Origin of the sequence: Pseudomonas petrae (assembly GCF_021728295.1) — a bacterium.
GTDB lineage: Bacteria > Pseudomonadota > Gammaproteobacteria > Pseudomonadales > Pseudomonadaceae > Aquipseudomonas > Aquipseudomonas petrae.
This window is the reverse complement of the sequence record NZ_JAKJXE010000015.1, coordinates 57,672-115,342: the sequence shown is the minus strand read 5'-3', so window position 1 is coordinate 115,342 and position 57,671 is coordinate 57,672. Positions and strand designations below refer to the sequence as shown.

46 protein-coding genes (2 of these 46 cut by a window edge) are annotated in these 57,671 nt (G+C 61.6%); 10 read left to right on the top strand and 36 right to left on the bottom strand.

Features of this window, described 5'->3' with window-relative positions; all coding sequences use genetic code 11:
* The 20 genes from L4G42_RS22245 to L4G42_RS22150 all read right to left on the bottom strand — a co-directional run.
* On the bottom strand, window positions 1-303 hold the 5' end (the start) of the coding sequence (locus L4G42_RS22245; protein ID WP_237253540.1) for a beta-ketoacyl-ACP synthase. It extends 924 nt beyond the left edge of the window; the window shows 303 of its 1,227 coding nt (coding positions 1-303); the start codon lies at window positions 301-303; its stop codon lies off the left edge, out of view.
* Window positions 303-1,031 carry a 3-oxoacyl-ACP reductase FabG gene (fabG, locus tag L4G42_RS22240; protein WP_237253539.1) on the bottom strand — a complete coding sequence of 243 codons (729 nt, stop codon included), beginning with the start codon at window positions 1,029-1,031 and terminating at the stop codon, window positions 303-305. Before fabG ends, L4G42_RS22245 begins: the two co-directional genes overlap by 1 nt.
* On the bottom strand, window positions 1,024-1,497 hold the full coding sequence (locus L4G42_RS22235) for a hotdog family protein (RefSeq protein WP_237253538.1): 474 nt from the start codon (window positions 1,495-1,497) through the stop codon (window positions 1,024-1,026). The genes fabG and L4G42_RS22235 overlap by 8 nt, the downstream gene beginning before the upstream one ends.
* The gene (locus tag L4G42_RS22230) at window positions 1,494-2,690 is read right to left on the bottom strand and encodes a beta-ketoacyl-[acyl-carrier-protein] synthase family protein (protein WP_237253537.1); all 1,197 of its coding nucleotides are present in this window, start codon (window positions 2,688-2,690) and stop codon (window positions 1,494-1,496) included. The genes L4G42_RS22235 and L4G42_RS22230 overlap by 4 nt, the downstream gene beginning before the upstream one ends.
* Window positions 2,687-3,175, bottom strand: coding sequence for a DUF3261 domain-containing protein (locus L4G42_RS22225; protein WP_237253536.1), 489 nt, complete (start codon window positions 3,173-3,175; stop codon window positions 2,687-2,689). The genes L4G42_RS22230 and L4G42_RS22225 overlap by 4 nt, the downstream gene beginning before the upstream one ends.
* The gene (locus L4G42_RS22220; protein ID WP_237253535.1) at window positions 3,172-3,918 is read right to left on the bottom strand and encodes a class I SAM-dependent methyltransferase; all 747 of its coding nucleotides are present in this window, start codon (window positions 3,916-3,918) and stop codon (window positions 3,172-3,174) included. The genes L4G42_RS22225 and L4G42_RS22220 overlap by 4 nt, the downstream gene beginning before the upstream one ends.
* On the bottom strand, window positions 3,915-5,162 hold the full coding sequence (locus L4G42_RS22215; protein WP_237253534.1) for an NAD(P)/FAD-dependent oxidoreductase: 1,248 nt from the start codon (window positions 5,160-5,162) through the stop codon (window positions 3,915-3,917). Before L4G42_RS22215 ends, L4G42_RS22220 begins: the two co-directional genes overlap by 4 nt.
* On the bottom strand, window positions 5,149-6,324 hold the full coding sequence (locus L4G42_RS22210) for a cation:proton antiporter (protein ID WP_237253533.1): 1,176 nt from the start codon (window positions 6,322-6,324) through the stop codon (window positions 5,149-5,151). Before L4G42_RS22210 ends, L4G42_RS22215 begins: the two co-directional genes overlap by 14 nt.
* A complete protein-coding gene (locus tag L4G42_RS22205) occupies window positions 6,321-8,636 on the bottom strand; it encodes an MMPL family transporter (protein WP_237259800.1) in 2,316 nt (771 codons plus the stop codon). The genes L4G42_RS22210 and L4G42_RS22205 overlap by 4 nt, the downstream gene beginning before the upstream one ends.
* On the bottom strand, window positions 8,626-9,228 hold the full coding sequence (locus L4G42_RS22200; protein WP_237253531.1) for an outer membrane lipoprotein carrier protein LolA: 603 nt from the start codon (window positions 9,226-9,228) through the stop codon (window positions 8,626-8,628). Before L4G42_RS22200 ends, L4G42_RS22205 begins: the two co-directional genes overlap by 11 nt.
* A complete protein-coding gene (locus tag L4G42_RS22195) occupies window positions 9,225-9,650 on the bottom strand; it encodes an acyl-CoA thioesterase (protein ID WP_237253530.1) in 426 nt (141 codons plus the stop codon). Before L4G42_RS22195 ends, L4G42_RS22200 begins: the two co-directional genes overlap by 4 nt.
* Window positions 9,643-11,187 carry an HAL/PAL/TAL family ammonia-lyase gene (locus L4G42_RS22190; protein ID WP_237253529.1) on the bottom strand — a complete coding sequence of 515 codons (1,545 nt, stop codon included), beginning with the start codon at window positions 11,185-11,187 and terminating at the stop codon, window positions 9,643-9,645. Before L4G42_RS22190 ends, L4G42_RS22195 begins: the two co-directional genes overlap by 8 nt.
* The gene (locus L4G42_RS22185) at window positions 11,168-12,112 is read right to left on the bottom strand and encodes an LpxL/LpxP family acyltransferase (RefSeq protein WP_237253528.1); all 945 of its coding nucleotides are present in this window, start codon (window positions 12,110-12,112) and stop codon (window positions 11,168-11,170) included. Before L4G42_RS22185 ends, L4G42_RS22190 begins: the two co-directional genes overlap by 20 nt.
* Complete coding sequence (locus tag L4G42_RS22180; RefSeq protein ID WP_237253527.1) at window positions 12,109-12,843, bottom strand: glycosyltransferase family 2 protein; 735 nt, start codon at window positions 12,841-12,843, stop codon at window positions 12,109-12,111. Before L4G42_RS22180 ends, L4G42_RS22185 begins: the two co-directional genes overlap by 4 nt.
* Window positions 12,844-12,986: 143 nt before the next feature.
* Complete coding sequence (locus L4G42_RS22175) at window positions 12,987-14,666, bottom strand: acyl-CoA synthetase family protein (protein WP_237253526.1); 1,680 nt, start codon at window positions 14,664-14,666, stop codon at window positions 12,987-12,989.
* The gene (locus L4G42_RS22170) at window positions 14,663-15,208 is read right to left on the bottom strand and encodes a COG4648 family protein (RefSeq protein ID WP_237253525.1); all 546 of its coding nucleotides are present in this window, start codon (window positions 15,206-15,208) and stop codon (window positions 14,663-14,665) included. Before L4G42_RS22170 ends, L4G42_RS22175 begins: the two co-directional genes overlap by 4 nt.
* Complete coding sequence (locus tag L4G42_RS22165) at window positions 15,205-15,459, bottom strand: acyl carrier protein (RefSeq protein ID WP_192171184.1); 255 nt, start codon at window positions 15,457-15,459, stop codon at window positions 15,205-15,207. Before L4G42_RS22165 ends, L4G42_RS22170 begins: the two co-directional genes overlap by 4 nt.
* 9 nt (window positions 15,460-15,468) lie before the next feature.
* The gene (locus L4G42_RS22160; RefSeq protein WP_192171183.1) at window positions 15,469-15,729 is read right to left on the bottom strand and encodes a phosphopantetheine-binding protein; all 261 of its coding nucleotides are present in this window, start codon (window positions 15,727-15,729) and stop codon (window positions 15,469-15,471) included.
* On the bottom strand, window positions 15,704-16,516 hold the full coding sequence (locus tag L4G42_RS22155; protein ID WP_237253524.1) for a lysophospholipid acyltransferase family protein: 813 nt from the start codon (window positions 16,514-16,516) through the stop codon (window positions 15,704-15,706). Before L4G42_RS22155 ends, L4G42_RS22160 begins: the two co-directional genes overlap by 26 nt.
* Window positions 16,492-17,247 carry a beta-ketoacyl synthase chain length factor gene (locus L4G42_RS22150; protein ID WP_237253523.1) on the bottom strand — a complete coding sequence of 252 codons (756 nt, stop codon included), beginning with the start codon at window positions 17,245-17,247 and terminating at the stop codon, window positions 16,492-16,494. The genes L4G42_RS22155 and L4G42_RS22150 overlap by 25 nt, the downstream gene beginning before the upstream one ends.
* A 320-nt stretch (window positions 17,248-17,567) precedes the next feature.
* Here L4G42_RS22150 and L4G42_RS22145 point away from each other — a divergent pair, with 320 nt between their 5' ends.
* Window positions 17,568-18,350 carry a ParA family protein gene (locus L4G42_RS22145; protein ID WP_237253522.1) on the top strand — a complete coding sequence of 261 codons (783 nt, stop codon included), beginning with the start codon at window positions 17,568-17,570 and terminating at the stop codon, window positions 18,348-18,350.
* Between the two features lie 28 nt (window positions 18,351-18,378).
* On the opposite strand, the gene L4G42_RS22140 is transcribed toward L4G42_RS22145, so the two are convergent.
* Together L4G42_RS22140 and trxC are read right to left on the bottom strand one after the other, a co-directional pair.
* Window positions 18,379-18,756, bottom strand: coding sequence for a PAAR domain-containing protein (locus tag L4G42_RS22140; protein ID WP_237253521.1), 378 nt, complete (start codon window positions 18,754-18,756; stop codon window positions 18,379-18,381).
* 136 nt (window positions 18,757-18,892) lie between these two features.
* On the bottom strand, window positions 18,893-19,327 hold the full coding sequence (gene trxC, locus L4G42_RS22135) for a thioredoxin TrxC (protein ID WP_237253520.1): 435 nt from the start codon (window positions 19,325-19,327) through the stop codon (window positions 18,893-18,895).
* A gap of 396 nt (window positions 19,328-19,723) precedes the next feature.
* Here trxC and L4G42_RS22130 point away from each other — a divergent pair, with 396 nt between their 5' ends.
* The 3 genes from L4G42_RS22130 to L4G42_RS22120 all read left to right on the top strand — a co-directional run bounded on the left by L4G42_RS22130 (window position 19,724) and on the right by L4G42_RS22120 (window position 22,166).
* Complete coding sequence (locus L4G42_RS22130; RefSeq protein WP_237253519.1) at window positions 19,724-20,653, top strand: hypothetical protein; 930 nt, start codon at window positions 19,724-19,726, stop codon at window positions 20,651-20,653.
* Window positions 20,654-20,776: 123 nt separating this feature from the next.
* Complete coding sequence (locus tag L4G42_RS22125; RefSeq protein WP_237253518.1) at window positions 20,777-21,040, top strand: hypothetical protein; 264 nt, start codon at window positions 20,777-20,779, stop codon at window positions 21,038-21,040.
* Window positions 21,041-21,503: 463 nt separating this feature from the next.
* On the top strand, window positions 21,504-22,166 hold the full coding sequence (locus tag L4G42_RS22120) for a hypothetical protein (RefSeq protein WP_237253517.1): 663 nt from the start codon (window positions 21,504-21,506) through the stop codon (window positions 22,164-22,166).
* Here L4G42_RS22120 and selO read toward each other — a convergent pair.
* The 3 genes from selO to L4G42_RS22105 are packed head-to-tail and all read right to left on the bottom strand — an operon-like array spanning window position 22,150 to window position 28,809.
* Window positions 22,150-23,613 carry a protein adenylyltransferase SelO gene (selO, locus tag L4G42_RS22115; protein WP_237253516.1) on the bottom strand — a complete coding sequence of 488 codons (1,464 nt, stop codon included), beginning with the start codon at window positions 23,611-23,613 and terminating at the stop codon, window positions 22,150-22,152. The genes L4G42_RS22120 and selO overlap by 17 nt on opposite strands.
* Window positions 23,614-23,661: 48 nt before the next feature.
* Window positions 23,662-27,030 carry a mechanosensitive channel MscK gene (gene mscK / locus L4G42_RS22110; RefSeq protein ID WP_237253515.1) on the bottom strand — a complete coding sequence of 1,123 codons (3,369 nt, stop codon included), beginning with the start codon at window positions 27,028-27,030 and terminating at the stop codon, window positions 23,662-23,664.
* Window positions 27,031-27,066: 36 nt separating this feature from the next.
* Complete coding sequence (locus tag L4G42_RS22105; RefSeq protein WP_237253514.1) at window positions 27,067-28,809, bottom strand: potassium/proton antiporter; 1,743 nt, start codon at window positions 28,807-28,809, stop codon at window positions 27,067-27,069.
* A gap of 500 nt (window positions 28,810-29,309) precedes the next feature.
* Between L4G42_RS22105 and L4G42_RS22100 the strand changes: the two genes are divergently transcribed.
* Window positions 29,310-32,705, top strand: coding sequence for a dermonecrotic toxin domain-containing protein (locus L4G42_RS22100; protein WP_237259801.1), 3,396 nt, complete (start codon window positions 29,310-29,312; stop codon window positions 32,703-32,705).
* A 56-nt stretch (window positions 32,706-32,761) separates the two neighbouring features.
* On the opposite strand, the gene L4G42_RS22095 is transcribed toward L4G42_RS22100, so the two are convergent.
* Both L4G42_RS22095 and putA read right to left on the bottom strand, forming a co-directional pair.
* The gene (locus L4G42_RS22095; RefSeq protein ID WP_237253512.1) at window positions 32,762-34,564 is read right to left on the bottom strand and encodes an acyl-CoA dehydrogenase; all 1,803 of its coding nucleotides are present in this window, start codon (window positions 34,562-34,564) and stop codon (window positions 32,762-32,764) included.
* 217 nt (window positions 34,565-34,781) lie between these two features.
* Window positions 34,782-38,735: a trifunctional transcriptional regulator/proline dehydrogenase/L-glutamate gamma-semialdehyde dehydrogenase gene (gene putA / locus L4G42_RS22090; protein ID WP_237261210.1), complete on the bottom strand. Its 3,954-nt coding sequence runs from the start codon at window positions 38,733-38,735 to the stop codon at window positions 34,782-34,784.
* Window positions 38,736-39,166: 431 nt separating this feature from the next.
* Here putA and putP point away from each other — a divergent pair, with 431 nt between their 5' ends.
* Entirely contained in the window at window positions 39,167-40,651 is a 1,485-nt protein-coding gene (putP, locus tag L4G42_RS22085) for a sodium/proline symporter PutP (protein WP_237253510.1), read from the top strand.
* Between the two features lie 57 nt (window positions 40,652-40,708).
* On the opposite strand, the gene L4G42_RS22080 is transcribed toward putP, so the two are convergent.
* Window positions 40,709-41,380 carry a polysaccharide lyase family 7 protein gene (locus L4G42_RS22080; RefSeq protein ID WP_192171166.1) on the bottom strand — a complete coding sequence of 224 codons (672 nt, stop codon included), beginning with the start codon at window positions 41,378-41,380 and terminating at the stop codon, window positions 40,709-40,711.
* Between the two features lie 315 nt (window positions 41,381-41,695).
* Here L4G42_RS22080 and L4G42_RS22075 point away from each other — a divergent pair, with 315 nt between their 5' ends.
* From L4G42_RS22075 to L4G42_RS22065, 3 genes are read left to right on the top strand one after another with little or no spacing between them, the layout of a single operon-like run.
* Window positions 41,696-43,837, top strand: a complete 2,142-nt coding sequence (locus L4G42_RS22075) for a putative bifunctional diguanylate cyclase/phosphodiesterase (protein ID WP_237253509.1) — start codon at window positions 41,696-41,698, stop codon at window positions 43,835-43,837.
* Window positions 43,838-43,894: 57 nt separating this feature from the next.
* Window positions 43,895-44,395 carry a YgjP-like metallopeptidase domain-containing protein gene (locus L4G42_RS22070; RefSeq protein ID WP_419789396.1) on the top strand — a complete coding sequence of 167 codons (501 nt, stop codon included), beginning with the start codon at window positions 43,895-43,897 and terminating at the stop codon, window positions 44,393-44,395.
* A 31-nt stretch (window positions 44,396-44,426) separates the two neighbouring features.
* A complete protein-coding gene (locus tag L4G42_RS22065) occupies window positions 44,427-44,723 on the top strand; it encodes a winged helix-turn-helix domain-containing protein (protein ID WP_065986572.1) in 297 nt (98 codons plus the stop codon).
* A gap of 72 nt (window positions 44,724-44,795) precedes the next feature.
* On the opposite strand, the gene L4G42_RS22060 is transcribed toward L4G42_RS22065, so the two are convergent.
* On the bottom strand, window positions 44,796-45,254 hold the full coding sequence (locus tag L4G42_RS22060) for a GNAT family N-acetyltransferase (protein WP_237253507.1): 459 nt from the start codon (window positions 45,252-45,254) through the stop codon (window positions 44,796-44,798).
* Between the two features lie 205 nt (window positions 45,255-45,459).
* On the opposite strand from L4G42_RS22060, the gene L4G42_RS22055 reads away from it, so the two are divergent.
* A complete protein-coding gene (locus L4G42_RS22055; RefSeq protein ID WP_237253506.1) occupies window positions 45,460-46,197 on the top strand; it encodes a substrate-binding periplasmic protein in 738 nt (245 codons plus the stop codon).
* On the opposite strand, the gene yccS is transcribed toward L4G42_RS22055, so the two are convergent.
* The 7 genes from yccS to betA form a co-directional block, all read right to left on the bottom strand.
* Window positions 46,178-48,385: a YccS family putative transporter gene (gene yccS / locus L4G42_RS22050; RefSeq protein ID WP_237253505.1), complete on the bottom strand. Its 2,208-nt coding sequence runs from the start codon at window positions 48,383-48,385 to the stop codon at window positions 46,178-46,180. The two genes, L4G42_RS22055 and yccS, sit on opposite strands and share 20 nt — an antisense overlap.
* Before the next feature lie 321 nt (window positions 48,386-48,706).
* Window positions 48,707-49,885: a BaiN/RdsA family NAD(P)/FAD-dependent oxidoreductase gene (locus L4G42_RS22045; protein ID WP_237253504.1), complete on the bottom strand. Its 1,179-nt coding sequence runs from the start codon at window positions 49,883-49,885 to the stop codon at window positions 48,707-48,709.
* Between the two features lie 151 nt (window positions 49,886-50,036).
* Window positions 50,037-51,416: an ATP-dependent RNA helicase DbpA gene (gene dbpA, locus L4G42_RS22040; protein ID WP_237253503.1), complete on the bottom strand. Its 1,380-nt coding sequence runs from the start codon at window positions 51,414-51,416 to the stop codon at window positions 50,037-50,039.
* Between the two features lie 86 nt (window positions 51,417-51,502).
* A complete protein-coding gene (gene mdtD, locus L4G42_RS22035; protein ID WP_237253502.1) occupies window positions 51,503-52,945 on the bottom strand; it encodes a multidrug transporter subunit MdtD in 1,443 nt (480 codons plus the stop codon).
* Window positions 52,946-53,151: 206 nt separating this feature from the next.
* The gene (locus L4G42_RS22030; RefSeq protein WP_237253555.1) at window positions 53,152-54,477 is read right to left on the bottom strand and encodes a TldD/PmbA family protein; all 1,326 of its coding nucleotides are present in this window, start codon (window positions 54,475-54,477) and stop codon (window positions 53,152-53,154) included.
* Window positions 54,477-55,919: a TldD/PmbA family protein gene (locus L4G42_RS22025; RefSeq protein ID WP_237253501.1), complete on the bottom strand. Its 1,443-nt coding sequence runs from the start codon at window positions 55,917-55,919 to the stop codon at window positions 54,477-54,479. The genes L4G42_RS22030 and L4G42_RS22025 overlap by 1 nt, the downstream gene beginning before the upstream one ends.
* Before the next feature lie 998 nt (window positions 55,920-56,917).
* On the bottom strand, window positions 56,918-57,671 hold the final stretch of the coding sequence (gene betA / locus L4G42_RS22020; protein ID WP_237253500.1) for a choline dehydrogenase. 950 nt of this gene lie beyond the right edge of the window; only the last 754 of its 1,704 coding nucleotides appear in the window; its start codon lies beyond the right edge, outside the window; the stop codon is at window positions 56,918-56,920.

The following is a 57,671-nucleotide window of genomic DNA, read 5'->3' as shown; positions in this document are numbered from 1 at the left end:
CATGCGCCCGTCACGAATGATCGGATCGCCCAGCAAGCCTGCGTCACGCAGTGCCTGTTCTGCAGCGCCGACCGCCAGTCGCGACACCCGGCCCATGCTGCGCAGCTGCTTGCGCGTCCAGTACGAGGGCACCGCGAAATCATCGATGGGGCCGGCCAGACGGGTGTTGAGTTCGGTGAAACGATCCCATTCATCCATGCGCCGGATGCCGCTGCGATTGCCAGTGAAATTGGCCTCAATGCTGGCCCAGTCGCTGCCCAGTGACGTAATGCCGGCCATGCCGGTGACGACAACGCGTTTCATCAGCACAGGCCTCCATTGACGGCCAGCACTTGGCGGGTGATGTAGGAAGCTTCTGCCGACATCAGGAAATTCACGGCGCCAGCGACTTCTTCCGGTGTGCCCATGCGTTGCGCGGGAATCATTTTCATCAACTCATCGACCGGCACGTTTTCGTCGAGCATGGCCGTGTCGATCAGCCCGGGCGCGACGCAGTTGACGGTGATCTTGCGTTTGCCCAGCTCGATCGCCAGCGCCTTGGCCGCGCCGATCACGCCCGCCTTCGATGCGCTGTAATTGACCTGGCCGCGATTGCCGATCAGCCCGGACACGGATGTGATGCAGACAATGCGCCCGGCGGCGCGGCGACGGATCATCGGCATCATCACCGGGTGCAGGACGTTGTAGAAGCCGTCGAGATTGGTGCGGATGACCATGTCCCAGTCGTCATCGGTCAGCGCCGGAAACGCGCCGTCACGGGTCAGACCGGCGTTGCAGACCACGCCGTAATAGGCGCCGTGGCTTTCGACATCGGCTTCGAGGATGGCTTTGCACGCAGCACGGTCGGCGACGTCGAATTGCAGAACGCGGGCCTGACGCCCCAGTGCCTCGACTTCACGCTGCACAGCATCGGCCTCGGCGCGGCCACTGCGGCAGTGCAGGACAATGTCGTAGCCGGCCTGGGCCAGTCGCAGCGCGATGGCGCGACCGATACCGCGGCTTGAGCCTGTGACCAGAATTGAGTCAGTCATTTACGGCTCCTTCGGCCAGATAGCTCGCCGATTGTGGCGGGCAATAAACGTTGAGTCGGGCGCTGACCTGAATGCCGGCACCGCTCATAGAACACTCGAACACGCCCATGCCGCTGTCATCCTGCAACGACCGCCGCGCATGAATAATCAGCTCGCTGCCGACCGGGAAGTGCTCGACGTTGCATTCGAATTTGCGCGTGCCCAGCAGAAACCCCAGTTCGACCGGGTCACCCTTTACGCGTGCCTTACAGCCGGCAAACGCCGCGACGCTTTGCGCCATCAGCTCGATGCCGACCCAGGCCGGCATGCTGCCGTCGGGGCGATTGAACAACCCGCCGGCGCGAACCGTTAAGCGGGTGTGAATCTGCTCCTCGTCAAACGACAGCACTTCGTCGATGAGCACCATGTCGCCGGCGTGGGGCAGTAAATCAGCCGGCGGCCATGGGCATGAAGGTGCAGCGGTCATGCGTGCTCCCCAATGATCAGGCTGACGTTGTTGCCACCGAAGGCAAAGGAATTGCTCATCATCCGGCGTGGTGAACCAAGCAGCAGGGCTTCGTTTGGCTTGACCCAGTTCAGCGCGGGCAGGCTTGTATCGGCCTCGCCATCCCACACATGAGGCGGCAGCTGCCCCTCGGCATTTTCGGGGGCGAGGGCCAACCAGCAGAACGCGGCTTCCAGTGCCCCGGCGGCGCCAAGCGTGTGGCCGCTCATGGGCTTGGTCGACGAGCACGCTACGCCATCGGGGAATACGGCGTTGACCGCCAGACTTTCCATCGCGTCGTTGTGCTGGGTCGCGGTGCCGTGCAGGTTCAGGTAGCTGATATCGCCGGCGGTCAGGTCTGCGCTGTCCAGCGCCTTCTGCATCGCTTGCCGAGCGCCGCGGCCACTCGGTTCGGGGGCGGAAATGTGGTGGGCGTCCGAACTGGCCCCGGCGCCCAGCAAGGCGATGCGGTGGTGGTCTGCGGGTTCACGCGTCATCAGAAACAGCACGGCCGCTTCGCCGATATTGATGCCGTTGCGATTGCGCGAGAACGGGTTGCAGCGCTCGTTCGACACCGCTTCGAGGGACGAGAAACCGTTGACGGTCAGCTTGCACAGGCTGTCGACGCCGCCGCACAACACCGCGTCGCACAGGTTCATGTCCAGCAGTCGGCGCGCACTGAGCAGGGCGCGTGCGCTGGAGGTGCAGGCGGTGGAAATCACGTAGGCCGGGCCGCTGAGGTCCAGCCAGGACGCGAGAAAATTGGCCGGAGCGCTGAGCTCCTGTTGGCGGTAGTCGTAGCTTTCCGGGAAGGTCTGATCGGCCAGATAGCTGGCGATCCCGCGGCTCGCTTCGTCGATCCCCGAGGTGCTGGTGCCCAGAATCACGCCGATGCGGCCGCGACCATAACGCGCGATCGCCTGCTGAATGTCAGGTTCGATCTGCAGGGCGGCGGCAAGCAACAGCTGGTTGTTGCGGCTGCTTTGTTGGCCAAGCTCGTCCGGGAGGGTGGGCAGCGGGCTTTTCACGCCGGCCACGGGCAGCGAGCGCTCGGGTATCCAGCCGCTTTCCGTGCGCATGCAGGAGGTGTCCCCGGCGAACAGCGTCCGGGCCACGCTCTGGCGGTCATCGCCCAGTGCGCAGATCAGCCCCAGGGCATTGAGGTACGCCGTCATTGACTCGCCTTGCCTTCGAGCGGGCTGACGACGTATTTCAGTTCGCCGCTTTCCATGCTGATCTTGAAGAAGCCCTCGGAGGCGTAATCGACGAACCAGCGATCATCCAGACTGCGCCCATACGGACGCAGCTGGACGCCGGGGTAGTCAAAGCGCACTTCTTTCAGGGACGTCAGGGCAAACAGCACGGCAGCGAACAGCTCGCGCGCCTCGTGGTTGGGCGGCAGCAGACCGTCGGCCTTCCAGCGTTCTTCGAGAAGCTGCTGGCGCGCAACGGGAATACCGAGAGGGTCCATCAGCGAGAAGCGCAGGCCGTGGCGTTCCTTCTGGATCACCATCAGCCAGTCCTGGCGCTGACCGGCCTGTTCGCGCTGCACGTGCAGCTGCACCGGGAATTTGATGTGGGGCGTTTGAGCAGGCAGCGGCGCATGGCTGGCGCAGCCACTCACCAACAGAACGCAGACCAGCAGAAAGGCGCGAATCATGAGGCTTTACCTTCTATGGGTGCCGAGAGAGGTTTGCGTGCGACGACATTGATCAGCGTCTCTTCACGTTTACCAAAGGGCTTGGGTTTGACCAGTTTCAGACGTTCCAGCAGACCGAAATCCCTGGCCCGGCTCCACCAGAGATAGGGATACGAAACGTTGTGCGCAGTGAAATGAAAACCTTCATTGCCCAGCATGTCCAGGTATTGCGCGGCACTTTTCTGGACATGCATCGGATGGCGGAAGAACCAGCGAATCACCCACGTGTCGATGTAGGCCTCGGTGGACTCGGCAAACAACAGATAACCGCCCGGCTTGAGCACGCGATAGAACTCGGCGAGGGACTTTTCCTGCTCGACCAGATGATGGAACGTCTGGTGGCAGAAGACCATGTCGACGCTCGCGTCTGCCAGTTGCAAGGCCGCGCAATCGCTGCCGATCAGCTCGACGTTCAAGCCGCGACGCCGAGCTTCTTCAGCGCTGAGTTGCAGGCTGAGGGGGTCGGCGTCGATGCCGAAAATCTTCGCCGGGCTGAAAGCGCTGTGCAGGTATTGAAACGACTTGCCCTGCCCGCAACCTGCGTCCAGCACCACAGGGTTCTCTGGCGGCGCTTCGCTGAACAGGCTGCGCAGGTCGTCGATGGCCACGCGTAAAACGTGGTGCTGCCACGTATGACTGCGCAGAAACAGAAAGCCCAGGCGCGTCTCTTCGACGTAGCTGTCGCTGAAATACTGGCCACTCATGGGCGTGGGCTCGCGCAGATTTCGGCAAGCATGCGCAGGCGACGCTTGGGCTCGGCGACGAACGGGTTGCGCTCATCCCACGCGTACCCGGCCAGGATCGAGCTGATCATGCGGCGTATGTCGGGGCTGCTGCCCGGATAGAAAATCACGTCCTGAAAACTGCCTTCGTACCAGCCTTCGACGTAGGCGCGGAAAGTGTCGACGCCGCGTTTCAGCGGCGCGGCGAACTCGCTTTCCCAGTCAACGCTCTCGCCTTGCAGCTGACGATGCAGCACCCCGGCGGCCATGCTCGCCGAGCGCATGGCGATGGTCACGCCAGACGAAAACACGGGGTCGAGAAATTCCGCTGCGTTGCCAAGCAGGGCAAAGCCTTTGCCGTGCAGGGTTTTGACGTTGGCCGAGTACCCACCGATGCTGCGCGCCGGGGTGTCCCAAACTGCGTTTTGCAACACGCGGTTCAGGCTCGGGGTCTCGTCGATAAACGCGCGCAGACAGGCGTCGAGGTCATCGGGCTTGCCCACGAAACGCTCGGCGGATGCCACGACGCCCACCGAGCATCGGCCGTTGCTGAACGGGATCGACCAGAACCACACGTCCTTTTGGGTTGGGTGAACCGTCACCAGAATCTTCTCGCGATCAAAGCCTTGGTCGTCGATGCGGTCTTCGACGTGAGTAAACACCGCCTGACGCAGGGGAAAGTTCGAGGGGGCTTCCAGGTCCAGCAGGCGCGGCAGTACGCGGCCATATCCGCTGGCGTCGAGCACGAACCTCGCTTGCACGCGGAAGGCCGTACCGTCTTCGCGCTGCACGTCGAGGATTGGCTGTTCGCCGGAGAAGTCTGCGGCCGTGATGGCTTCCCGGTAACGAACTTCAACGCCCTGGCGCTCGGCTTCATTGGCCAGCAGTTTGTCGAAGTCAGCGCGCTGGACCTGAAAGGTTGTGGGCTTGCCGTTGCTGAAGGTGTCACCGAAGTCGAACGCGCTGTATTGCTCACCGCAGGCGAACGCCGCGCCGTTTTTCATCTGGAAGCCGGCGGCGTTGACCGCTTCCAGCATCCCTGCTTCTTCGACGAAATCCAGGCAATGGGACAGCAGGCTCTCGCCGATGGAGAAGCGCGGGAACTGCTGGCGCTCGATGATCAGCACATCGTGGCCCTGACGTTTGAGCAACGCGGCGGCGATGGCTCCGGCTGGGCCGGCACCGATCACGACGATCTGGCGACATTCCATTTCAGCTATTGGCACAAGGTTTCCTTTTCGAGTGTTCGACGACGTCGACGTCTTGCAAATCAAGAGGGCGATTCATGCCCAGGAGGGCAGGCAACAAGGTGGCGATTAGGCTCATGATCATCAGCGCGAAATACAACGACGGGTTGATCAGCCCCTGTTGCAGCAGCAGGTTGAGAAAGATGATTTCGCTGAGGCCACGGATGTTCAGCAGCAGGGCTTCTTTCCAGCGCACGGCACCGGCAAACGAAGGCGCCGCCCAGCGCACGCCGATCCAGTTGCCCAGCAGTTTGCTGGCGATTGGCAGCACGACCAGCGCAAGCAGATTCAATCCGCCCAGTTCACCGATGGCGTTGTGAATATTGATCTGGACGATGCCGAACGTGAGGATCAGCGGGATCGCCACGTAGTGCTGCAGCGCCTTGAAGCAGGCGGCTCGCAGCGGCAGGGCGAAGGGTTGTTTGAGCGCGTTCATGCACAGCAGATAGCCGATGCCGACGATGAGCGCGTTGAGGCGATAGTGTTCGGCGACCATCAGCAGCACAAAGAAAACGGTGCCATAAACCCGTGGCTGTCGAACCCGCAGCAGCCGTAACAGCAGCGGCACGCCGGCGAGCAGCAGCGGGACAACCAGACTGGTCAGGTGCAGGCTGCCCTGGGCCAGCCCGAACAGGCCCCAGCAGGCGAGATCAATGAGGATCGCGGTTTGCACCAGACGTCGCGTGGCGTGCGGCGGGTAGCCGATATGGTTGAGATAGAGGTACAGCACGGGAATGGCAGTGATGGCGAACACCAACCCCAGCGCCAGGGTGCTCAGCCAGCTCGACGCCGGCAAAAGCCACACGGCGCAGCCGACGCCACAGAGAAACGGGACGCAGAAGCTGGGCAGCGCGACTTTCAGGCTCTGCGGGTCCAGGCGCACATCGATCACATCGCTGAGGACATGCCCGAGCACGACCGCGAAACTCACGCCGTACAGGGTTTTCAGCCAGACCGGCGCAACCAGTTGCGCGCCCGTGAGCTGCCACTGCGGCTCGACGAGGAACAGCATCAGCAACGGGATGGCAAACGTCGCCAGCAGCAACTGGCTGACGATGGGGATCAGGTTCAGTCGAGCGCCGAGCCGGCTGGCCAGTGCGAACAGCGCGAGCATAATCGCCCAGAACGCGACGATCATCACGAGCGTGACTCGTGCTGACGCCCAGCCCAGGGCGCCAGAATGAAGCTGAACGCCAGGCCGAGGCTCACCGACAGGCCGAAATTGCTCACCGCCGGTGTGCTGGAAATCGCCAGCAGACCGAATGACAGCCACGTGGTTGCCGCCGCCAGCAGCGTGCCCAGCAGGCTCACGGCCGCGCCGCCAATCTGCTCGCGCATGAGGATCGCGTAATCGACGCTGATTGCCGTCACCAGCAACAGACCGAACAGGCTGAACAGCGTCAGCGGCTGACCCAACCAGCCGAGGCTCGCCAGACTGCACACGGCCGCGAGCAACGGCAGGGCAATCACCCGCAGCGCCCCGCGCAGACCAAATGGCAGGATCAACAGCAGAACGATCAGCACACACGACGCCAGCTTCAGCTCGGCGGCGCTGATCTGAGTGGCGGCGAATACTTTGTTCAGATCACCCAGGCGATCCACCAACTGCACCCCCGGAAGATCCTGCGCTTGCTCGCGCAGCAGCGCCGCATCGTTCAGGCCTTGCAGGCTGACGATTCCGGCCACGCCTTCAGCGTTGCTGCCCAGCCACAGCAGGCGCCAGGGTTCGCCCAAAGGTCCGGCCAGCACAGCGTCGATACTTTGAACGGGAAGGGCACGCAGGTTTGCCAGTTCGTTATTGAGTACCTCCGGCGGCACACCCAACGCGAGCAACGGCTGCCAGTGCGCGGGCAGCGTGTCGAGGGCGGCGCGCGTGGCCTGTTGTTCGGCAGGCGTCGCCACTAATTGGTTGAGTGACAGATACCCCTGCAGCTTGCCTTGGGTGACCAGTTGATCGAGCCGCTGGCTCAGCGAGGTCTGACGTTCCAATAGCTGCTGCTGATCGGCGCCGCGCACGAGGAAGAACTGGCTGGTAGGTTGATAACCGGTGATGCGCGCCACGGAGCGCGCTTCGTCGGTCAGGCTTTGCGGCGCGGCGATCCATTGGCGGATGTCGTTCCTGGTGGTCAATTGCAGCAGGCCGGCTGCGCAAAAAATGAGCAACATTCCCAGCAGCACCGGCGTGCCCACGCGAGTGAGCAGTCGGGAGCGTGCGTTCATCAAGGCTTCGGCGATCTTCAGCGGCCATTGCGCAGGGCGCAACTCGACACCGTTGAGCAGCGCCGGCAGCAGGCACACCGCCGTCAGATAAGCGCCGACCAGACCGGCCGCCGAGAACACGGCGATCTGCGTCAGGGCCGGAAAAGGCGTCCAGGCCAGGGCCAGATAGCCGATGCAACTGGTTGCCAGACTCAGGCTCAGGCCCGACAGCGTCAGACGCAACGCCGGCCAGCTGCGCCAGGGTTTCAGGCTCCAGCTTTTGGAGAGGTAGTGCAGCGGATAGTCCACCGCCACGCCGATCAGGCTCGACCCCAGCACCAGCGTCATGACGTGCATCTTGCCGAACAGCGCGACGCAGGCCGTGGCGCCGAACAGCATGCCCACCATCACCGGAATGAACGCCAGTAGTACGCGCCAGCGTTTGAACGCCAGCAGCAACAACAACAGGATGCCTAGCGTGGCGCCGCCGCCGACCCAGGTGATTTCTCGGGTGGCCTGTTGCTGGCCATGGGCGGCGTACAAGAGTCCGCTGGCCGCCAGCAATTGTGCGTCGCTCGCGCTCGCCTGTTGGCGCGCTTCGTCCAGCAGCGCTGAGACGTGAAGCGGCAAGCGCATGTCGAACGCGTCGGCGCGGGTCCGGGCGCGCAGCAGGACCCAGCTTTTGCCGTCGGCCCTGGCGATCAGCGCGCCGCTGCCGATGTCCAGTTGCACCGAACCGTGCATCGGCTGACCGTTCTGAATGCGCCCCGTCAGCCCGAGCCAATCTTCCTGGCTGGGCACCAGACTGAAACCGCCAAACGGATCGAACAGGCTTTGCACGCGTTGCTGAATAAATGCTTCGGGGTGCTCGATGAATTCGGTGCGGTCCTTGGGCGGCAGCATCGCCAGACGACCGCGCAGCAGTTGTTCACGCAAGGCCGGAAGATCGGCCTGCACGTTCCACTGGACCTTTTCGAAGAGCCCGCTGGCTTGCCATTTCTCGCTCAGTTGTCGCGCCAACTCGACGGCCTTTTCGGCATCGGCGTGACCAACCAGTACCAGCATCTCGCGGTTCATCGGCTCCTGAATGCGCTGTTCGGCGCGCAGTTCCAGCGCGTCCGGCGTGCTGCCGGGTACCAGTTCCATAAGGTTGGCCGACAGCGGCGCGCCATGACGCCATTGCCATCCGGCGAGTGCGAGCACTGCCAGCAAGGCAATCAGGAAAAGGCGCGGCAGCAGGCGTTCAATCGGCAAAATCAGCGCGCTCCGAGTCGCTCAGCGGCTGGGCGCTGGAGCTGTCGACCATCTTCAGCAGGGTGCTGTCGCCTTGGGTTTCAAGCAGCTCGATGCGCTGCACCAGTGCGGCGCCGTTGATGTTGATTTGCTTGAACACCTGTTTCAGCAACATCGAGCGCGGCACCAAGGTCAGTTGCCAGGCTTGGGCGTCGCCACTCAACTGCACGTCGAAATCACGCTGCAGGCCGCTGCTGTCGCCTTGTAAAACCGCGAGAAACAGCCGGTTCTGCTCGGCGCCTGCGCTTTTGCCGGGCAGCATCTGCCAGCCGCCATCGGTGTCGCGACGGGCGATGCCGGCAGCAGTGATGCGGTAATCCTGTTTGAGCGGCGTATCGAGCAGCCACAGCAGGCCTGAATCCTTCGCCAGCACGAAATTGCCCTTGCTGGTCAGCGGCTGAGGCAGGGAACGCAGCTGTTTTTCCTGCACGAAGGCGCCATGGATGACGCCGGGCTTGGCCAGTTGATCGCTCAGTTGCTGCAGATCGAAGGCGTGTGCCAGCGGGGTGAGCACCAACAGCGCCAGCGCAACAAGGGTCTTAAAAGGATTCATGAAAGAGCCCTCTCAACCGCTTCAACAAATACCTTGGGGCTGGCCAGTTGCATCTCGCGCGAGTTCACATCGACGGCCACTTGCACAGTGCTGGCGCGGGTCAGGCGCTCGCCGGTCGTGATGTCGGTGATCAGGTAGTCGATCTTCAAGCGGTTCTCCCACTCCACGAGGCTGGCGCGCACGTTGATGCGCTGGCCGAATACCGCGCCGCGCACATAGCGCAGTTGCAGGTCGATCACCGGCCAGGCGTAACCGGATTCAAGCATGTGCGTGTAGTTGTGGCCGAGTTTGTCGAGCAGCGCGCAGCGCGCCACTTCCAGGTACTTCACGTAGTGCCCGTGCCAGACAACGTGCATGGTATCGACGTCGAAAAACGGCACCAGCACTTCGGTGTCTTCGTGGATCACGCCTTTACTACGCATGCAGCCTCCAGTGTTGTTCGGCGATGCGCTTCAGGCACAGTCGCAGTTCGCCTTCCAGCGCGCGATCTTCTATTACCGGCGGGAAGTCCTCGCGCAGTTGTTCGTGCATGTCCGCAAGGGCGGGCGGCAGCGGGCGGGCATCGGCAGCGCGGCTGCGCAACCAGACGCCCTGATTGGCGGCGATCAGCGTGGCGGCCGCGACCTGCTCGGTCAGCTCCAGCACGCGAATGGCGTCGCGGGCGGCGATGGTGCCCATGCTCACTTTGTCCTGGTTGTGGCATTCGGTGGAGCGCGAAAACACGCTGGCCGGCATGGTGTTTTTCAGCGCTTCGGCGGTCCAGGCGCTGGTGCCGATCTGCACGGCCTTGAAGCCATGGTTGATCATCGCGCGGTCCGCCGGGGCGCCGGAAAGGTTGCTCGGCAGGCCGTGGTTGTAACGCTCGTCCACCAGCAACGCGAGCTGGCGGTCCAGCAGGTCGGCGACGTTGGCGACCAGATTTTTCAGGCTGTCCATGGCGAAGGCGATGTGGCCGCCATAGAAGTGACCGCCATGCAGCACGCGTTCGGCTTCGGCGTCGATGATCGGGTTGTCGTTGGCGCTGTTCAGCTCAATTTCGATGAAGCTGCGCAGCCAGTTGAGGCTGTCCGCCAGCACGCCCAGCACGTGGGGGGCGCAGCGCAGGGAGTATCGGTCTTGCAGGCGATGCAGCGGGGCGGTCGGCGCGTCGATGGCCAGATCCTTGCGCAGCCAGGCGGCGACTTGCATCTGCCCCGGATGCGGTTTTGCAGCAAACAGGCGCTCGTCGAAGTGCTCGGGATTACCTTGCAGCGCCACGACGTTCATCGCGGTAATGCGGGTTGCCAGTTGCAGCAGATAATCGGCGCGGGCGAAAGCCAGGCATGCCAGACCGGTCATGACCGCTGTACCGTTCATCAAGGCCAGCGCTTCTTTCGGCCGAAGCACCAGCGGATCCCAGCCCAATTGACGATGCACATCGGCAGACTGCCGACGCTCGCCGTTGAACAGCACCTCGCGCTCGCCGGACAGTGTCGCCGCGACATAAGAGAGCGGCGTCAGATCACCACTGGCGCCCACCGAGCCTTCTTCCGGAATCAGCGGCAGGATGTCGTGGTCGAGAAAGGCCTGAAGCCGCTCGAGCAACTCGACGCGCACGCCGGACACGCCGTGGCACAGCGAGCGCAGACGCGCGGCCAGCACCGCTCGGGTGGCCTGGGCATCGAGCAACTTGCCGAGCCCGCAACCATGAAAGGTGTACAGGTGACGAGGCAGCGCTTCGACGTGTTGCAGCGGCACCGCGACCACGCACGAATCGCCATAGCCGGTGGTTACGCCGTAGATCACGCCTTCCTTGTCCAGCAACGAATCAAGAAACTGCGCGCCCTTGGCGATGCGCTGGCGGTAGGCGCTGTCGTTCTGCAACGCCGTTGGCCGCTGGCGGTTGGACAGGGCCAGCACGTCCTCGATGCGCAGGTGGCCTTCGCCGAAAATGATGGACTCAGGTGCTTGGTTCGTCATCGGATTTCCAGAACGGGTAGAAGTTGAACCACTGCTGCGGCGCTTGCAGGCAGTAGTGCGCCAGACGGTCGGCGTAGCGTTGGGTCCATTGGGCGATCACTTGCTGGCGATCGCTGCGGCGCCATTCGATGGCAGCGGCGAACGGTTCGAGGATCACCCGATAGCCGCTCGCGCCCTTGAGGCAGAAAATCAGGTTGATCGGGCATTTCAGCAAGCCGGCCAGCAGCCATGGGCCCTGGGGGAACGCCGCCGTATGGCCGAGAAAGTCGACCCGCGCATTGCGTCCGCCGTGCAACGGGACGCGGTCGCCGGCGATGGCCAGCCACTCGCCGCGATCCAGACGCTGACTCAGTTGCAGCATGATCGCTGGGTCCAGTTCGCTGACCTGAATCAGCCGCAAATTGGTCGCGCCGGCTTCGCCCAACAGACGGTTGAAACGCTCGGCGTGCTTGGTGTGCACCAGCACATTCATGGTGACTTTTTCGCCCAGCTCGGCCAGCGCCCGACAGACTTCAAGGTTGCCCAGGTGCGCGCCGACCAGCATCTGCCCGCGCTCGCCGCGCAACTGATCACGCAAGTGCGCGTCGTCGATGATTTCAATTTGCTCCAGTCCCAGCTTGCCATTCCACACGTCCAGCTTGTCGAGCAGGGCGTCGGCGAAGGCCATGAATTGTCCGAACACGCGCCAGTGAGTGGGGCGCAGCTGTGGCTGCTGGGTCCAATCGGCCAGGTGTTGTTGGTACTCCCACGCGCTGCGACGAGCGCGACGGCCAAACAGGAAAAAGTACAGCACGATGCCGTGCAGGATCGGGCTGAGCACCCGTCGACCAAGGACTTTCACGCCCCAGGCCGTGAGCTTCATCAGCAGGAAACTGCCGCGCTCCTCGTGGGCCGCCCAGTGCTGCTTTTGATCGGCGTCACTCATGGCAACCACCGCCGCCAGAGGATCAGCGGGAAGCGCCCGAGCATGCCGAAGAACAGTTTGGCGTGCATCTTCGAGATGAGGGCGTTGTCGTGGAACAGCCGAAAATGCGAGAGGCCGTCCAGGGGGTAGTGAACCTTGGTCGGCAGCCAGCGCATCGGCTGATTGCGCCACGACAGGCGCACGAGGATTTCCGGGTCGAAGTCCATGCGCTTGCCCAGATTGACGGTGTCGATCAGGTGCAACACCGGCTTGAGCGGGTAGACCCGAAAGCCGCACATGGAATCGGGAATCTGCAGCGACAGGCTGTTGATCCAGACCCAGACGTGGGTGAGGTAGCGCGCGTACAAGCGGCCTTTGGGCACGCTGGCGTCGTACTGCGGATAGCCGCAGATCAGCGCCGCCGGGTATTGGCGTGAGTGATCGAGAAACACCGCGATGTCGTTCAGATCGTGCTGGCCGTCGGCGTCGACTTGCAGGGCGTGGCTGAAGCCCAGTTTCGACGCTTCGCGCAGGCCGGCCATGACAGCGCCGCCCTTGCCCTGATTGATCGGCAGCTTCACCAGAAAGACATTGGCCTGTTGGGCGAGGGATTCAAGCACGGCGGCGCAGGCCGGGCTGCTGGCGTCGTCGACCAGCACGCAGGGCAAGCCGGCGTGCAGCAACTCCTGAACCACGGCCGGTACGGCGAGTTCGTGGTTGTAGACCGGGATCACGGCGCAGGGGTTATGCATGGGCGAGTTCTTCCTTGAGCGTGCGCAATCCATCAGCGCAGGATCGCGAGTGCCCGCGATTGCGATTCGACAGGCAATACAGATGTGTTGGGCGTACCGACGTCATCGCGGGCCAGCGCGCTCCTACAGGAGGGATGCAGAGCTCATGCATCCGCGTTCACCAGTAAAATCCGCCCGCTGGAGCAGGCCGCTTCGCCATTGCGATAGGCGAAATGCAGCTTGCTGCGCTCAGGGTCGAAACGCAGGGTCAGGCTGATGCGGTCGCCGGGGCGCACCAGTTTTTGAAACTTCAGCACTTCCATGCCGGCAAAGCGCGGCGGCAGGTCCATCAGACGCTGGGACAGGTTCATCGCCCAGTCGACTTGCACCACACCGGGCAGGATCGGCGTGCCCGGGAAGTGGCCGGGTAAATGGGCGAGGTCCAAGGGGACGATCAATTCCAGTCGCCACTCATCGTCGTGCTGCTCTTGGGCGACCAGATCAGGGACGTGCGTGCGCGGCGACACCAGCAGGGTTTCAATCAGCGCTTGTGGCAATTTGCCCTGGGCGTTGAGGGGCAGGTGGCTCAGCAGGCGCCAGCGACGCGGCAATGCCAGCGCTTCGCAATACGGCACCAGATGCTGACGCAGCGCCTGGGTCAGCGCGCGCCGACCCTGATTGCGCAGCGCGTGCACGCCGCTGGCGCTCAACACCACCAGCGCACCCAGAGACGCCCGGTTTCCCCGGACCACGGCGAGGCGTGCTTCGCTGACCCAGTCATGGGTTGCGAGCGCTTGCTCCAGAAGCGGCAGGGAGATGCGTTTCTCTTCCAGTTTGACGATGCGGTCCAGCCGGCCCAGCAGTTCGAAATGGCCATCTTCGAGGAAGCGCACGGCGTCGGCCGTCTGTTCGACATGGCCGCTCGGCAGGTACGGCGATTCGATCCGCAGGGCGCCGTCGGCATTTTGGCTCAACGAGACGTCGTCGAAAGCGCGCCACAGCGTGTCGCCCTGGCGCCAGGCAATGCCGCCGGTTTCGGAGCTGCCGAGTATCTCGCTCGGCCACTGGCCCAGCCGCTGATGGAGGCTCGCTGCGGCGTCGGCCGGCAGCGCACCGCCGGAAGAGAACACCCGGCGTACGGCGCTCAGGTGGCTCCAGTCGAGATTGTCGCCCATGCGCTTGAGCAGTGCAGGGCTCGCCACCCAGGCGAAGGATTCATGCTCGCGGCTGGCGCGTTGCAGGTCTTCGGGAAACGGCAGTTGCTGGCGCACAAAGCTGCGTCCGGCGCACAACGGCCACAACACCCGGAACAGCAGACCATAAATGTGCTGCGCCGCCACGCTGCCGATGATGCAGGCATCGCCTAGGTCCGCGCCCCACAGGCGTTCAAGGGTGCTGACTTCGTTGGCCAGTTGACGCAGGCGTTTCTCGATCAGCTTCGGCTCGCCACTGGAGCCGGACGTGCACAGGCTCAAGCTGCACTGATCCAGATCGAGCGATGCGGGGGGAAGCGGATCGGCGTTCAGTTGATCGAGCCGGGTGTCGCCCGGCAGATCCGTCAGCCACAGGTCGACATGACCGGCCCAGCGCTGCCTCGTTTGCGCCTGCAAATCGGAAGGCAGCAACACCGCCACGCCGGCGCGCCAGGCCGCAAAAAGTGCGATGGCCAGTTCAGCGGCGTCTTCGAGGTGCACCGCCAGGCGTGTCACGCCACGTTGCTGCAATGCGGCAGCGACACACCGCGCGCGTTCCTGCAATGCGGCGTGGCTGAAGGCGGGAGCATGGGCAACGGCGCGCTGCGGATGGGCGTCAAGCAACAGGTGTTCGAGATCGATCCAGCTCATGCCCGCCCCCGGACGCGCTGACGAACGATCCACTCACCGGCGAACAGGAGGCCCATCAAGCCGTAGGCGATGAGCCCTGTGTATAGCGTCCACCAGCTCAGCGGCGCCCAGAGGGTCAGCGCGGCGGCGACGAGGCCGTTGAATAGAAAGAACAGGCACCAGACGCGGGTGACCTGGCGGGTGTAGCGAACCGCGACGGGCGGAAGGTCGGGCTCTGTCAGGCGTGCCAGGCGCTCGATCAGCGGCATGCCGCGCATCAGGCTCAGTCCAAACAGGGTCAGCATGAAGCCGCTGATCAGCACCGGGTACCAGCGCAGCAATTGCGGGCTGTTGAACAGCCCGAGCAGCAGGCAAAAGCCCATCGCCGTCAGCGCCATCGGCACGCCACCGGGACGTCGCTTACCGGTCAGCGCACGCACCGCCCACAGCGCGCCGAGCAGCAGCGCGAATTGCCAGGGGGCGAAGTGGCCCATGCCGAAGTAGACGGCAAACGGGTACAGCACACCTGCAAGCACCAGGACCAGGCCAATCACACGACTCATGCGGCGCTGTGGACCAGACGATAGACCGCGTCAACGACATCGCCCACGGTGCGCACCGACTTGAATTCTTCGGCGGCGATTTTCTTGCCGGTCTTGCGCTTGATGTGGTCGATCAGGTCCACGGCATCGATGCTGTCGATTTCCAGGTCCTGATACAGATTGGCTTCGAGCGTGACGCGCTCGGGTTCGAGCTCGAACAGCTCAACCATCGACGAGCGCAGGGTGTCGAAGATGTCTTCACGGGATTGCATGTTCTGTCCTCAGGCCACTTGGCGCGCGCTGACGAATGCCGCGAGGCTGTCGACGCTGGTGAAGTGATTGCGAGTGTCTTTGGCGTCGGCGTCGATCTTGATGCCGTAGCGTTTCTGGATGGCCAGGCCCAGCTCCAGTGCGTCGACCGAATCCAGCCCCAGGCCTTCGCCGAACAGCGTCTGGTCGTTGCCGATGTCGTGGGTGCTGATGTCTTCGAGGCCCAGGGCGTCGATGATCAGCTGTTTAATGTCCTGGTGCAGATCGCTCATCTGTGGCGAGCTCCTTGATGAAGTGTTGATGCAGATACTCGTTGAGCTTGCGCGACGCCACAGGGGCCGGGCCAAGCGCGGCGAATGCCGCTGGATCGATGTCGTTGCCCACGCACAGATGAAAATGCGGGCGGCGCAGGGGAATGCGATACCACGGCTCGGCCTTGGTCAGCGTGGTCGGCGACACATGGATGGTCACCGGCGTAATGACGTGGGCGCCGCGCAGGGCAATGGCCGCAGCGCCGCGATGGAAGGCGGGCGCATGGCCGGGCTGGGTCCGCGTGCCTTCAGGGAAGATGATCAGGGTTTGCCCGGTCCGCAGCAGATGCGCGGCTTGCTCCAGTATGTCGGCGCTGCCGTCGTTACTGACGTAGCCGGTGGCCCTGACCGGGCTTCGGGTGAATACGTTTTGCCACAGGCTCTGCTTGACCACGCAATTGGCGTCGCGCACCAGCCCGATGAGAAACACCACGTCGATCAGCGACGGATGGTTGGCAATGATCATCTGCCCCGGGCGGCCCAGACGCTCGGCGCCCTGGATTTCGTATGTCAGCACGCCGGCGTTGCTCATGATGCGGATAAACGCCCAGAACAGGCGGCTGATGGTCCGGCGGGCGCGGCGTTGATGGCTGCAGGCATCCCCGGGCAGCAGCGCCAGCAGCGGGAACACGAACACACGCAGGCACAACCCGCCCACACCGAACAGGGCAAAGCTCAGGGCCGTGGCCAGCAGGCGCCAGTAATAGGCGTCGCGGCTTTTGCTCAGCGGTTGTGTTGCCAGTTCCATAGCCGATTCTTCCAGGGATGTTGCAGAGCGCTCTGTTGTGTCGACAGCGCACGTAAAAGGTTGAGCGCGTGGGGCCACTGGCTACGATCGGAATTCGTCTCGACCCGTTCGCGGGTCGTCAATGACAGCTGCCACTCATCCCCCGGCGTCAGCAGCAGGCCGAGTGCATAGGGAAACGGCACATCGTCGATCCACGGCGCGTAGGCAGCAGGCGGCTGCTCTTCGGTGATCACCAGCAATACCGCCGGCGCACCTTCTTCAAGCAGGGAGGCCGCTTCGACGACGCCATGTTCAAGCCCGTCGCCCGCACAGGCCAGGGCAGTCATCTCACTGGTCTCGCCGCGCAGGATCGACCACAGGCCGATAACGGCGTTGTGCACGGACAGGCTGAACTGGGTGGGCGACAGCGGCTCGTCGTTGGCCAGATCGCTGAGGATGTCGAAGGTCCGGGGCGTTTCGCCGTGGCGGGAGACGAACACCAGCGGCAATCGCTCCAGACCCTCTGCCAGCGGCCAGCCTACGCTGAAGGCCATGCGGGCCAGACGGCTCAACCGGCGGCGTTGCATGGCCGGCAAAAATGAAACGTCTGGCGCTGCGTCCGTCGGGGCGGGGATCACGGGTTCGTGGCTCCATTGGCGCCACTCTTCGACCGACATCAGCCCCGGCGCCCACGCGCGCCACTGTGCAATGTTGAACTTGATCACAAAATTATCCTGCCCTGACACGGGCATACTTCCGGGCTTCGAGTCTCCGAAGTGGCACCAACCGTGGCGCGGCGCTATCACCGAGTGGCGGGCATTATCCCGATGCCCAGGCACCGAGGCAAACGTTGAAACAAAAGGCTTGTTTACTGGCGATTATTCTTACTGGTATGGCAGCGGCATCTGACACTGTTTTGTAGGAGCAATAGGGCCGCCTGTGTTGCAGGCTTCGCCTTTACAGTCAGATTTTTCCGAGAGACTCGCCCTACTCATCGCGATTGCCTAGACTCGGTACCATTCATCGGGTCGCAGGCGATCCTTCACGGCTAGACAGCAACAGGGAGTCTTACATGCGGCGTGTGGTGTTCAATCAGAAGGGCGGCGTTGGCAAGTCCAGCATCGCCTGCAATCTGGCGGCTGTCAGTGCTCATGAAGGTTATCGGACGCTGTTGATCGATCTTGATGCCCAGGCCAACTCGACGCAGTACCTCACCGGTCTGACCGGTGACGAGATTCCCATGGGGATCGCCGATTTCTTCAAGCAGACCTTGTCGTCCGGGCCTGGCGCTAAAAAGAACCAGGTCGACATCTATGAAACGCCCTTCGACAACCTTCATGTCGTGACCGCCACGGCGGAGCTGGCGGATCTGCAGCCCAAGCTGGAAGCCAAGCACAAGATCAACAAGCTCCGCAAACTGCTGGATGAGCTGAGCGAAGATTACGAGCGCATCTATCTGGACACGCCCCCAGCGCTGAATTTCTATGCGGTATCGGCGTTGATCGCGGCGGATCGTGTGCTGATTCCGTTTGACTGCGACAGTTTCTCCCGTCAGGCGCTGTACGGGCTGCTCAAGGAAATCGAAGAGCTCAAGGAAGATCACAACGAAGATCTGGAGGTGGAGGGTATTATCGTCAACCAGTTCCAGGCCCGGGCGAGCCTGCCCCAGCAGATGCTTGATGAGCTTATCGCTGAGGGGCTGCCGGTGCTGCCGGTCTACCTCACCAGTTCGATCAAGATGCGTGAATCACATCAAGCCAATATGCCGCTGATCCATCTGGAGCCGCGGCATAAGCTGACTCAGCAATTTATCGAGCTGCATCACTTGCTGGAAACAGGTGCCGGTCATCGCTGACTGAGGCGATACAAGGAAGGATGACTGCTCAGGTAAGCGGCGCGTGGCTTTCCCGACGGGCTCGGGTCATGTGCCTGGCTCGCTTGCGCGCTTTTTCGGCCATGTCCTTGGGGATGTCGATGGTCGCGTCCATGTCGGCCTGAAGCTGGTCCTGGCTGGCGATCAGCCGATGGGTGCCTTCCGCGCAGCCGCAGCGCACCGCCTGGCCATGCGTCGCCACGGCCACGAGTTCGTCGATGAAGGTCGGATTGCCTTGGGCAATGAAGCCGATCTGCGCACACCGCTCGCACCAGACCGGATCGCCCATGCGCGCCAGGCGCCGGTCTTCCCATGTGTGCGAACCTGAAGCGTTCAACACCACGCCGCCGGTTGTCGTTAAATCGCCCTCTCTGACCACGTATGTCATCGCTAACTGCTCCAAGGTGCCGATAGAAGAGGCGAAGCCTAGTCGCAGATATTGATGAATTCGGGGCAAAGAAGCGCTTTCAGAACATGCCTACAGCGCTCGCTGTCACGCACTTCAAGCGCTGAAGAAACGCCTTTCATATTCCCTGACTGGTTAGCCAGGCCATCAGCTGTTGCGACGGCATCGCGCCACTTTGCCGGGCGACTTCACGGCCGTCCTTGAACAGGATCAGGCTCGGGATCGAACGAATTCCCAGTTGCGCGGAAAGCTGCTGATTGGCCTCACTGTCCAGCTTCGCCAGCCGAACCCGCCCGCTCAGCTGAGTTGCCGCTTGCTCGAACGTCGGCGCGAAGGATTTGCACGGCCCGCACCACTCCGCCCAGACGTCCACCAGCAACGGCAGATCGCCTTTGATCTGGCTGGCGTAATCGCCCTGCGTCAGGTTGAACGGCTTGCTCAGCAAAACCGTCTGCTTGCAGCGCCCGCATTTCGGCTGGTCGCTCAGCCGTCCGGCAGGGATGCGATTGAGCCCGTTGCAATGCGGGCAGGGGATCAGCAGTGATTCGGACATGACAAAGACCTGAGTAGGATTGATGACCATTACGTGGAGTCTGGGGGGTGGGTTATCAAGCTCTACGGCTGCACCTTTAGCGACGGGCTGTCATCAATGGCGGTCGGCATTCATTGATCACCTGAAATGCCAGGTGTGAACTACCCCAAATTTCACCGCTTGTTTAAGCACCCACGCCTAAAAAGACTCAAACCTGAAGACGCGACGAATTCTCGCATCAGCCTTGGCCCAAGCCGCCCAATGCGCGCGTTAAGCCCAATCCTCGACCGCTGATTATCCGAAAGTACCCCCCGTTTGCCCAACTGTTCGCCCTGCCTGCCCCTCGCTAGTGTCGACGCGAGGGGCTGACTGACGATGCGCGTTGGCCCCTGCCATCTAATAGCCAGGGAGTCGCCCATGATCAGCCAGATCCAGGCCGCCGTTGCAGCGGTCGTCTCGAACAAAAAGCCAATCCTTGACGCTGTTGCAAGCGGCGATCCAAAGACTGTGGACAAGGCTGCGCCGGCGACTACCGACAAGGCGACTTTTTCGACACTGGCGGCTCAACTGAACGAGAGCGCAGCGCGAGCCGAGAAGAGGGACGCAGGGATGACCCACGCCGAGCTGGGGCAATACGGGCGTAATCGCATCAATGAGTTCTTGATCGAAAGCCGCGAGGCCAACAGCGGCACGCGGGCCATGGAAGTGCCGAAGACAAACGACCCCGAATTGCTGGATCGTGCGCGCGAGGCCAGTGCGTTCGTGACCCGGACACTGGCCGGTGACAAGAACGCCAAAAGCCCGTTTGAGAACCTCTCCCGTGGGCAACTGAACCTGATTGCCTTTGACGACAGCGGAACCTTCACCCTCAACGAGCGGCGTGCGGCCTGGCAGGGCGTGCAGAAGATGGACGAGGACTGGCGCAAGGTTGCGATAAACGAGGGCGTGATCGAACAAGCTCGAACGGGCAAAGCGACCCGGTTTTATAACGACGCTCTGAGCTACCTCAAGTCGCTGCCGGCGATCGAAAAGGCGGTGAGCTATCCCAAGGGAGCGGAAGCCATCGTGGAAGCGCGGATCAAGAGCGACCTCACGCTGCCCGGTTTGCCGGGGCCTTTCGGACGCCAGGCGCCAGACCGCAAGCTGACCCTTTACGACATCCTCGCCGGCATCGTTGACACCACCAAAGACAAGAAATCTGACCCGAACAATATCGTGCACACCAAGAAGTTCTCGCCCCGTACTTCGCCGGTGCCGACTACCGCGGCTCAGGAGGTTGAGAAGCCAGCGGTTTCGAGTGCCGGTACGCAAGTTTCTGCTTCACCGAAGCCTGCAGCTGAAGCCTGATCATCGAGGGCGCCTGCCGCGCTCGCTCGATGCGCTCCAAAGTAGCTATCCGTTCGGGTAGTAGGAATTTAACGCGATGCCTGATTAGCTTTTTTTAGATCTCATAAAAAGGAGGATTTAAAAATGAACTCTAAAAATAAAGTTAATACAGTGTTGCTGTCTTTTACTTTGGCCACGGTTGGGATGGTAAGTGCAGGACCTCAGGTCACCGTAAACTTTAAAAATAAAACCGATGAAAATGCAGTTTATGTGCGTGGAAGTAGCAGCAATGAACTGACCACATACTCGAACGCATCACCTAAACCTGAAGCCGTGGCGGCGGGGGCCTCGACCAGCTTCAACGTTCGTCCAAGCGATGCGTCTCCAATAAGCTACGCCACCGTGTGATATCAAGCCGGGTTCAAAACCTGCCAATTTACAACCAGCTATTTGATGAGCTCTACACCGGGAGGTGTCCGCACGCCTAAGTGGAACAGAAGTGCAGTGTCGGGCGGCGGTGCCAGATGCGACGTTACTGTCACCTCCGTCAATTACTCCAACCACAATTGGGTAGTGAACTTCATCATGCGCTGATGACGCAAACATGAACCGAAGCTGCCTATTAGTGGCAGCTTCGGCTGCGCGTGGTATCAGAAAAGGGATTTCTATGCTTTCCACTATAAGTTCGGCCACACGAGGTCCTTTGAGTGCAGGCGAAGTTGAAAAAACGCCGTCTGCCGGGTTGCCAGTCTTAGACACTGAGCGGGCGCCGACTGCCTCACTAATGTCTCAATCGGAGGTCGCGAGCGTGTCAGTTCTGGGGCGGCAGCTAAGCGACAGTGCGGAGCGGGCGAGTCAGCGAGAACTGACGATGTCCTGCGATGAGCTGGCGGCCTATGCGGCCAGGCAAAAAAGCAGGTTTTTGTTCGATGGGTATCAAGCCGGAAAAGCCCGGCACGATCTGGAGACGCCGCAAACCGATGATCCCGAGCTTCTGGATCGCGCCCGGCAAGCTACTGAATACGTGAACCGTTCCAGCGCTGGCGACTTGAATGCGAAAAGTCCCTTCGCGGGCCTTTCACGGGATCAGTTGATCCTGATTGCCTATGACGACCAAGGCGGCTACACCATCAATGAGAGGCAAGCCGCTTGGCGCGGCAGTGCGCAAATGGAATATAAGTGGACGCAAGGCGCCATTGCCCGTGCTCAACTCGAAAGCAGTATGACCGGCAAGGTGCCAGTCTTTCTGAGGGAGGTGTTGAACTACTACAAAGCGCTGCCGATGATCGAAAGGGTTCAGGACCGTTATCCCTGGAATTACGAGGCAGAAATGGAGGCAAAAATCGCAGAGGAGCTAGCGCTGCCGGCGGGAGGCGAGCGCGAACCCCAAACGCACATACTCAACCTTTACGACATCCTCGCTGCCATGACTGATCCGGAAAAAAAGCGCTTAGAGCGCGAGGATCCGGCATTGCCCGAAACGGTGGAGGTTTCACCTGACCTCAACTTGCCCCCACTCACGACGAACAACTGATCTCCAGATGCTTGCCCCAATCCGGCGGACGCTGTGCATAGCCCTCCATTCCGGGCTGTTCGTCGAACGGTGTGCACAGCACCTGATGCAGGCGGCGCACTTCACTGTCGTCGCCCTGTTCGGCCGCTTCGATGGCGCGTTGGGCCAGGTAGTTGCGCAGGATGTACAGCGGATTGACCGCGTGCATGCGCGTGCGGCGATCCTGTTGACTGGACTCGGGTTCGCGGGCGATGCGGGCTTTGTAGGCGTCGGCCCAGGCGTCGAAGCCGAGCATGTCGATGAAGTCGTCGCGCAACTTCCCTACCGCGACGTCGGCTGATTCCTCCCCCAGATGGCGGAAAAACAGGGTGTAGTCGACGCCGCTGTTTTGCATCAATTGAAGCAAGCGCGCGATCAGCTCTGCGTCATCGTCTTCCGCCGTCGTCAGGCCCAGACGTTGACGCATCAGGTCCAGGTAATGTGCCTGATACAGCGGCAGAAACAGCTCCAGCGCCTCACGCAGTGCCTCGACGGTGACGAAGGGTGTTAGCGCCTGAGCGAGCGCGCTGAGGTTCCACTGGCCGATCGGCACCTGATTGCTGAAAGAGTAGCGGCCTTCGTGATCGGAATGGTTGCAGACGAAATGCTGGTCGAAGTCATCCAGAAACGCGAACGGGCCGAAGTCGAAGGTGATGCCGAGAATAGACATGTTGTCGGTGTTCATCACGCCATGACAGAAACCATAGGCCTGCCATTTGGCAATCAGCTCGGCCTGACGCTCGACGATCACGCGAAACATCGCCAGGTGCGGTTCGGGCTGTTCCAGGCACTCGGGGTAGTGCAGGGAAAGCACGTGATCGGCCAGCTGCTTCAGCTGTTCCGGCTGTTTGGTGTAGAAGAAATACTCGAGGCTGCCGAAACGCACGTGGCTTTGCGCCAGGCGCAGCACCATCGCCGCTCGCTCTTGGGTTTCGCGCCACACCGGGGTGCTGGAGCCGATCACACAGGCCGCGCGACTGGTCGGGATGCCCAAGGCATGCAGGGCTTCTGAGGCCAGAAACTCGCGAATCGACGAGCGCAAGACAGCACGACCATCGCCCATGCGCGAATACGGTGTCTGCCCGGCGCCCTTCAGGTGCAGATCCCAGTGTTCGCCGGCGTCGTTGTACACCTCGCCGAGCAGCAAACCGCGGCCATCACCCAGGCGCGGGTTGTACGAACCGAATTGATGGCCCGAGTAAACCATCGCCCGCGGTTCTGCTTCGGCCCACAGTTTGTGGCCGCTGAAAATCTCGGCAAACACAGGTTGTTCTGCTTGAGCGAGGTCCAGATCGAGCAACGCGAGGGCCGCTTCGCTGGCAACCACGAGCCGTGGGTCGGCAATGGGCTCGGGCAGGACGGAGGTGGAAAACGCATCGCCCAGACGGGCAAAGCGATTATCGAAGGTCAGCTCGTCGAGGGCTTTCAAGGGATGCCTCCAGCAGAATGTCCGACCATTCTGCTGGGTTTTTCCCGGTCAGTCGAGCTTGGCTTCGGGCGGCTCCGGTGCATCTTTTGGCGCCGGGGGCACAGCAGCGGGCGGCGTAATGGTTTTCTGCTCGGGCTCGATAGGCACCATCTTGTACTCCTGTCCCTGCATGTTTTTGAGGTAAACCTCCATCTGCCGGAACGAGATATTGATGTGCTGCTGCTTGAATTCCTTGTTGATGAACCGGTTGATTTCGTCGAGCACCGGGTTGCGGTCGCCCAGGTCACGCACGTGCATGCGCAGCTCGTGATCGAGGGTGCTTTCACCAAAATTGAGGAAGTAAACGATCGGCTCGGGCTCTTTCAAGACCCGCGGATTGTCACGGGCGGCCTTGAGCAACAGGTTGCGCACCAAGTCCAGATCCGAGCCGTAGTCCACGCCCAGCTTCAGCGTCACGCGGGTGATCGTGTCGGTCAGCGACCAGTTGATCAGTTGCCCGGTGATGAACGTCTTGTTCGGGACAATGATGTCCTTGCGGTCGAAGTCGGTGATGGTGGTCGCGCGGATGCGGATCTTGCTGACCGTGCCCGACAGGTTGCCGATGGTGATCGTGTCGCCGATCCGCACCGGGCGCTCGAACAGGATCATGATCCCGGAGATGAAGTTCGCGAAGATCTCCTGCATGCCGAAACCCAGGCCGACCGACAGCGCCGCCACCAGCCATTGCAGCTTGTCCCAGCTCACGCCGAGCGCCGAGAGCGTCGAGACAAAACCGACGCCGGCGATGGTGTACGACAGCAGCGTGGTGGTCGCGTACGAACTGCCCTGCTTGAGGTTGAGTTTCGACAGCACCAGCACTTCCAGCAGGCCCGGCAAGTTGCCGGCCAGCACGAAGGTAATGCCGATGATCACCAGGGCGCCGATCAAATCGCCGAGGCTGATCGGCACCATGCTGATGTTGGCGCCGGTGCCGCTGGTGTATTCGTACAGCGTGATGTTATCGAGGTACGAGAACACCGAAATCAGGTCGGCCCAGACGAAGTAGAGCGCGCCGATGAAACCGGCGATGAGTGCCAGACGAATCAGGCGCAACGACTGCTGGTTGACCTGCTCGATGTCCAGCGTCGGCTCTTCGATCAACGTCTCGCCTTCGCCGGCTTCTTTCGCGGCCTGACGCTTGCTCAGTGCGCGCTGATACGCCAGACGGCGCGCGGCCACGCTCAGCCCGCGCACGAAGGCGGCTTCGATCACCAGCCACAGCATCAGCAGATACAGCGTGTCGATCAAGCGATCGCTGAGTTTCAGCGCGGTGTAGTAATAGCCAAAGCACACGGCGATAAACAGCGCGACGGGCAGGGCGGTGAAGGCCAGACCCACGGCGCGGCGAAACAGCGAGGCGCTGTGGTGGGTCGGACTGGTGAGCAGCAGGCGTGCGAGCAGCCAGGTCATCAGGGCGTAGCACGTCAGCACCACGGCGATGCCGATGACGTCGTCGGCAAGCGCCGACGGCTCGTGCTCGGCCACGGCGACCACGGTCACCAGCGCCAGTACCACCAGACCCAGACGGCGGATCCAGCCGCGCAGGAACTCCACTTGCGGTTTTTCCCAGCGGAAGTGCAATTGCGCCACGCCGCCCGGCGCAAGAATCCGGTAAGCGGTGTAGAACACCAGCCAGGCCAGTGCCACTTGCAGCAGTGCCGAACCCAGATTGACGTTCTGCCCGCGGGCGTCGATCTGCAACGCGAACGCACACACCGCCAGGGTCAGCGACAACGGCATCGCCAGCAGCACGTTGATGAAAATCGCCAGCGGCGTCTGCCACTGCCTGTCCCGCTTGAAGTGGCCGATGTCGGCGTGCAGTCGATTGAGCTTGTCGTACAGCGCCTTGCGTTTCCACATCAACGCGCCGATCACCAGAAACAGCGGCAGGAAGATCAGCGGACGCTGGGTCAGTCCGTCATACAGCTCGCTGACACTGGACGTCCATGGCAGGGTGGTGACCTGTTTGACGAGTCGCGGCTGGACGCGCTCGAACCACTCCAGATCCAGCGGCTTGTTGCTCGGAATCCAGAACATCTGCTCATCAAGGGTGGCCCGCAGGCTGTTGGCCGTGCTGACCAGCTGTTTCTGATTGAGCTGCAGGGTGATGGATTCGTTGAGCAGCGCACTGAGTTCGCGATTCAGCCGCTCCAGCAGGTCGCTGCGAGTGGTGGCCAGATCAAGCAGCGTTTTGCGCAGCGCGGGCGTGACGTCCTCCGGCTTCTGCGTCGCCAGCAGCGTGTCGACGTAAGCGCTCGGGCTGCTCATCTGCTCGCGCTGCTGATTGACCTCGAATTGGTACAGGCGGATGTCGGCGATTTCGTCGGCCAGACCGCTGTCGAGCTTGAGCTTGGGTAAGGATTGCTTCTGTTTGTAGAGGATTTTCGACAGCAGCAGACTGCCGCTCAACACGTTGATTTGCTCGTCCAGCGCCTGATCGGTTTGCGTTATGGCATCCAGCTGGGTCTTGGTCTTGAGGTTCTGCTGGGTCAGCTCATTGAGGCGGTCAGTGCCACGCAGCAGGTAGTCGGAGAGCTTGAGGTTGGCGGCGCTTTCGGTCGCCAGCAGGCTGCTGCCGCCAGCTTTCTGCGCTTCAAGGGACAACTGCGTCACGGTTTCCTGGGACTGGGCGCGACGCTTATCGTTGATCAGCGTTTGCAGGTCCTGGATTTCCTGATCCTGACGATTGACCTTTTCCGTAAGCAGGTCGCGCTGGCTGCCGCCCAGGTCCTGCAACTGGCTGTTGCCGGCGAGCTCCTGACGACGCAGCGCAATCAATGCGTTCAATGAGGTCTGTTCAGCGTTTAAAGCGTTGCGCTGGTCGGCGTTGATGGTTTTGCCACCGTCCTTGCCGGACTTGAGGATGCCGTTAATGGCCTGAATGCGCGTCTGGCTGCTGCTGATCTCGGCCTGGGCGCGTTCTGGCCGGGTCTGCGCGGTGATGGTCAGGCTGTTGGCGTCATTGAGGGCTTTTTGCAGATCAGCCTGCTGGGTGCTGCGCTGACTCAGTACTTGCTCAAGCTGCGGCACGTCCAGATTGGCGTAACGCTGCGCGACCGGAATGACTTTACTGGCCTTGAGCTTGGTCAGTTCGCGCTGGTTCTCGGCGGTCTGCCGGGGCGCGTCGGCCAGCTGCTTTTTCAGGTCTTCCAGCTTCTGCTGGTTGTCCTTCTGGCTGGACAGGAACGTCAGCGTCTGTTCGAGCACCTGCTGCAGTGCTTTCTGGTCGTCAGCGGTCAGTTTGCGGTCGGCGATCTTGTCCAGACTGCGCTGGACGGCTTCGCTGGACAGGGGAGGCGTATCGGCGGCATGCGCCGGTACGGACGACAGGCAAAGCCCAAGCAGGGCGGAGGCAAAAAGGTTACGCAGCGTGAACATAGACACCGGGTCGAGCGAGCAGAAATGGAGGGCAGTTTAAAGGAACAGCGCGGGGCCCGGGCTGCTTCCTTCGGGGAATCTGACGCCCACTTTGAGGATCTTGTTCCCGTCCATAACCGCAACCGTCCAAATAGTTCCATTCCATTCGATCTGATCGCCCACGATCGGCGCGCCTCGATTCTTCTGAATGATGAACTGACTCAGCGGCATACCCGGATCCAGCCCGTCGAGTTTCAGACCGTAGAGTGCCGCGACAGCCCCCAGCTCAGCGTCTCCTTCGAGAACGAAGTCACCGAAGAAGCGCAGATCCAGACCGCGTTGCGGCGCCTGACTGAACAGCTTGCCGAGCGCAGGGAGGTCGTGTTCGTGGCCGATGACGCACAGCAGATCGCCGACTTCCAGCACGGTACTACCCGACGGGTGGAGCAGTTGCTGACCACGGAACAGCGCTGCGATCCGCGTGCCTTCGGGCATTTTCAGCTCACGCAACGCGGCACCGATGCACCACTTTTCGGCGCCAAGGCGATACACGAACAGCTCCCACTCGCTGGTGACATGCACTTCCAGCGCCGCGCGGGAAATCGGCGCCGGATCAGGCGGTACCGTCACTTTCAGCCACTTCGCCACCCACGGCAGGCTCGTGCCCTGAACCAGCAGCGACACCAACACGATGAAGAACGCGAGATTGAAATACAGCTGCGCGTGGGGCAGACCGGCCATCAACGGGAACACCGCCAGAATGATCGGTACCGCACCGCGCAAGCCCACCCAGGCAATAAAGGCTTTTTCGCGACCGTGGAACACTCTGAAAGGCAGCAGGCCCGCCAGCACCGACAGCGGCCGCGCCACCAGAATCATCCACAACGCCAAGCCCAGCGCCGGTAGCGCGATCGGCAGCAAATCATGGGGCGTGACCAGCAAGCCGAGCACCAGGAACATGCCGATCTGCGCCAGCCAGGCCATGCCGTCGAGCATGTGCAGGATGCCGTGGCGGCTGCGAATAGGCTTGTTGCCCAACACCAGACCGCACAGATAAACCGCGAGGAAGCCGCTGCCGTGAATGGCGTTGGTCAGTGCGAAAACGGCGAGACCGCCGGCCACCACCAGAATCGGGTACAGGCCGTTGGCCAGATTAATCCGGTTGACCAGTTGCAGCATGATCCAGCCGCCGCCCAGACCGATGATGCCGCCGATGCCGAATTCCTGAACCAGATGGCCCAACAGGCTCCAGTGCAGGCCGGTCTGGCCGCTGGACAGCATGTCGATCAACGTGACCGTCAGGAACACCGCCATGGGGTCGTTGCTGCCGGATTCGATTTCAAGGCTGGCCGTCACCCGTTCGTTCAGGCCTTTGCCGCCCAGCAGCGAGAACACGGCGGCGGCGTCTGTGGAGCCGACGATGGCGCCGATCAGCAGGCCTTGAATGATGTTCAGGTCGAATAACCAGGCGGCGACCATGCCGGTCAGCCCCGTGGTGATCAGCACCCCGACGGTCGCCAGCGACAAGGCTGGCCAGAGTGCGACCCGGAAGCTCGCCACCCGCGTGCGCAGGCCGCCGTCGAGGAGGATGACCGCCAGCGCGAGGTTGCCGACCAGATAGGCCGTCGGGTAGTTATCGAAGACGATGCCGCCGCCATCGACGCCGGCCACCATGCCGACCGCGAGGATGATCACCAGAATGGGAATGCCAAGGCGGGAGGACAGCGAACTGACCAGGATACTTGCACCCACCAGCAACGCGCCGATCAGGAACAGGCTGTTGATGGTCGTGGCATCCAAGGGCGGTACTCCATAAAACGAATTCGAACAAACGAGGGCGCGAACTGACCATGCAGTCCGCGTGCCAAGGGATTTAACCTGTTGAATTGCATGGCTGTCAAAGCGTAATTCCCGAGGGGTGGCTAATGTCGCCGCGCCGTCCGGCTGGTGGCTGTTCGTATACGTTTCCCAGATGACAGCGGTAATACATATTTATGCCAGTGAGCGCCGTGAACGCTCAGTTCGCGTTCCTTTACCGGATGGCAGCACGCTGGCACTGCGATGACGTCGCCTTTCAGTCGCCAGGGTTATGCGCAGCGGCTGAGAAGCGCCCGGCGGGTGCTGGTTGATCGTTTTTTTCCGGCTCAGGCGTAGCGCTGATTCCTCACTCTGCAGCCGGTATGAGTTTGAAGATTCTCCAGGCTACGCCTGCTCATTTCGTAAACAATAATTATGTATGGCACGTCCTCCGTGCCTGTCGGTGGACCCTAGCGGTTCACTCACTGACAGGATGTCGGGTCATGAAAGACGTAAAGAAGGATATGGACGCTCTGGAGCGCAGGGTTCAGGATCTCCGGCGCAATCGCGACAGCTCGAAAATCGCTGGCTGGCGCACCCATCGGGACGAGGACTGGGAAGACGGCAGATGGCCCGAGTCACGGGTGCCGCGGGACGAAAACGGATGGCCGATTGAGCCCACGCCCGGGGAAAAACCCGATCACATCGACCCCGACGCAACGTTGCTGAGCGACTGGCTCGGTCAGCAGCAGGTTCGCTACGAATCACCGCGTGAATACGCGCGCGCTCAGGCACAGGGCTTTCTGTTACAGCATCTGCTGGAAGATCTCGATCCGGACGAGTTGCTGATCACGACGCTGTACATCAATGGTCAGGATGCCGCGCCGCAACGGGCCAATATCGCGCATTCCATGACGCTGACCGACGCGCTGATGTGCAATTGGCAGCAGAGCGGCAACGGGCAGTTCCTCGAACACCTCTCGACCCTGCGCGATTACCGGGACGGGGGCTATCCGGTGCGGATTTCCGCCGCGCCGCTGGGGCTTTGGGACTGCTTCGCCTACGAAGCTATCTACCGAAAGACCAGCCCCCAGCGCTTCGACGCTTCCACCCACGTGGCGCTGGATCCGGTGACGTTCAAGGCCTACGTCTGGGAGGTGGATCTGCAGGCGCACTACCAGGCCACACTCACGCACTTCTGGGCCGAGCATGGCGCTGACTACAACCTGTTGATCAAGGCCGCACTCTTGAGGTCCGCTTATGTGCAGCATGCAGAAGGCTCGCTGAGCACTGAGGACAAGTCGCTGGTATTGCGCGGACTCGGGCTGGCCCCTTCCCAGACCTGGGAGGCACTGACGTTCAAACACTTCGCCGATGCGCTGCTTCCCCATGACATTACCTTTCGTGAGCTTGTCCTGTACCGATATGTCGCCACTGACATCATCGTGCTGAGAGATGAACAGACTGACCGGCTTGTGATGTACGTTCCCGGCAATTCCTCGCCCCTGCACGGGTTTTCAAACCTGCCCGCACTGCGCGCCTGGGTCGCGCTGCAGTGCAAGGATGCGCGCCGACGCAAAGCACTGGAACGCCACTTCAGGCTTGAAGACGACCCGGACGGGCTCTTTTACAGCGGCATCCAGAAAACCTTGGCAGGCCTGGCGGCATACCCGCATTTCCTCGATCAAGCGACCGGTTACTGGAACCCCTCCAACGAGGTTCATCTCGGCGCGGCGCTCTCGCCCTGGCCGTTTTCGCACTTCAAACACGCTCTGCAAGCCCGCCTTCAGGCGGATGGCAAACAACTTATTCGTAACCGTGCCGACCATAACAAGGAGGTGGCGGCCCAAGCCCTGAGCAATGCAATAGCCGCCACAGGCGCGATCGCGATGGTAGTGCCTTACCTGTGGGGGCCTTTGGCGGCGATGTCGCTGGCGTTGATCGGTCTGGGCGCTGATGAGGTGATCGAGGGCCGGACGCTTGAAGAGAAGAAAAACGGCACGGGCCGCATCGTCTTCGGCGTTTTGAATGCTGTACCGGCGCTTGCCGAAGGTGCTGTAACAGCCGGCAGTTTGCTGGGCGCAGCCGCGCGTGCCGGGGATCAAGCCATACCGGGGGCGGCGGATGAAGTCGCAAGCATGACCGGAGCCCGGACCGAGGCCGAGCGAAGCCTGGCGCTTGCCCGGCAGCAAGAAGCCCACGCACAACAGGCTGAGGAGGTCGTTGAGCACGCCAGCGAATCGTCTGATGAAAGGGCCGCGCGCCTGATCGAGGAAGAGCACCAGAGGCTGGCGATCAAAAGCCAGCACGCGGCACGCTACGACAGCGCGATTGCCTTCGGGGTTGAACCGCAAGGCCTGCGAGCACTTGGCCCTGAACTTCGCACGGCGCTCGCCCGATTCGAATACAAGACGCCACTGGATCCGTCCGGCACCTGGAAGACCGACGAACTCGGCGCCGTGTATGACGTGAGCCATCCTGCAACGGGTGAACCCCGTTACTACGCTCGCGTGCATTCAAAGCTCTATCCCGTCGAGCGCGTCCAGGCGGCCGGCCAGTACCGGATTTACGCGCCTGACGATGCCCGGCTCAAGGGGCCTTACGTCAAGCGGGTTCAAGGCTTTTACTCTGACATTGACCTGCGGCCCGGTCTGCGAGGCGGCGACAGTTTCATTGAGGAGTTGCCCCCGGTGCCACTGCCAGTCGGGAAGGACGGAATCGTGCTGACGCGCGCCCAGCCACCCGTGACGATCGAGATGCCCATGGACGGTATCGAAACGAGGTGGGTAGAGGACGAGGAAGGAAAGCGAATACCCCGGTACTTCGCCAACAACGTGCCTGAAGGGACGAAGGTCATTTACAACGCTGAGATAGCCTGCTGGGAGTCGGGCACCGACAAACTGCTCTGGCTGGATAACAAAGGGCGTTGGCGTTCAGGAACCGAGGAGGCCTACCTGAAAGTCAGGGATAAATTGAGACCGAGCGTGGGTAACGTCTTTTACACCTTCCGGCGCCTGCCGGGCTTTCCTGCCAATCCGCAGCCCATTGAACACATCGTGCATCAGGTCTGGCTAGGTCGGCGTCTGCCGGGGGAAAAACTGATCGGAAACATCAAATCCAACCTGCGCATCAGTCCCGAGCTGAAGTTCACGATGCATGTTGATATCGACGACACGGCAGCGGTAGAGGGCCTGTCCCCTCAAGCGCAGTTGCAGGAGGCGTTCGCTGAATTTCCCAATATGACCATTTCCAGACTGCAGGATGAGCCTTTCTTCGAGGGGTTCATGAACGACCCGCACACCTCGACAGCGTTTTCCTACTTTCGCCGAGGGGCGTTTGAAAACTTCGCCGCAGCCTCGGATATCTTGAGGTACCGATTGATCAGGGAATACGGCGGAATTTATATGGACTGCGATGACGTCATCGGTCGCACATTTTCAGGCGGCGAGCTGCTGGCCGGACCCCATGACGTGTTGGTGGGCGGCACGCTGGAAAGCCCTACTTTGTCGTTCAAAGGCCCCGGTAACAGTCATTTTGCGAGCCGTCCGGGCAATCCGGTTCTTAAGGAAATGGAGCAGGAAATCCATGCCCGCTTCACGAAACAGCACGCCACCCTTGAAGCGCTGGCATCGTCCCGAAACCAGTCCAGCGCGGCGATGACCGCCTACATGACGCAGATCTCGGAGCTCACCGGTCCCAAGCTGTTTCTGGATGTGCTCAAGCAAGTCCGCCCCGATTATGCGGACATACTGGACGACGGGTTCAAGATCGATACCAACGTGTACTCGTCCGAATACTTCGAGCGGCTAAATCGGGTGAAAGACTTTTATCGCCCATTCGCCTCACGGTTCAGAATATTTCCGGGCGCCGAAAACTCCTGGAAGGCACCCGGGGCGTGACTCACACCTTGTCGCAGGTTGACTGCTGATGGTTTCGCCCTTGTTAGGTGGCGAGCTTAAAACCATTCATCCTGCATCGACAGGCACGCATCATCCCGCCGTTCCAGTATCGCCAGTTCATGGTGACAGGCCGGTACTTCCCACGTCAGGAAGTACCGGGCTGCCTGAAGTTTGCCCTTGTAGAAATCGCTGTCGCCGGAATTGCCGTTATGCAGGCCCTCCTGCGCGCGGATCGCCTGCTCCAGCCAGCGCCAGCCAATCACCACGTGCCCGAACGCTTTCATGTACAGCGCGGAATTAGCCAATGTTGCATTGACCTTGCCCTGGCTCAGATCGGTCAGCAAGGCGAGGGTCACCGTTTGCAGGCGCGCGACGAGTTGCTCCAGCGGTTGCCGCAGTGCGGTCAGCGACTCATGGGCCTGCGCGCGCTCACAGGTGTCAGCGATCAGGCGAATCAGTTGCTTGAACCCGGCGCCGCCGTTCTGCGCCAGTTTCCGGCCCAGCAGATCCAGCGACTGAATGCCGTGGGTGCCCTCATGAATCGGGTTCAGGCGGTTGTCGCGGTAGTACTGCTCCACCGGGTAATCGCGGGTATAACCATGGCCACCGAGAATCTGAATCGCCAGTTCGTTGGCCTTCAGGCAAAACTCCGACGGCCAGGATTTGACGATGGGCGTCAGCAGATCGAGCAGCTCGTGGGCGTGTTTTCGCACCTCCTCGCTTCCGCCCGTTTGCGTGTCGTCGAACAGGCGCGCGGCGTAGAGGCCGAGGTCAAAAGAGCCCTCGACGTAGGCTTTTTGCGTGAGCAGCATGCGTTTGACGTCGGCGTGCTGAATGATGGACACCGGCGCCCCGTCCGGTGACTTGCTGTCGGGAAGCCGGCCTTGCGGACGTTGGCGTGCGTATTCCAGCGAGTACAGGTAACCGGCATAACCCAGCATGACCGCGCCCATGCCGACGCCGATGCGTGCCTCGTTCATCATCTGAAACATGCAGCTCAGGCCCTGATGCGGCTTGCCCACGAGATAGCCGACGCAGTTGCCGTTGTCCCCAAAGTTCAGCGCCGTGGAGGTGGTGCCGCGCCAGCCCATCTTATGAAACAGTCCGGCCAGAATGACATCGTTGCGCTGACCGAGGCTGCCATCGTCGTTGACCAGAAACTTCGGGACGATGAACAGGGAAATGCCTTTCACCCCCGCGGGTGCGTCGGGCAGTTTGGCGAGGACCAGATGGACGATGTTTTCGGACAGTGGGTGATCGCCGCCTGAGATAAAAATCTTGTTGCCGCGCAGGCGAAAGCTTCCGTCTTCCGCAGGCTCGGCGCGTGTGCGGATGTCCGACAGCGACGACCCGGCGTGGGGTTCGGTCAAGGCCATGGTCCCGAAAAAACGGCCCTCTATCATCGGTTGCAGAAACCGCTGCTTTTGCTCCTCGGAGCCGAAGTTTTCAATGAGGTTCGCCGCGCCCATGGTCAGGAACGGATAGGACGCTGTCGCGGCATTGGCGGACTGGAAATGGGCAAAGCAGGCCTGGGACAGCAGGGTCGGCAGCTGCATGCCGCCGGCCTCGAAATCACGCGCTGCGTTTAGAAAACCTGCTTCCATAAAAGCGTCCACAGCAGGTTTTACTTCCGGAATCAGGACCGCCGAGCCGTTCTCGTAGCGCGGCTCGTTCTCGTCATTTTTGCGGTTGTGGGGCGCGAAGTATTTTTCCGCGATGTTTCGCGCCGTGCTGATCGCTGCATCGAAGGTTTCCCGGCTGTGCTCGGCAAAACGTTCGCGTTGGGTCAGCGCCTCCGCGTCCAGCACTTCATACAGCTCGAAAGCCAGATTGCGGGAACTGAGCAGCGTCTCGGACATGGCGGCGTACCTTTCTTGGGAATGCCGTCGAGTCTAGGGCTGAGGGGGAGGGGTGAACAGGATGATTGATGCGGGTGATGGAGGTATCAAACGATCAAAGCAGGCTCGCCGAATTGGGTGTAGGAGCGCGCTTGCCCGCGAACGCGTCAGGTCAAACACTGCTGTGGTGTCTGGCCGAATGCATTCGGGGCAAGCGCGCGCCTACAATGATGCTGCGTTACCCGATCGTCATGAGGCTCGCGTTACCGCCCGCTGCCGCGGTGTTGACGCTCAGCGCACGCTCGATCACCAAACGCTCCAGCGCGATGTTGGTTTCGCCTTTGGACAAACCGTGCACACCGATGATCGCGCCGTTGCGTTGAGCGACCTGTTCGCAGATGGCGCGCAGCTGATCGGAATCACCGTGGTGCAGCACCGCATCAAGGGCGACCTCGTCCTTGTTCCAGTCGGCGACCAGCTTGATGCGCGACTGCACTTCCTTCGGCAGACGATTACGCATCGACTTGCCGGGCTCGCCGTCCGGCACGATCGCTGTACTGCCCACCGCCATCACTGCGGCCAGTTGCGCCAGTAGATCCGTCTCGTCCTCGGCCAGGCACAACACGTGTTCACGCGGCAAGATGCTGTAGCTGTTGCGCTCGCCCGTCGGACCCATGAGCGTGCGGGTCACGCCGCTTTGGGACTGCTCGGCGAACTGGCTGCACAGAGCCTCCAGGTCGCTGAGTTGCTGACTGCCCCCCCAGGCCCTGAGCGCATTAAGCGGCTTGAGCATCGCCTCTTGCATGCGGGTGTCCGGCGCTTGTTGCGCATCGCGGGCGGCGAAGGATTTCTGCACGGCATCGGCGGGGCGCGTCGACAGCAAACGGTACAGGTACAGTGGACCACCTGCTTTTGGACCGGTGCCCGACAAACCTTCGCCACCAAACGGCTGCACACCCACCACGGCGCCAACGATGTTGCGGTTGACGTACATGTTGCCGGCGTTGACGTTGTCGATCACCTTGGCGATGGTCTCGTCGATGCGTGTGTGTACGCCCAATGTCAGGCCATAACCGGATGCGTTGATCTGGGTGATCAGTTGATCCAGCTCCCGGCGCTTGTAGCGCACGACGTGCAGTACCGGGCCGAAGATTTCCCGCTGGAGCTCGTCGAAGCTGTCCAGCTCGATCAGCGTCGGCATCACGTAGGTGCCGCGCTTGATTTCGTCGCTGTCGGCAATGGCGACCTGATACACGTTGCGGCCTTTGTCGCGCATGGCCTGAATGTGTTTCTCGATGCCGGCCTTGGCTTCCTGATCGATCACCGGGCCGATGTCCACTGACAGGCGTTCCGGGTTGCCCAGACGGCATTCAGCCATTGCGCCTTTAAGCATCTCGATGACACGATCAGCGGAATCTTCCTGCAAGCACAGCACACGCAGTGCGGAGCAGCGTTGGCCGGCGCTGTCGAACGCCGAGGACACCACGTCGATGACCACTTGTTCGGTCAGCGCCGAGGAGTCGACGATCATCGCGTTCTGGCCACCGGTTTCAGCGATCAGCGGAATCGGCCGGCCCTGAGCATCGAGACGGCCGGCGACATTGCGTTGCAGCAAACGGGCAACTTCGGTGGAGCCGGTGAACATGACACCCTTGACGCGATCATCGCCGACCAGCCGCGCGCCGACGGTTTCACCGCGGCCCGGCAGCAGTTGCACCACACCTTCGGGAATACCGGCTTCGAGCAGAATGCGTACGGCCTGCGCGGCGATCAACGGTGTCTGTTCCGCAGGTTTGGCGAGTACCGGGTTGCCGGCCGCCAGGGCTGCAGCGACCTGACCGCTGAAAATCGCCAGCGGGAAGTTCCACGGGCTGATGCACACCACAGGGCCCAACGGGCGGTGAGCGTCGTTGCTGAAATCGTTGCGTGCCTGCACCGCGTAGTAGCGCAGGAAATCCACAGCCTCGCGCACTTCGGCGATGGCGTTGGCGAACGTCTTGCCGGCTTCGCGAGCCAGCAGGCCCATCAACGGCTGGATTTCGGCTTCCATCAGGTCGGCAGCGCGCTCAAGGATTGCGGCACGTTCGGCGGGCGGCGTCGCTTGCCAGATCGGTCCGGCGCTGAGGGCGCTGAGCAGGGCATTATCGACGTCCTCCAGACTCGCTTCCTGCACGTGGCCGACAACGTCACGCAGATCGGAGGGGTTCAGGACCGGCGTTTCAGTGCCAGCGCTGACCGGGCTGCCCAGCATCGGGCCGGCCTTCCAGTCGTTGTGCGCCGTGGCGAGCAGGGCAGAAGACAGCGATGCCAAACGATGTTCGTTGGCCATGTCGATGCCGGCGGAGTTGGCGCGCTCGCTGCCATACAGGTCGCGCGGCAGCGGAATGCGTGGATGCGGCAGGCCGAAGCCGCCTTCCTGGGTGGCCATGCGCTCGATGCTGGACACTGGATCGGCAACCAGTTCCTGAATCGATATCGACTGGTCGGCAATGCGGTTGACGAAGGAGGTGTTGGCGCCGTTTTCCAGCAGTCGGCGCACCAGATACGCCAGCAGCGTTTCATGGGTGCCGACCGGGGCGTACACGCGGCACGGTCGGTTCAGCTTGCCGTCGGCGACTTTGCCTACAACCTGTTCATACAACGGTTCGCCCATGCCGTGCAGGCACTGGAATTCGTACTGACCGGGGTAATAGTTCTGACCGGCGATGTGGTAGATGGCCGACAGCGTGTGGGCGTTATGGGTCGCGAACTGCGGGTAGATGACTTCCGGCACCGACAGCAGTTTGCGTGCGCAGGCGATGTAGGAAACGTCCGTATAAACCTTGCGCGTGTAGACCGGATAGCCTTCCAGGCCTTCGACCTGAGCGCGTTTGATTTCACTGTCCCAGTACGCGCCTTTCACCAGACGGATCATCAGGCGATGGCGGCTGCGGCGGGCGAGGTCAATGACGTAATCGATCACATAAGGGCAGCGCTTCTGATACGCCTGGATGACAAAACCGATGCCGTTCCAGCCGGTCAGTTGCGGCTCGAAGCACAGGCGTTCGAGCAGGTCCAGCGACAGCTCCAGGCGATCAGCTTCTTCGGCGTCGATGTTCAGGCCGATGTCGTATTGCTTGGCCAGCAGGGTCAGCGACAACAGGCGCGGGTACAACTCGTCCATCACGCGCTCGTACTGCGCCCGGCTGTAACGCGGGTGCAGGGCGGATAACTTGATGGAGATGCCCGGGCCTTCATAGATGCCACGCCCGTGGGAAGCTTTGCCGATCGAGTGGATGGCTTGCTCGTAGGACGCCAGGTATTTCTGCGCGTCGTGCTCGGTCAGCGCCGCTTCGCCGAGCATGTCGTAGGAATAACGGAAGCCTTTCGCCTCGAACTTGCTGGCGTTGGCCAGGGCTTCGGCGATGGTTTCACCGGTCACGAACTGCTCGCCCATCAGGCGCATGGCCATGTCCACGCCCTTGCGGATCATCGGCTCGCCGGACTTGCCGATGATGCGGCTGAGCGAGGAGGTCAGGCCGGCCTCGTTGTGGGTGCTGACCAGTTTGCCGGTCAGCAACAGGCCCCACGTGGCGGCGTTGACGAACAGCGAAGGGCTGTTCCCAAGATGCGGGTGCCAGTTGCCGGTGCTGATCTTGTCGCGGATCAATGCGTCGCGGGTGCCTTTGTCGGGGATGCGCAACAGGGCTTCGGCCAGGCACATCAGCGCCACGCCTTCCTGCGATGACAGCGAGAATTCCTGCAGCAGGCCCTGGACGATGCCGGCGCGGCCACCAGAGCTCTTCTGGTTACGCAGCTTTTCGGCGATCGACGCCGCGAGCTTGTGCGTAGCGTCAGCCATCGGGGCCGGCAGCCGCGCCTGCTCGATGAGCATGGGCACCACTTCAGGCTCGGGACGGCGGTAGGAGGAGGTGATCGCGGCACGCAAAACCGACTGGGGAAGGATGCTTTCGGCGAATTCAAGAAATGCCTGATGGCCGTTGTCGGCGGGTAGGTCACCCTGATCATCGGCGTCTTTGCCACCCTGACCACTGAGTTCGTTCAGGGTCGCACCGCCCTCGAGTTTCTCCAGATAATTGAAGATCGCCTGCTTGATCAGCCAGTGGGGTGTGCGGTCAATGGACTGCGCAGCCGCTTTCAATCGCTCGCGGGTGGGGTCGTCGAGTTTGACGCCGAGGGTGGTGGTGGCCATTTCTTATCCTCATGACAGCCACGGTCATGTGGCTAAGCTGCGGCAAGATTAGCTGCGGTATCGAAAGGGTGCAACCGGGTACAACCGCTTTTTTCGAAGTGTTTCCAGAGTGCCCTGTATTGAGACGAAGTGGCCGTGGCCCGCCCGGTTCGGGTGCCCACTGAAATGCAGCTCTATCTGGCAGCTCCCCCGTAAACACTACGCCGGTGGCACTTTGATCTAAATTGTAAAAAAGCCCGGTAATGCCTTTTTTCGGGTTGCACCTGCTCTGGAATGTCCTCTAGGATGCGCCGCTTTGGTGCATTCAAGCGGTGTGCAGCGGCGAATTTTTTGCCAGCCCGCGACATACGCGAGCGGCCTTGCGCGAACCTGATGCCTCAGGAGAACTTCGCTCTGCTCGCGCCTATAAAAACAACGCCGGAACCTAACCGATGAGTGTCAGCAACCCTACTTTGATCACCTTCGTGATCTACATCGCTGCAATGGTCCTTATAGGACTCATGGCCTACCGTTCCACCAATAATCTCTCGGACTACATCCTCGGCGGGCGCAGCCTCGGCAGCGTGGTCACGGCGCTTTCGGCCGGTGCATCTGACATGAGCGGCTGGCTGCTCATGGGCTTGCCGGGTGCGATCTACATGTCCGGTCTTTCGGAAAGCTGGATCGCCATCGGGCTCATCATCGGCGCCTACCTGAACTGGCTGTTCGTTGCCGGTCGCCTGCGGGTACAGACCGAGCACAACGGCGATGCGCTCACCTTGCCGGATTACTTTTCCAGCCGCTTCGAAGACAACAGCGGCTTGCTGCGGGTGATTTCGGCCATCGTGATTCTGGTGTTCTTCACGATCTACTGCGCTTCCGGCATTGTCGCCGGCGCGCGGTTGTTCGAGAGCACCTTCGGCATGTCCTACGAAACTGCCTTGTGGGCGGGCGCTGCGGCGACGATTGTCTACACCTTCATCGGCGGCTTCCTGGCGGTCAGCTGGACAGACACCGTGCAAGCCACCCTGATGATCTTCGCGCTGATCCTCACGCCAATCATTGTGCTTCTGGCGACCGGTGGGATCGACACCACGTTCATGGCGATCGAAGCGCAGGACCCGAGCAACTTCGACATGCTCAAGAACACCACTTTCATCGGTGTCATTTCGCTGATGGGCTGGGGCCTGGGCTACTTCGGTCAGCCGCACATCCTGGCGCGCTTCATGGCCGCTGACTCGGTCAGGTCTATCGCCAAGGCGCGTCGCATTTCCATGACCTGGATGATCCTCTGCCTGGGCGGCACCGTTGCCGTAGGCTTCTTCGGCATCGCCTACTTTTCGGCGCACCCGGAGGTGGCAGGTCCCGTCACTGAAAACCACGAGCGTGTCTTCATCGAGCTGGCCAAGATCCTGTTCAACCCGTGGATTGCCGGCGTTCTGCTGTCTGCCATCCTTGCGGCGGTCATGAGCACGCTGAGCTGTCAGTTGCTGGTGTGTTCGAGTGCGCTGACCGAAGATTTCTACAAAGCCTTTCTGCGCAAAAGCGCGTCCCAGACAGAGCTGGTGTGGGTCGGGCGGGCCATGGTTCTGCTGGTGGCGCTGATCGCGATTGCTCTAGCGGCGAATCCTGAAAACCGCGTACTGGGTCTGGTCAGCTACGCGTGGGCCGGGTTCGGCGCGGCATTCGGGCCGGTGGTGCTGATCTCGGTGATCTGGAAAGGCATGACCCGCAACGGCGCGCTGGCGGGGATTCTGGTCGGCGCGATCACGGTCGTGGTGTGGAAACATTTCGAACTGCTGGGCCTGTACGAAATTATCCCCGGCTTTATCTTCGCCAGCGTCGCCATCGTGGTCTTCAGCACGATCGGCAAAGGCCCGACGCCGGGCATGCTGACGCGCTTTGAAGCAGCGGAAAAAGAGTACAAGGCGGCGTAAGGGCTGCCTGCTCAAGAGCCCGAGCGACACAAACGCTCGGGCTCCCTTGCGGGCGCATCAGCTCTTGTTGTGGTCGGCGTCCAGGTTGAAGAACATGGTCTTGCCGCCTTCGCTTGTGTAGCCCGTGTTGTCCTGGGTGTAGACCCCGGCCTTGAAGTACAGCTGCTGTTTGCTCCAGGTAGCGCTGATCCGGTCGTTCCAGGCCATGCCATGGGCGGTTACGCTGAGCAACCCGGCTTTATTAAGGTGGATGACGTAATTAAACGTCTCGTTCAGGCTCACGTTTTCCGCAACCGTGATCACGCGCGCTTTTTTGTCGGTGGGGTGGTAGCGGACCTTGGCGACGATATTGCCCATATGCGTCGCTTCCAGGTACTGATATTCGAGCTTTAGCAGCGGCTGGGTGCTGTCGTAGACATGTATCTGACCGATGACGACCCTGCCGGAAGACGGCACCTGAAGAACCTTGAGTTTGGCATTCAGGTAATTGTCGGCGTCTTGGTAGTACCAATTGTGCAGCGTGCCGTTGGACCAGGTCTCGCGCAACTCGGTACGCGGGTAGATCGCGTTGGCAGTCTTGCTTCCGGTGACCGGTGCCCAAAATGTGATGTTCGATGAGCCGGACTTGAAGTATTTGCCGTCGTAACCTTGAAGCAGTTGTTGTGTCTCGATAGTGGCGGGGGGCGAGCCCACTGGAATGCTCAGATTCCACGTTCCCAAATCAATCATGTCTAGTCGTCCGGTGTGTCTCATTGCCAGCAAAGTCGCGGGCGCAAGGGGTTATGGGGCGCTTTTTATACGGTTCACCGCTGCATTTGTTAATGCGATTCCGTCGAACGGTTGGCGTCAAAGTGCCGCTACTTTTGCTACAGCGCAGGGCAGTGCTGACATGGAGGACGGTTACCGTTAGTCGGTTCGATGGCACTTTCTGGGTGCCACTACTACGCCTGCCTTCTTTTTTTTCCAATCGAAGCTAGAGTAATGGCCTATCAGACCATCAGCGGGGGCGTTCCCCGGGCAGTAAAGTGAATGATGAGTAGCAGCATGGAATGCGTGCAATCCCTGCCATTAAGTGGCAAATCAGTATTGCTGGTTGTTGATGATTACCCTGAAAATCTGGTGACCATGTGCGCGGTGCTACAGCGCCAGGACCGGGAAATCATCACTGCCGCCTCAGGCATGGAAGCGTTGGGCATTTTGCTGGACAGAGATGTCGATCTGGTGCTTCTCGATGTGCAGATGCCGGACATGGATGGCTTCGAAGTCGCCCGCCTCATGCGTGGAAGCCTGCGAACGCGATTGACGCCGATCATCTTTCTCACTGCCAATGAACAATCCCGCGACTCGGTGCACAAGGGTTACGCCAGCGGCGCAGTCGATTACCTGTTCAAACCCTTCGACCCCAATATTCTCAGGCCCAAGGTTCAGGCGCTTCTGGAGCAGCAGCACAATCGGCGTGCCCTGCAGAAGCTGAGCCGCGAGCTTGAATCGGCGCGGGCATTCAACGCATCGGTGCTGGCGAACGTGGCCGAAGGCATTCTTGTCGTCACCGAAGACGGCATCATCAGTTTCGCCAATCCGGCGATCTGCCGTTTGCTGGGCATGACCGACGGTGAGCTGCGCGGCACCAGGTTGTGCGACTACCTGCACGAGCCCAGCGTTGGCGAATGGGCCGATTCCGGCTTTTATCATCACTATCGCCGTTCCGACACCTACCGCGTCCACGATGCCGTGCTGCGAACGCCCGAGGGGCGTCAGGTCCCGGTTGCGTTGTCGTGCGCGCCGCTGCCGGCCGAACAGCGCGCGATGGTGCTCAGCGTGCTCGACATGTCGGTGGTGCGTGACCTCTATCGTCAGCTCGAACATCAGGCCGTGACGGACTCCCTCACCGGTCTGCTCAACCGCCGTGGTTTCTATCAGACGGTCGAAGGGATGCTGCTGCGCAACGAGCATGCGGGTAAATATCTGGTCGTGTTGTACCTGGACCTCGACGGCTTCAAGGATGTGAACGACTCCCTGGGCCATGACGCCGGCGATCAGGTCTTGCAGTGGGTCGGCGCGCAATTGAAAGACTGCCTGCGTCCTTACGATGTGCTTGCGCGCATGGGCGGCGACGAGTTCGTGGTGGTCATCGACGGGCTGGACTTCCCCGAACACGCGGCCAAGGTTGCCGAGAAACTCATCGAGCGGGTTTCCGCGCGGCGCATGATTGACGGGGTAGAGGCCACACTCGGCGCGAGTATCGGCATCGCGGTCTACCCGGACTGCGGCACCAATCTGGATGGCCTGTTGCGTGCGGCGGACATCGCGATGTACGAAGCCAAGCGGGCAGGGCGTCAGCAATACCGCTTCTTCGATCAGTACATGAATGGCCGCGCACGCTCCCGTTTGATGCTCGAAGAGAGCGTGCGCACGGCGATCGATGGCAAAGACTTTTCCATGGTCTACCAGCCGCAGGTCAACGTGGTCACCGGCAAGACGCGGGGTTTCGAAGCGCTGCTGCGCTGGCATCATCCGGACGCGGGCGACGTGCCGTCAGGGGTGTTCATTCCGCTGCTGGAAGAGACGCGACTGATCAACAAGCTCGGCAGCTGGATTTTCGAACAGGGTGCGGCGCAGCGCCATCGCTGGAGCGACGTATTCCCGGACGATCTGGTCATGAGCGTCAGCGTGAGCCCTGCGCAATTCAGCCTGCCGAATCTGGCGGCCGAGCTGCAGCGCGCGATGCAGCTACACGGCCTGAAACCCCGGCAGCTGGAAGTCGAGATCACCGAGCCATCGCTGGTCCACAACCTGGTGCACAGCCGCAAGCAGCTGCAGGACCTGCATGACATCGGCGTGCGTGTGTCGCTGGACGATTTCGGCGCAGGCGACAGCTCCCTTGCCCATCTGCGCAACCTCGATCTGGACACCCTGAAGCTCGATCGGCACTTCATTGGTGGCATGCTTGGATCGTCCCGAGATCTGGCCGTCGCGCGCAGCATCATTGACCTGTGTCGCATGCTCAATATCGAGGTGATTGCCGAGGGCGTCGAAACCTACGAGCAGTATGAGTGGCTGGTCGACAACGGCTGCCAGATCATTCAAGGCTTCCTGATTGCTCACCCGATGCCGCCACTGGAGGCAGAGCGTTTTGTCGAGCCGGTCGATCTGCCGGTCGCGTTACAGCTGCTCGGGCAGGACTGACACGGTAGACTCACGCTTTTCCCGCGACCCGATCCGACCATGACTGTCACCACGCCCATGCCGCTCAAATACCTGCAGGCCTATCCGGAAGGTCTGCAGGATCAGGTTCGGCAACTGATCTCGCAGAACCGGCTGACGGATTATCTGCAGCAGCGCTACCCGGATCGTCACGAAATCCAGAGCGACAAGGCCCTGTACGCCTACGCGCTGTCGCTCAAACAGGAATACCTGCGCAACGCGCCGAACATCGACAAAGTGCTGTTCGACAACCGCCTGGACCTGACCCACCGCGCGCTGGGCCTGCACACCACGGTGTCGCGGGTGCAGGGCGGCAAGCTCAAGTCCAAGAAGGAAATCCGCGTGGCGGCGTTGTTCAAGGAGGCAGCGCCGCAGTTTCTGAAGATGATCGTGGTCCACGAACTGGCGCATTTCAAAGAGTCAGACCACAACAAGGCGTTCTATCAGTTGTGCGAGCACATGCAGCCGGGCTATCACCAGCTGGAATTCGACCTGCGCATCTACCTGACCTGGCGGGACATGCAGACGGCCGTGCGCTGATCAGCCGCTAACGCTTTTCAAGGAAGTTTTAATGGAAGTCAGCAAGACCAAGAGCAGTTTCTACCGCCGCCTGTATGTGGCGTATCTGATCGACAGCGGCATCGCCAGCAGCGTGCCGGCCTTGACCGACGTCACCGGCATGCCCCGTCGCACCGCCCAGGACACCATCGCGGCGCTGGCTGATCTGGATATCGTGTGCGAGTTTGAACAACTCGATGGCGCGCGCAATCATGCCGGCGGTTACCGGATTCGTGACTGGGGCGCGATTGACCGCCGCTGGATCGAGGGCAATCTGCAGACCATCAAGACGGTGCTGGGGTATCCCTGAGGGCGTGCCAGGGTTGGTTGATTTGAGCCAGAAGCTTCCCGGCTGAAGCCCGTCCTACTGTCCGGAGCCGGATCAGTCCAGATCGCGACGCATGCTGATGTGGGGAATGCCGTCCTCGACGTACACCTCGCCCACCGGATTAAAGCCGTAGCGGCTGTAGTAACCCTGCAAATGCGCCTGGGCCGAGAGGAATATCGGCTGGTCCGGCCATTGGAGTTCCGCGTGTTTCAGCGCCTGAACCATCAATTCATGGCCCATCCCCTTGTTGCGCATTGATGGTGCAGTCACCACCCGGCCGATGGTCACGTCACCGTTCTGCTGAATCGGGTCCAGCAGGCGCAGGTAAGCGACCAGCTGATCATCCTGCCAAGCCATCAGATGGCAGGTATCGCCCAGCAAATCCTGGCCATCGACGTCCAGATACCAGCATTTCTGCTCCACCACAAACACCTGCGCCCTCAGTTGCAGAATGGCGTACAGCTGCTCTTTTTCAAGGTCGGTATGGTGTTTGCAAATCCAGTTGATAGACATGACGCCGGCCTGCGAGAAGAAGTTGATGCCGGATACTAAACGCATATCGGTGCAAGCCCAAATTCGCGGCGAGCAGTACTAGACACTCATTCAATCAGCGGTGCGTCATTTTGTTGAACTGCGGCACAAACATCGCACTGTTATGAGTTGTGCAAAGCGCAAAATGAGTCTTCACTGAAGGCCAGTTGCCACAAGGAAGCCGAGTATGTCGCGTTTGCTGTGCACCGCAGGGCTGTTGGGAATGATGCTGATAGCCCAAGGCGCGGTCGCGCAGACATTGCGTCTCGCCGGTGATGCATGGGCGCCCTATGCCGACGTGTCACTGCTGCACGACGGCCTGTCCACTGACCTGATTCGCACGGCGCTGGGCCGCGCCGGTTATGACACCGAATACGAGCAAGTCCCCTGGGCGCGGGCGATACACGGGCTGAGCGAAGGGCGATACGACATCGTTATCAACGCCTGGTACAGCGAAGACCGCACGCGCATCGGGGTTTTCTCCGCGCCGTACCTGATCAACCGCTTGCGTTTCCTGAAGCGCAAAGACGCCTCCATCGACTTTCAGAGCCTGTCGCAGCTGCACGGCTATTCCATTGCCGTAGTGCGCGGCTACGCCTATTCGCCGGAATTCGACGCCGATGCCGAGCTGAAAAAAGTGCCGGTGGCGGGTTTCTCGACCGCCGTCAGGATGCTGGCAGCGGGCAGGGTCGACTTGACGGTGGAAGACGAGTACGCGGCGCGGTTCGCCCTCACTCGCGAGCCTGCGGACGTGCAGGCCAACGTTGAATTCCTGCCTAAATCACTGAGCGAAAACAGTCTGCACATGCTGGTCAGCATCAAGCGGGCGGATCATCAGCAGATCGTTCTGGATTTCGACAAGGCTATCGCCGAGATGAAAGCCGACGGCACTTACGACAAGCTCATCAGGCTGCACGGTCTGTGATGTCGGGCTCTTTGACCGGCTCTTTGATCAAGTGCGCTGCCAGGGTGCGCAGTGGCCCTAACTGACGGCAGATCAGCGCCAGTTGGGTTTGCACCAGCCGTTGGCCCTCGTCGATTTCTTCCGGCATCTGTTCCAGGCTCGTCGCCAGCGCTTCCTCTGCGTCGCTTTGCACCGCAACCGGCTCACGCAACGCCAGGCTCTGGGCAATTTCGTCGATGCTCGCGGCAAGGCTGGCGCCGGCACCCTCGATCAATTGCTCGCGCACTTCGGTGGGCAACGGGGTTTCCCGATGCGCCCCGAGGCCCGACAGGTAACTGAGCAGGGTGTGTGACAGCACCAGGAAGCGAAAACCCACGTCGGCGTCTTTGCGGAAATGCCCCGGCTCCATGAGCATATTGGCCAGCGTGGTGGACAGTGCCGCGTCGGCGTTATGGGCGTTGCGGCGGGCCAGTCGATAGGCCAGATCGTCGCTCTTGCCGTTCGCGTATTGCTGCATGATCTGGCGCAGGTAAATGCTGTTGCACGACAGGGTGTTGGCCAGCACCTTGTTCAGCCGACGGCCTTGCCAGTCCGGCAGGAACAGGAACACCGCCAGGCCGGCGATCAGGCTGCCCAGCAGCGTGTCCAGCAGGCGCGGCAAGAACACGCCGTAACCGTCGCCGACCTGATTGAAGCAGAACAGGATCATCACCGTAATCGCTGCCGTAGACAGCGTGTAGCGTGTGGTGCGGTTGACGAAGAACACTACGCCGGCCAGCACCGCGCACATCGATTGCAGGACCGGCGTGGTGATCAGGTCGAACAGAATCCAGCCCGCCGTCAGGCCAATGGCCGTGCCGATAATGCGCTGCCCGAGTTTACGCCGCGTGGCGCCGTAGCTTGGCTGGCAGACGAACACCGTGGTGAGGATGATCCAGTACCCCTGCGACGGGTGAATCAGGTGAACCATGATGTAGCCGATAACCAGCGCCAAGGGCAGGCGCAGGGCGTGACGGAACAATAGCGAGGTCGGCGTCAGTTGCAGCCGCAGGCGCGTCCAGACGTCCTTGAGGTTGCGCGGCGAGCGGTCGAGCAGGCTGCTGTCGGTGGCGTCGGCCAGGGCGTCGGGGTTGCTCGCATCGCTGAGCAGCCGGTCGAGGGTGCCAAGGTTATTGGCCAGCGCCCGCAGTGAGCGCAGCAGCCCGCGCCACGCCGGATTGCTCTGAATGCGCAGGTGTTCGAGGGACGCGCGCAGATCATTCAGCGCATGGGCGAAGCTGTCGTCATAGATGAACGGCTGGCGCAGCTGGATCGACGCCGACAGGTCACGGCAGGCGCGACCTTGCTGGCGCAGTAGGCGCTGGCAGCGAAACAGCACGTCGCTGTGGAAAAACGCCTCGGCCAGGGAGTTGTAGGGATAGTGCGACGAACTGGCGCGTTCGTGGATGTCCTGGGCCAGGAAGTACAGCTTCAGGTAGCGACTGACCTTCGAGCCGGGGCGACCGCTGCCGACGCGGTTGAGGATGATTTCCTTGGTGACGTTGAGCGCGCCGACGACCTTGCCGTTCTGCTTGGCAAGCTCCAGGCGCTTGGCTTCGATATCAAGGGTGCGAATCGGCTCGAACAGCTCTGATTTGAGCTTCAGGTACAGGCCCAGCTCGCGAAACAGTCGGGCCAGCGCCTGCTGCACCGGCTGATTGGAAAACAGCATCTGCCACAGCACCGACAGCAGGCCGTACCACGCCGCGCCTGCGACCAGCAGCATGGGTTCATGCCAGAAATCGGTGACTTCGCCGCCGCGCTGATCGACGCCGATCATGGTGTAGACCGACAGAATCAACGTTGCGTAGGCAATGGCGCCATAGCGCTCACCCAGCGCACCAAGCATCGTCAGGCAGAAGGCCGCAAAGGCAAACGCGCAGATGAACACCACGGGGTAGGGGAACAGCAGCTCCACGGACAGCGCCGCGATGCTGAAACACACCAGCGTCACGGCCAGCGCATTGAGGCGGCCTTGCCAGCTGTCATCGGTTTCCGACAGGGCGCTGGCGATAATCCCGAGGAACAGCGGGATCAACTGAGACATCTCGTTCTGGTACCAGCACAGCGCCATGCTGCCGGTCAGCGCGATGAAAACCCGCACGCTGTAGGAAAACTTGTCCAGCGCCCAGAGACGGCGGAATGTATTGCGCAACGATGTCGATGCCATGAACGCTGACGGCCTTGTTCGCGATTGATTTTGCTGAGGGATATGTACAGCGCCGGATGCGCGCTGTACATCCGGTAAGCAAAATTTATTCCGGGGCGGATGCCAATACCTCAAGACGCACCTTAACCCCAATGGTGCCTCTCTCATTTGCGACACGCACTTGGTAGGAGCAATCGGAGTTTACGACGGTCGCGAAGGCGGAAGGTCAGGCACTGAATATGTATGGCCTGGCCCGGCCTCTTCGCGACCGTCGTAAACTCCGATTGCTCCTACAGAGATCGCGTGCGTCCGTGCCGGTGTGAGCTTGCTCGCAACGACTGCTCAGACGAACTGCGCCGCCGCGTACGCCGAGGCCCAGGCCCACTGGAAGTTGAAGCCGCCCAGATGCCCGCTGACATCCAGCACCTCGCCGACAAAGTACAGCCCCGGTGATTTCAGCGATTCCATCGTCTTCGACGACACTTCACGGGTGTCGATGCCGCCCAGTGTGACCTCGGCCGTGCGATACCCTTCGGTGCCCGCCGGTACCACTTGCCAGCTCGCCAGTCTGGTGGCGATGTCGGCCAGTTCGGCGTGGGTGTACTGCTTCATCGGCTTGGACACGAACCATTGCTCGGCAATCAGGTTGGCCATTTTCTTGGTGAAAATCTCGCCGAGCAGCGTCTTTAATTCGCTGTTCGGGCGTTCGGCCTGTTGCTCGGTCAGCCAGCTGTGAGCGTCGTGGTCGGGCATCAGATTGATTTCGACCGTGTCGCCCGGCTGCCAGAAGGACGAGATCTGCAGGATCGCCGGTCCGCTCAAGCCACGGTGGGTGAACAGGATGTTTTCGCGAAAGCTGACGTCGTTGCAGCTCACCAGGCAATCGACCGACGTGCCGGTCAGCTCGGTGCACAGCTCTTTCAACTGATCGGTGATGGTGAACGGGACCAGGCCCGCCCGGGTAGGCAACAGCGTGTGGCCGAACTGCTTGCCGACCTGATAACCGAAACCGGTAGCGCCCAGCGTCGGAATCGACAGGCCGCCTGTGGCGATCACCAGTGAATCGCAACGGAGTTCGCCCAGGGTTGTTTTCAGCAGGTAACCGTTTTCGGCTTTCTCGATGCTCTGCACCGAAGTGTCCATGTGCAGGCTCACGCCCGCGGTGTCGCATTCAGCGAGCAGCAGATCGAGGATGTCACTGGATTTGTTGTCGCAGAACAGCTGCCCGAGTTTCTTCTCGTGGTAAGGCACGCCGTGCTTGCCCACCAGCTCGATGAAATCCCACTGGGTGTAGCGGGCCAGCGCCGATTTGCAGAAATGCGCGTTCTGCGAGAGGAAGTTGGCAGGCTCGGTGTACATGTTGGTGAAGTTGCAGCGACCGCCGCCCGACATGAGAATTTTCTTGCCCGGCTTGTTGGCGTGGTCGATCAGCATGACCTTGCGGCCGCGCTGGGCGGCGGTGAATGCACACATCAAACCTGCGGCGCCGGCGCCGATGATCACAACGTCAGTAACGGGCAAAGCGGTGTCCTCGGGTGTAAATAATCCAGGGGGTGGCGGTGAACCTGTAGGAGCGCGCTTGCCCGCGATTGCGGTGTGTCAGGGCATAAATGTCTTACTGAACCACCGCAATCGCGGGCAAGCGCGCTCCTACAAAGAGGCGCTGCGGACCTTACAAAATCCGAACGCGCAATGACTTGCCCTTGATCTTGCCGTTGTTCAGACGCTCCAGCGCCTGCTTGGCCATGCTGCGCTCCACGGCGACGTAGGCCTGGAAATCAAAGATCGCGATCTTGCCCACCTGAGTGCCAGGAATGCCTGCTTCGCCCGTCAGCGCGCCAAGAATGTCGCCAGGGCGCAGCTTGTCTTTGCGGCCGGAGCCGATACACAGCGTGGTCATCGGTGGCAGCAGCTTGCCGCCTTCCTTGCGCTCCAGCTGGTCGTACTGCTGCCAGTTGAGCGGCGCTTTCTGCAGTTCTTCAACGGCGCGGGCGCGCTGGCTTTCGCCGGGGGCAACCAGGCTGACGGCGATGCCGGTCTCACCCGCACGACCGGTACGGCCGACGCGGTGAATGTGGATTTCCGAATCCCGCGCCAGCTCGACGTTGAGCACCATGTCCAGTGCATCGATGTCCAGACCACGCGCAGCGACGTCAGTGGCCACCAGCACGGAGGTGCTGCGGTTGGCGAACATCGCCAGCACCTGGTCGCGATCGCGCTGTTCCAGATCGCCATGCAGGCCGACGGCGGACATGCCCTTGGCGGTCAGGTGATCGACCACTTCCTGAACCTGCTGCTTGGTGAAACAGAACGCCACGCAGGACTGCGGACGGAAATGATCGAGCACGCGGACCACCGCTTCGAGGCGTTGCTCGGGGGCGATTTCGTAGAAGATCTGCTCGATCTGGCTGTCGGCGTGGAGCGCTTCGACCTTGACGGTCTGCGGATCGCGCATGAATTTCGAGGCCAGCTGCTTGATGCCGACCGGATAGGTGGCCGAGAACAGCAGGGTCTGGCGACGCTTGGGTGTCTGCTCGATGATGTCGGCGATGGCGTCGTAGAAACCCATGTCGAGCATGCGGTCGGCTTCGTCCAGCACCAGCGTGTTCAGGCCGTCCAGCACCAGCGAACCCTTGCGCAGATGCTGCTGGATGCGACCCGGCGTGCCGACGATGATGTGCGCGCCGTGCTCCAGCGAACCGATCTGCGGGCCGAAAGACACGCCGCCGCAGAGGGTCAGCACTTTGATGTTGTCTTCGGAACGCGCCAGACGACGGATCTCCTTGGCCACCTGGTCGGCCAGCTCACGGGTGGGGCAGAGCACCAACGCCTGGCAGCCGAAGTAGCGCGGATTGACCGGATTGAGCAGGCCGATGCCGAATGCAGCGGTCTTGCCAGAGCCCGTCTTGGCTTGGGCGATCAGGTCCATCCCCTTGATAATCACCGGCAGGCTCTGCGCCTGAATCGGCGTCATCTCGGCATAACCAAGGGACTCCAGGTTAGCCAGCATGGCGGCGGAAAGGGGCAATGAGTTAAAAGCGGTGTTAGTCACGGGACGGGCCTGCAAAACAAAATGTCGCGCAGTGTATCAGGTCGCGGCCCCTGCCTTGGGGCCGCGCGCGATAAATGGTGAGCGAATCACGCCTCGATTTCGGGCTCCGGTTGCGGTTTGCGCGCCGGTGCTTCGGGGGCCATGCGTGGCGACAGTTGCAGGAAGATCGACGCCGCCAGCATCGCCAGCACGCCGACGCACAGGAAGGTCAGCTGAAACGCACCGAGCACGTCGCTCACTTCGCCCGTCGCCACGTCGTCGCTGAACCCGCCCAGCAAAGCAGCCGCGCAGGCGACGCCGAGACTCAGGGACAACTGCGCAACCACCGACAGCAGACTGTTGCCGCTGGCGGCACTGGCATCGTCGAGATCGATCAGCGTCACCGCGTTCATCGCCGAGAACTGCAGCGAGTTGACCCCGCCCAGAAACGCCAGATGAATCAACAAAAGCCAGTACGGCGTGTTGGCACTGACCAGCGCCATGCTCGCCAGCAGAATACCCAGCAGCAGCGTATTACCGGTCAGCACGATGCGATAACCCAGCCGTTCAATGGCTTTGGTCGCCAGCGGCTTGGCGAACATCGCTGCGAGGGCCAGGGGAATCATGCTCATGCCAGCATGTGATGGCGAGTAACCCAGCGCGACTTGCAGCATCAGTGGCAGCAGAAAGGGCAGGGCGCCGCTGCCCAGGCGGGCAAACAGATTGCCCATGATGCCCACCGCGAAACTGCGGGTCTTGAACAGCTGAGCGGAGAACAACGGCGCTTCCACGTGACTGGCGCGCAACCAGTACGCCGCCAGGCAGGCCATGCCGCCAAACAACAGCATCACCACCCGCAAGTGCGGCAAGTGCAGTTCGCCCAGGCCTTCCAGTGCAATCGTGATCAGCACCATCGACGCGCCGAATAAGCCGAATCCCACCAGATCAAAGCGCGTACGGCCGCCCCCCTGAAGATCGGGGATGAATTTGCGCACGGCAAAACAACCGAGAATCCCCACCGGAAGGTTGATCAGGAAGATCCAGTGCCAGCTCAGGTATTCCACCAGCCAGCCGCCAACGGTCGGGCCCATCAGCGGGCCGAGCAGGGCGGGCATGGTAATGAAACTCAGTGTGCGAACCAACTCGGTGCGGGGATAAGCGCGCAGCACGATGAGCCTGCCGACTGGCATCATCAACGCTCCGCCGAGGCCCTGAATCACCCGCGCGCCCACCAGCATGCCGATGGAGTTGGACACCGCGCACAGCAACGAGCCGAAGCTGAACAGCAGGATGGCGCTGAAGAAGATCCGTTTGATGCCAAAGCGGTCGGAAATCCAGCCCGACGCGGGGATCAGCAGGGCGATGGTCAGCATGTAGGCGATGATCACCGACTGCATGCGCAATGGATCTTCCGCCAGCGAGCGGGCCATGGACGGCAACGCGGTGTTGAGGATCGTGCCGTCCAGGCTTTGCATGAAAAAGGCAATGGCGATGACCCATGGCATCCAGCGCAGGGTGCGGGCGTCCAGCTGCGGTGTTGAGGTCGGCATGTGGATCGAGGGTCCTTATGGGATAGGTTTCTTCTGGTTTTGTAGGAGCGACCGGGGTGGCGCTCCACCTTGCCCGCGATTGCGTTATGTCTGTGTCCTGTTTATTGCCTGACACACTGCATTCGCGGGCAAGCGCGCTCCTACGCCCTTCGGGCAGAATCAACAGCAGCCTCATGCGGCGCAGAGGGCATGTTTTGACGTCGGCGTTACAGCGTCAGCGTCAACGCACTCAGTAATGCGCCCGGCAGCAGATTCGAGGCGGTCTGGCGCTGACTGTAGGTACTCGTCGACAGCAGGAGTTCCCTTTCAGTGGTCAGTTGTTCCAGCGCCGCGCCCAGCAGGCTAAAGATACTGTCGTCGAATCGCATGGTGTTGACCGGTGCCTTGATCTGCCCGTCTTCAACCCAGAACGTGGCGAAGCGCGTCATTCCGGTGATGCGCCCGGCGGTGCGGTCTGAAAAATTCAAATACCACAGGTTGCTGATGTACAAGCCCGTGCCCAGCGCTTTCAACACCTCATCCAGCGCCAGCGAACCGCCCTCCATGCTCAGCGCGCTCGGCGACTCGCCCCAACCTGCGCCGTTGGCGACAAGGCCATATTCGGCGGCGCTGCGCGAGTCGATCATGCGATCCCGGGCCACGCCTTCGGCCACCAGCGACAGGTCCATGCGCGGATAACCCTCGCCGGAAAACGCAGGGGACAACGAGCCGCTGACCTGTTCGTTCAAACTCACCAGCGGACTCAACGTAGCCTGGCCGTCATAAAGCCGCTGCAAGGGGCTGGTCTTGTCGGCCAGCGACTGCGCGGAGAATCCACCCCAGCACAGCATGCCCATGACTTCTTCCAGCGCGGCGGGCGCCAGATAGGCGCGGTATTGTCCGGGCGCGAGGGCATGTGCCGGGCGTCCAAGAAACGCCAATTGCTCACGGGCCAGGGCGAAGCGCCGTGCAAAGCCTTCGTCAGTCCACGTGTGCCCGGCGTAGTTGGCTTTCACCGCCTGGCCGTTCTCATGGAACAGGCTCCAGTCGACATTGAAGCTGTTGGCCTGATGCCAGCCCAGCGCACCGCTTGAACTGGCGAAGCCGCGATAGATCGGCCCGGCCGCGTAAATACCAACCAGATCCAGCCCCTCGCCCAGTTGCGCGATCTGCTCGACGACATGGGCGCTGTCCGGCAACGGCGTCTCCTGCACGTTGCTGCTCTGCCAGGCCTCTTCGTTCAGCTGCAGATAAGGATCTTCCGGCAACAGCGTCAGGGTCTCGCGCAACTGAGTCAGGGCTTCGCTCAGGCGATGTCGATCCACCTCGCCATCGCCCGACAGCGTCAGGCTCAGGTTGGCGTGACGGCCTGCGGCGATCAGCTTAAAGGTCACGCCGGCCTGCTGCACGTGGCCGGCCTGACGCACCTTGGCGTGGTTGAAGCGAATGAAGTCCGAGGCTTCTGCGTCATAGCTGAGGGTATAACGCTCGTCCGCCGTGACCGCACCGTGCAGCCATTCGGCCAGGGCCTTGAATTGCGCTTGATGGGACATCATGCGTCACCTCCGAAAACATCAACGCGCGCGAACACGCAAGCGGGCGAGGCATGCCCTACGCGGATCACTTGATTGGGCTCGCCTTTGCCGCAGTTGGGCGTGCCGAGGACCTTGAAGGTGCTGGCGTCGCCGACCGCGCTGAGGTTGCGCCAGAACTGGGCGGAGATCGCGCGGTAGTTCGGGTTTTTCACCACGCCCTTGAGCTCGCCGTTCTCGATCAATTGGCCCCACTCGCAGCCGAACTGGAATTTGTTGCGCGCATCGTCGATCGACCATGAGCGGTTGGTGCTCATCAAGATGCCGTGTTCGATGCCGCCAATGAGCTGCGCCATCGACTGGTCGCCCGGCTCGATATTGAGGTTGGCCATGCGGTCGATGGGTGCGCGGTTCCAGCTGGACGCGCGGCTGTTGGCGACGCCTTCCATGCCGCTGCGGTATTGCGACAGGGCGCCGCCCAGCGGCCTCACCAGTACGCCGTCCTTGATCAGAAATTGCTTGCTCGCCGGCGTGCCGTCGTCATCAAAGCCGTAGCTCGCCAGTTGCTCGGGGATTTCAGGATCGAAGGTCACGTTGAGCAGGCTTGAGCCGTATTGCAGGCTGCCGAAGTCGCTGGCTTTGACGAAGCTGGTGCCGGCGTAGTTGCGCTCATCGCCCAGAATGCGGTCCAGCTCCAGCGGGTGGCCGATGGATTCGTGGATTTGCAGGGTCATCTGGTCGGGCGTCAGCAACAGATCGCGCTGGCCGGAGGGCGTGTTCGGCGCCATGACCAGTTGCAGCGCCTGATCGGCGACGTTGACCGCCGCACCGATGATCCCGCACGAAGCGATGACTTCCGCGCTGCCTTGCTGGCCGAAGTTCTCGCGGCCGAGGCTGCGGGTCTGGCTGTCTTGGCCGTCGTAAGCCGTGACGGTCAGGCCAGGGAAGACGAAGCGCTGGGCCTGACGAATCTCGGCGCCGGCGTTGTTGAGGTAGATCTGCTCGACGTTCTCGAGTCCCAGACTCACCTGCCAGTTGACCAGGCGCTCGTCCCTGGGCACCGACGCCGATTCGGCATTGAGCAGGGCGTAGCACTCGCTGAGCAACGGAAATGCGCTTTGCAGGTTGGGCGAGAGGTAATCGGCACGGGCGGTGGCGACAGCATGGTCGCGCAGGTCGAGAAGGGAATGCGGGGCCAGTTGCCGCGCTTGCATTTCAGCCTGCTCCAGCGCCGTTTGAAGTCCGCGCTGGGAAATATCGTTGGTGGCCGCGTAGGCTTCGACGCCGTTGATGCGCACGGTGAGCATCGCGCCCTCGTCGATGCTCAGATGCGGCGGCTCGGCGACGTTCTTGCGCACCGACAGGTGCTGGCTGGTCTGTTTGACGTAACGCAGGGAGAAAAACGGGGCGCTGCTCTGCAGGGCGGCGAACCGCTGCTTGAGCTGAGCGGAGAAGTCGAACATGCAGGAAGGCTCCTTGGCGATTCGGACAGGCAATGGCCCGAATCATAGCGCGGATGATCACTGCAGCGGGGGTGGGAAGGACAACGCGCGCGCAGCGCGCCATTGTGGGACCGGCTTTAGCCGGGAAGGCGTCGGATGTCACACCGCAAAATCGCGGGTGTACCCACCGGCCTCTTCCCGGCTGAAGCCGGTCCCACTGACACGGCGCTTGACCATTGTGGGACCGGCTTTAGCCGGGAATGCGTCAGGTGTAACACCGCAAAATTGAGAGTGTGCCCACTCGCCTCTTCCCGGCGGAAGCCGGTCCCACTGACACGGCGCTTGACCATTGTGGGACCGGCTTTAGCCGGGAATGCGCCAAACATCACACCGCAAAATCGCGGGTGTACCCACCGGCCTCTTCCCGGCTAAAGCCGGTCCTACGGACACGCCGCGAGACCACTGTGGGACCGGCTTTGGCCGGGAATGCGTCAGATGTCACACCGCAAAATCGAGGGTGTACCCACCGGCCTCTTCCCGGCTAAAGCCGGTCCCACTGACACGGCGCTTGACCATTGTGGGACCGGCTTTAGCCGGGAATGCGCCAAACATCACACCGCAAAATCGAGGGTGTACCTACTGGCCTCTTCCCGGCTGAAGCCGGTCCAACGGACACGCCGCGAGACCACTGTGGGACTGGCTTTAGCCGGGAATGCGTCAGATGTCACACCGCAAAATCGCGGGTGTACCCACCGGCCTCTTCCCGGCTAAAGCCGGTCCTACGGACACGCCGCGAGACCACTGTGGGACCGGCTTTGGCCGGGAATGCGTCAGATGTCACACCGCAAAATCGCGGGTGTACCCACCGGCCTCTTCCCGGCTAAAGCCGGTCCTACGGACACGCCGCGAGACCACTGTGGGACCGGCTTTAGCCGGGAATGCGTCAGATGTCACACCGCAAAATCGCGGGTGTACCCACCGGCCTCTTCCCGGCTAAAGCCGGTCCCACGTAGCGCTTGCTACTGCGCCAACGGGCCCACTTCGCGCATCGGCTTGCCACGCACAGGCGCGTCGCCTGCGACGTAGTAATCGGCGGTGCTGCGCGGCAGCGGGGCGCGGCCGCGGATCTTGTCGGCGATTTTCTCCGCCATCATGATCGTCGGCGCGTTGAGGTTGCCTGTGGTGATCAGCGGCATGATAGACGCATCCACCACGCGCAGCCCTTCCATCCCGTGCACACGGCCCTGACCGTCAACGACCGCCATTTCATCGGTGCCCATCTTGCACGAGCAGGACGGGTGATACGCGGTCTCGGCGTGCTCACGGATAAACGTGTCCAACTGCTCGTCGCTCTGCACGTCGATGCCCGGGCTGATTTCGCGGCCACGGTATTGGTCCAGCGCCGGCTGCTGCATGATTTCGCGGGTCAGGCGAATGCCGTCGCGGAATTCCTGCCAGTCCTGCTCGGACGCCATGTAGTTGAAAAGAATGCTCGGGTACTCGCGGGGATTCTTCGATTTCAGCTGCACGCGACCACGGCTTGGCGAACGCATCGAACCCACATGCGCCTGGAAACCATGCTCTTGCACGCCCTTGCTGCCGTTGTAGTTAATCGCGACCGGCAGGAAGTGGTACTGAATGTTCGGCCACTCGAATTCCTTGCGCGAACGAATGAAGCCGCCCGCCTCGAATTGGTTGCTGGCGCCGATGCCTTTGCCGAGGAACATCCACTCGGCGCCGATGGCCGGCTGGTTCCACCACAGCAGTGACGGG

Bases quoted from the DNA above. Each gene is read 5' to 3' on its own strand.
- L4G42_RS22060 (WP_237253507.1), bottom strand. From the start codon at position 45,254: ATGTCTATCAACTGGATTTGCAAACACCATACCGACCTTGAAAAAGAG.
- L4G42_RS22220 (WP_237253535.1), bottom strand. From the start codon at position 3,918: ATGAGTGGCCAGTATTTCAGCGACAGCTACGTCGAAGAGACGCGCCTG.
- L4G42_RS22075 (WP_237253509.1), top strand. From the start codon at position 41,696: ATGGAATGCGTGCAATCCCTGCCATTAAGTGGCAAATCAGTATTGCTG.
- L4G42_RS22195 (WP_237253530.1), bottom strand. From the start codon at position 9,650: ATGCGTAGTAAAGGCGTGATCCACGAAGACACCGAAGTGCTGGTGCCG.
- fabG (WP_237253539.1), bottom strand. From the start codon at position 1,031: ATGACTGACTCAATTCTGGTCACAGGCTCAAGCCGCGGTATCGGTCGC.
- trxC (WP_237253520.1), bottom strand. From the start codon at position 19,327: ATGTCCGAATCACTGCTGATCCCCTGCCCGCATTGCAACGGGCTCAAT.
- mdtD (WP_237253502.1), bottom strand. From the start codon at position 52,945: ATGCCGACCTCAACACCGCAGCTGGACGCCCGCACCCTGCGCTGGATG.
- putP (WP_237253510.1), top strand. From the start codon at position 39,167: ATGAGTGTCAGCAACCCTACTTTGATCACCTTCGTGATCTACATCGCT.
- L4G42_RS22180 (WP_237253527.1), bottom strand. From the start codon at position 12,843: ATGCATAACCCCTGCGCCGTGATCCCGGTCTACAACCACGAACTCGCC.
- L4G42_RS22095 (WP_237253512.1), bottom strand. From the start codon at position 34,564: ATGTCCGAGACGCTGCTCAGTTCCCGCAATCTGGCTTTCGAGCTGTAT.
- L4G42_RS22125 (WP_237253518.1), top strand. From the start codon at position 20,777: ATGAACTCTAAAAATAAAGTTAATACAGTGTTGCTGTCTTTTACTTTG.
- L4G42_RS22100 (WP_237259801.1), top strand. From the start codon at position 29,310: ATGAAAGACGTAAAGAAGGATATGGACGCTCTGGAGCGCAGGGTTCAG.
- L4G42_RS22185 (WP_237253528.1), bottom strand. From the start codon at position 12,112: ATGAGTGACGCCGATCAAAAGCAGCACTGGGCGGCCCACGAGGAGCGC.
- L4G42_RS22055 (WP_237253506.1), top strand. From the start codon at position 45,460: ATGTCGCGTTTGCTGTGCACCGCAGGGCTGTTGGGAATGATGCTGATA.
- L4G42_RS22065 (WP_065986572.1), top strand. From the start codon at position 44,427: ATGGAAGTCAGCAAGACCAAGAGCAGTTTCTACCGCCGCCTGTATGTG.
- L4G42_RS22150 (WP_237253523.1), bottom strand. From the start codon at position 17,247: ATGCCCGTGTCAGGGCAGGATAATTTTGTGATCAAGTTCAACATTGCA.
- mscK (WP_237253515.1), bottom strand. From the start codon at position 27,030: ATGTTCACGCTGCGTAACCTTTTTGCCTCCGCCCTGCTTGGGCTTTGC.
- L4G42_RS22120 (WP_237253517.1), top strand. From the start codon at position 21,504: ATGTCCTGCGATGAGCTGGCGGCCTATGCGGCCAGGCAAAAAAGCAGG.
- L4G42_RS22200 (WP_237253531.1), bottom strand. From the start codon at position 9,228: ATGAATCCTTTTAAGACCCTTGTTGCGCTGGCGCTGTTGGTGCTCACC.
- L4G42_RS22140 (WP_237253521.1), bottom strand. From the start codon at position 18,756: ATGACATACGTGGTCAGAGAGGGCGATTTAACGACAACCGGCGGCGTG.
- L4G42_RS22170 (WP_237253525.1), bottom strand. From the start codon at position 15,208: ATGAGTCGTGTGATTGGCCTGGTCCTGGTGCTTGCAGGTGTGCTGTAC.
- L4G42_RS22190 (WP_237253529.1), bottom strand. From the start codon at position 11,187: ATGACGAACCAAGCACCTGAGTCCATCATTTTCGGCGAAGGCCACCTG.
- L4G42_RS22025 (WP_237253501.1), bottom strand. From the start codon at position 55,919: ATGTTCGACTTCTCCGCTCAGCTCAAGCAGCGGTTCGCCGCCCTGCAG.
- yccS (WP_237253505.1), bottom strand. From the start codon at position 48,385: ATGGCATCGACATCGTTGCGCAATACATTCCGCCGTCTCTGGGCGCTG.
- L4G42_RS22175 (WP_237253526.1), bottom strand. From the start codon at position 14,666: ATGAGCTGGATCGATCTCGAACACCTGTTGCTTGACGCCCATCCGCAG.
- L4G42_RS22165 (WP_192171184.1), bottom strand. From the start codon at position 15,459: ATGCAATCCCGTGAAGACATCTTCGACACCCTGCGCTCGTCGATGGTT.
- L4G42_RS22160 (WP_192171183.1), bottom strand. From the start codon at position 15,729: ATGAGCGATCTGCACCAGGACATTAAACAGCTGATCATCGACGCCCTG.
- putA (WP_237261210.1), bottom strand. From the start codon at position 38,735: ATGGCCACCACCACCCTCGGCGTCAAACTCGACGACCCCACCCGCGAG.
- L4G42_RS22130 (WP_237253519.1), top strand. From the start codon at position 19,724: ATGATCAGCCAGATCCAGGCCGCCGTTGCAGCGGTCGTCTCGAACAAA.
- L4G42_RS22070 (WP_419789396.1), top strand. From the start codon at position 43,895: ATGCCGCTCAAATACCTGCAGGCCTATCCGGAAGGTCTGCAGGATCAG.
- L4G42_RS22230 (WP_237253537.1), bottom strand. From the start codon at position 2,690: ATGACGGCGTACCTCAATGCCCTGGGGCTGATCTGCGCACTGGGCGAT.
- L4G42_RS22225 (WP_237253536.1), bottom strand. From the start codon at position 3,175: ATGATTCGCGCCTTTCTGCTGGTCTGCGTTCTGTTGGTGAGTGGCTGC.
- L4G42_RS22080 (WP_192171166.1), bottom strand. From the start codon at position 41,380: ATGATTGATTTGGGAACGTGGAATCTGAGCATTCCAGTGGGCTCGCCC.
- L4G42_RS22235 (WP_237253538.1), bottom strand. From the start codon at position 1,497: ATGACCGCTGCACCTTCATGCCCATGGCCGCCGGCTGATTTACTGCCC.
- L4G42_RS22030 (WP_237253555.1), bottom strand. From the start codon at position 54,477: ATGTCCCATCAAGCGCAATTCAAGGCCCTGGCCGAATGGCTGCACGGT.
- L4G42_RS22145 (WP_237253522.1), top strand. From the start codon at position 17,568: ATGCGGCGTGTGGTGTTCAATCAGAAGGGCGGCGTTGGCAAGTCCAGC.
- L4G42_RS22155 (WP_237253524.1), bottom strand. From the start codon at position 16,516: ATGGAACTGGCAACACAACCGCTGAGCAAAAGCCGCGACGCCTATTAC.